Below are 52,553 nucleotides of genomic sequence, written 5' to 3' on the forward strand. Positions count from 1 at the left end.
GCCCAGGCCGCGGAGGATGGCTTCGAGCTCAGCCGCGACTGCCGTCACGATCAGCACGCGCGTAGCCGGGTCTTGTCCCGCGGCAGACCCGGAGCGGGATTGAATGTTATCGTTCACTGAGAGGTCTCCTTTCATAGAAGAGAATAGAATGTATTGGGAATGAAGCTTTTTAATAAGGCTTGCGGTTTATAAGCTGTAGAGGGCCGGAGCGTCATTTGAAAAATATAAGAATTTATAGGTTCTTCGCTATCAATACTCGTTATATTTCTCGCAGAAACGGTTGCTGCCTCCCCTGAAGGACGGAGAAGCCGTTTCTGCTTGTGACGGCTCTTGTTTGTCCCTGACGGATCCGGGTATTTTATGTATAGACGATCCTCCAGGCTCCGGTACACAGCAGCAGCCGGCCTCGTCAGCACCGTAACCCAAAGGATACGCCGTTTTGAAAGGGAGGTCAAACCCCGGCGGGATTAATTTTGCAATGAGTAGTTGACAATAGAGAATGGATGGCGTATATTTATCTTAACTTAAAGATAATTAACTTAAAGACATAAAGGATGAGCGGTTCATTCTCCGGAGTGACCGGACAGTACAGAGAGCGGAGGTGTACAAGATGAGCGACTATAATGAACTTATAAACAAAACAACCGGCAGCCCGGACCTGGATCAGGCGGCCTCACTGAAGCTGTTCGTTGTGTTGTCCAAAGCATATAAGAGTCTGATGGATCACGCAGTCAGGGATATGAAGAGCCATGGCCTGGCATCAGCTGAATTCATGGTGCTGGAGGTGCTGTACCACCGGACACGGATTCCGCTTCAGCAGATCGGAGAGAAGATTCTGGTAACCAGCGGAAGCATCACCTATAACATCGACAAGCTGGAGAAGCGGGGGCTGCTGAAGCGTGTGCCTTGTGATGAGGACCGCCGGGTGACCTATGCCGAGATTACAGAGGCGGGCCGCGAGCTGTTTGACGATATTTTTCCCAAGCATGTCGCCTCGATTCACGGCCTGATGGGCGGACTGGACGAGGACGAGAAGAAGCAGACGATCGAACTGCTCAAGAAGCTGGGCAAAGGCGTGTAGAATTTCTTTGGAATTGTACGGCTGGGCGTGCTGGCATACCCGCGTTGGAGCATGCTCTGATAGTAAGCTCAGCCGGTGCCGGTATTTTAAATCTCCGGTAAGTTAGTTCATACAGCTTGCAGTTAACGATGTGCGGGATTAAGAGGACTGGACAGATCAAAAAGCGCCATAGTGAGCCTTGGCTCAGACAGAGCCCTTTTAGCCTGATTGAGGTTGTATTGGCAGCCGAATCGGCAGCGGGAGTAAGAAGGATATATAGAGGATGGCTTATGCCAAAAAAATTTAGCTCATATCTTAATGTTAAGATAATTAAAAAGAAGAGAATGGAGAGTGTTTAATATGGTTAGTGTAGGATTATTATTGTTGAGATTGGTTATCGGGGTTGCTTTTATCGGTCATGGCGCACAAAAGCTGTTTGGCTGGTTTGGCGGCTATGGTCCAAAAGGAACGGGGGGCTGGATGGAATCCATCGGGATCAAACCGGGAGTTGCAATGGCAGTCGCAGCCGGAATTATGGAGCTGGTTGGCGGGGTGCTGTTCACAGCAGGATTGCTGACACCAGTGGCGGCGGTATTGATTGCGGCAACGATGCTCGGGGCGATTATTAAGGTTCATGCTCCGAACGGCTTCTGGTCGACGGCTAACGGAATTGAGTTCCCGCTGACCGTCCTGGTTGTTGCAGTAGCGGTAGCGTTGACAGGTCCAGGTTCGATTTCGCTGGATGCCCTCTTTTTTAACTGAGCCGGGGAATGTCCCCGTTAGCTAATACTGGTTTCATAACATTTTCGGAAATGCGGAACGTATTTGCATAGAGCTTATCAATTTACCAAAAAACCTTTAAGGAGATGGATATAATGACCCTTCAGACTGCAGGGATTCACCATATTACCGCTTTTGTCAGAGATGCGCAGCAGAATGCTGATTTCTACGCCGGGATTCTTGGACTAAGACTTGTAAAAAAGACGATCAACTTTGATGCGCCAGAGGTCTACCATCTCTATTTCGGGGATGAGCACGGTTCTCCGGGTACCATTATCACCTTCTTCCCTTGGGCAACCGGACGCAAAGGAAGAATCGGCGGCGGCCAGGTTGGCGTAACTACCTACGCTGTGCCGGCTGGCTCGCTGGGCTTTTGGGAGCAGCGGCTGGCTGACTACCGGATTCCAGTAACCAAAGTAACCCGGATTTCGGAAGCGTACCTTTCGTTCGCTGATTATGACGGGCTGCGGATCGAGCTGGTAGAACGTGAATCCGGCGCGCTTAGCACCTGGTCCTTCGGGGGAGTGCCTGCCGAGTATGCGATTAAAGGCTTTGGCGGCGCAGTGCTCTACAGCATGAATCCTGTTAAAACAGCCGATACGCTGACCCGTACACTGGGCCTTGAGCAGATTGCCGAAGGCGACGGGTATATCCGCTACCGTTCTTCTGCTGACATCGGCAATATTATTGACCTCAAAACCACACCGGTACCGCAGGGCGGCGGAGGCACAGGCACTGTGCACCATATCGCCTGGCGCGCCAAAGATGATGCCGAGCAGCTTCAGTGGGGCCGCACTGTACAGAGCCATGGCTATCAGCCTACGCCGGTGCAGGACCGCCAGTATTTCAACGCCATTTACTTCCGCGAGGAAGGCGGTATCCTGTTCGAGATTGCTACCGATCCTCCGGGCTTTGCCCGCGATGAGGAGCCGGATAAGCTGGGCCAGAAGCTGATGCTGCGGCCTGGTTCGAACCGAACCGTGACGTAATTGAAGCCAAGCTGAGTCCTTTTGAAATCCGTGAAGTGGAGGCGAATCAGGTATGATTCATATTTATAAAAAAGGTACAGATGCCAGCCGGCCGACCCTTGTATTGTTCCATGGCACCGGAGGCAATGAGCATGACCTGCTTCCGCTGGCAGAAATGCTGTCTCCCGGCTCCTCGGTGCTGGGCATCCGGGGAAATGTACTGGAAAACGGCATGTCGCGTTACTTCCGACGTCTAGCAGAAGGTGTATTCGATGAGGAGGACCTCGTCTTCCGCACACATGAAGTGAAGCAGTTCCTGGACAGCGCAGCGGAGCAATACGGCTTCGACAGCAGTAATCTCGTTGCTGTAGGTTACTCCAACGGAGCCAATATTGCCGGCAGCCTGCTGCTCCATTACGGGCCGGTTTTCCGCTCGGCGGTGCTGCTGCACCCGATGGTTCCGCTGCGCGGACTGGAATGGCCTTCCCTGGCAGGCGCCGCTGTCTTCATTGGCGCCGGCACCAATGACCCGCTGATCCGGGCCGACGAAACCCGGGAGCTGGAGCAGCTGCTGCAGGGCGCCGGAGCCGAAGTTGCCACCCATTGGGGCAACCAGGGTCACCGCCTGAGCACGGCTGAGGTCGAAGCGGCCAGAAACTGGCTTGAGCAGCAGCGGAAGTAAGGTTTGGCGTAGAGGGTGCTTACGGTGAGTATAAGAGTTGCAATACCGGTAGCACCAGTAGCACCAGTAGCACCAGCAACACTAACAACACCAGTAACACCAGTAACACCAGCACACCAGCACACCAGCACACCAGCACACCAGCACACCAGCAACACTATTAGCACCAGCAACACTATTAGCACCGGTAACACTAGTAGTCCCGGAAAGAGAAAGACCAGTAACATAAGAACCAGTAGTACCTGAAGCAGTAACACAAAAACCATTGACACGAGCAATAAAATAACCAGCAAATCTAGTACATCAGTGTAAATCAACAACACAATACCAGGTGATATTGGTAACACCAATGGCACCAGTAAACTAGTAACACCAGCTTACACTAGCAACACCAGCATATCAGCAACACCATTGGCACAATGCTTGTGACGCAACTGCCCGCAGGGCCGACAAGAGGGGAATGCACTCTTGGGAGCTCCTGCGGGCAGTTTTTTACATTTTTGTCCCTCTAAAATGCACACTCAGCCGCGCTGCCCCTGCTAATAGAGGGATTTTCCCATTAATGGTCAAAGCAGCCCGCTTCTGGAGCGATTAGAGGGATTTTCCCACTAATGGGTCAAAAGCAGCCCGCTTCTGGTGCGATTAGAGGGATTTTTTCCACTAATGAGTCAAACGCAGCCCGCTTCTGGTGCGATTAGAGGGATTTATCCCACTAATGGCTCGAACGCAGCCCGCTTCTGGTGCGATTAGAGGGATTTAACCCACTAACGGAGCAAACCGAGCCCGCCACCGTTACCATTAGAGGGATTTATCCCACTAACGGAGCAAACCGAGCCTGCCACCGTTGCCATCAATAAGATTTATCTCTATAACTTCCGCATCCAGCCCCGGGTAGCATTCTGCTCCAAACTCTGATATGATTTTAATAGTAATAATTACTATTAAATTGCGATCAGACTTTAACTATAAGGAGCATACTATAACGTGAACAGCAGCAAGAAAAATAACAGCCAGGCCCGGCTCCCGAGGGCTAAGGGGCTGGATATGGCAAGTGTATATACGCCGAAGGAATGTGCGCGCAAGGCGAGGCACATTGTGTTGAGCGGGCAGAACCGCACAATTGTCGATGAGTTCATTACGATTCTCGGTATGAAGGAGCGGTTTGCTGCAGCAGATGTGCCTCTGCCCAATAAGCTGGTGATGTTCGGGCCTCCCGGCACGGGCAAGACGCTGACTGCTTTTCACCTGGCCCATCAGCTGGACCTGCCGCTTGTCCTGGTCCGGCTGGATACGGTGATTCACAGCCATTTGGGGGAGACGGCCAGCAATGTGCGGAAGATTTTTGACTATGCTGCCGGGGTGCCCTGTGTGCTGTTTCTTGATGAATTTGATGTGCTGGGGCGGATGCGCGACTCCGGGGATGAGGTGAAGGAGATGGCACGTGTAGTTAATACACTGCTGCAGTGTCTCGACGAGTTCGCGGGTGACAGTGTGTTTATGGCTGCAACCAATCTTGAGGAGGAGCTGGACCCGGCGGTGTGGCGCCGTTTCGATACGAGGATGACCTATTCATCTCCGGGTGAGGAGGACAGAAGGCTGTACATCGGGCTGCTGCTCGGCAGGGAGCAGGATATGCAAGGGATGGTGGAGGAAACCGCAGGCCTGCTGGCCGGCTGCAGCTTTGCCGATATTGAGCAAATTGTGCTAAAAGCCAGACGCAAAGCGATCATAGCAGACACTGCGCTGGCATACGGCCTGATCTGCGAGGCATACACCGAATATAATCTGCGCAGGGCGCAGTAGGCGGCAGGGCTCCTTTCAGGAGTCCTTTTTCTATGCCTGCCGGCTCCGCTTAAAAAGCATTGAATCTTCCCTCCCCGATCAGGTAGTATGAAGATTACTAAAAACAGGCTGTTAAGGCTGCTGGAGAAAGGTTGGCGTCATAGAAAAATGATTAGAGAAAAGATGGATAGCCGCATGCTTGCGGCAGAGGGTCCGTCCCGCAGCCAGCGGCTGCAGCTGGCCGTTATACTGGGGGCGATTGCTACAATCGGCCCGCTGTCGATCGACATGTATTTGCCGGCCCTGCCGGAGCTGGCCCGGCATTTTGAGACCAGCGCTGCGCTGGTACAGCTTAGCCTGACATTCTTTCTGCTGGGACTGGCCTCCGGGCAGCTGGTGGCGGGTCCGCTGAGCGATGTTCACGGCCGCCGCGGCCCGCTGCTGATCGGCATGCTGATTTATACCGTATCCTCCCTGCTGTGTGCCTTCAGCCCGTCGATCGGCCTTTTGATTGTACTGCGTTTCATCCAGGGGCTGGCCGGCTCCGTAGGCGTGGTCATCTCGCGCGCTGCAGTCCGTGATCTGTATAGCGGCTCCGAATTGACCAAATTCTTTGCGCTCCTGATGATTGTTAACGGGCTGGGGCCGATTCTTGCGCCGATTATCGGCGGACAGCTGCTGAGAGTAACGACCTGGCAGGGGGTGTTCTTTGTGCTTTTTGCGGCCGGTCTGCTTTTTTGTGCAACGATTCTGCTGCGCCTTCCGGAGACGCTGCCCAAGGAACGGCGCGTAAAAAGCGGCCTGAAAGGCACGCTGCTCACCTTCCGCGGTCTGCTCCGCAACGGGCGGTTTATGGGATACGCGCTATCCCAGAGCTTTGTAATGGCGGCCATGTTCGCTTATATTTCCGGTTCTTCCTTTGTGCTGCAAAATATGTTCGGGGTTTCGCCGCAGATGTACAGCCTGATCTTTGCCGTTAACGGGCTTGGCATTATTATTACCGGACAAATCGCCGGCAGATTGTCCGGCAGATACGGCGAGCGCAGGCTTCTGGCCAGCGGTCTGCTGCTCTGTGCGCTCGGCGGAGTCCTCCTGCTGGTTACAATTCTGGCCGGCGGCGGCATATGGCCGATTCTCATCTGCCTGCTTGCTGTTGTGTCCAGCGTCGGGATGATCAGCACAACGACCTTTTCACTGGCAATGCAGGATCAGGCGGAGGCGGCAGGCAGCGCTTCGGCGCTGCTCGGACTGCTCCCGCTGCTTTTTGGCGGCTGTGTCGCTCCGCTGGTCGGTATCGGCGGAGATGAAACAGCGCTGCCGATGGCCATTGTGATCGCCTCCGCCGGTCTTTTGTCCGTCCTGTCTTACCTGCTGCTCTGCAGAGGCCGAAAAGGAGGACGGCAATGAGCCGAAAAGACTTTACAGTCCTGCTCCTGCTCGCCTTTGCCTGGGGCGCATCGTTTCTGTTCATGCGGATCGCCTCTCCCGAGCTGGGGCCGGTGTTTACAACCGAGCTCCGGGTGGCGCTGGCAGCGGCCGCCTTGCTGCTGTATGCAAGGATAACCCGCAGGCAGCTGGGGCTTCTGCGGCACTGGAAGCCGTTCCTGCTGCTGGGTGCCTTGAACGCTGCACTGCCGTTCACGCTGATCTGCATGGCAGAGCTTGAGCTTAACGCTTCGCTGGCAGCGATTCTTAATGCTACGACCCCTATGTTCACGGCGCTTGCCGCCTGGGGCATCCGGGGCGAGAAGCCGGGCCTGTCCAAATCCGTCGGTTTGATTATCGGTCTTGCAGGCGTAGCGGTTCTGGTCGGCTGGAGCCCGGTACCGCTGGCCGGAAAGACGCTGCTGTCCGTCCTTTTTTCACTCGGGGCAGCACTGGCCTATGGCCTTGGCGGTCTCTACGCTTCGCGGGTCGGCCGGGATCTGGCACCGCTTACGCTTGCAGCCGGCCAGCAGCTCGGTGCTGCTGTTGTCCTGCTCCCGCTGGCGGTTATTTTCGCTCCCCGGCATCTGCCGTCTGCTGCAGCAGTCTACTCCGTGCTCGGCCTGTCTCTTGTTTGTACGGCTGTGGCGTACCTGTTGTATTTTTACCTGATTCAGAGTGTGGGTGCAGTGAAAACGGTAAGTGTTACCTTTCTGGTGCCGGTCTTTGGCCTGATGTGGGGTGCGCTGTTTCTGAATGAGCCCATTTATGCTAATACACTGGCAGGCCTGGTCATTATTCTGCTGAGTGTAATGCTGGTCAACCGGAAACCGCGGCCTGCCGCAGCTCCGGACCTGGAGAAACAGGCTTAACGGACCGCCTCCTTTTCTTACTTTCAGCAAACATTCAGCCCATTTTAACGTTAGATTATGCCAAAGGGTATATATTGAAAGGGAAAAGGGGGAACAGGCATGAATATTTCATCCGCAACATCCACCGCTTCCGCTTCCTATACTTCATCCAGTGCAACTGACACCAGCGCACTTGAGAAACAAAAAGCGAAGCTGGAGGCCGAGCTCGAAAAGGTCGAAGCCAGCAAGGATGACGAGAAGACTAAAGAAACCAAAACGAAGCAGCTTGAGCAGCAAATTAAACAGATTGAAGCGCAGATCGCCCAAAAGTCCAATAGCAGCAGTTCTTCTGCGGCGGCTCAAAGCGCACAGCCGGAAAAACCCGCAGACGCCAATCTGCTGAAGGCTGCAAGCAGCGCACAGATTGCCACAGCCACAACCGACAGTGAAGGAAGATTCGATATCCGGATCTGATCTGCACTGCAATAAGCCATTTCAAAAAGAGGACATCCTTTGCCGTGAGGGAGGTCCTCTTTTTTATGTCTGGACTGCCATTACATTCATCGAGCGGACCGGATTCACCAGATTATGTTTTGTTCTTTAACAGGAAAGTACATTTTGTCCTCAGCTGTGGATAAGATGTGTATAACCTTAAGGATAAGTGGGGGTAAGATGTGATTAACTTTCCTAAGGGGGCTCAGATTACGCCGGGGCGGCTATGCATCAACTTGTGAAAATGTTAAAATTAGGATGTGAAAAAAGGTACGATCTGCAAAAAATCAGTAACCTGGACAATCAGTAGTGTACCGGAAGGCAAGATGTTGGATCTGATCTAACGCATTAACGTAACAGTTGATATAGCGAAAGGGGCTGAACCTATGAACATGGCGGTAATGGATATTATAGAAAAGCGTAAGTCTGTACGCACTTATGAGACGACCCCAATCGGAGAAAATGCCCATGTATCCATTATGGATTATATAAGGGAGGAGGAGAATCTGCGAGGTCCCTTCGGTGGAACGGCCCGGATTGAATGGGTCTGGGCCAAAGGAGAGGATGGGGAGGGCAAAGCTGTCAAGCTTGGCGCTTATGGCGTTATCCAGAATCCGCAGGCCTATCTGGTAGGTGTCTGTCAAAATGACCAGAAGGCACTGCTGGAGTTTGGCTATATTTTTCATAAGCTGATTCTGTATGCTACAGGCCTTGGCCTTGGCACCTGCTGGATCGGCGGGACCTTTAGCCGCAAATCGTTCGCGCGCGAGCTGGAGTTACGTCCGGGGGAGATTATTCCCTGCATTACGCCGCTTGGTTACCCGCGTGAGAAGCAGCGGCTGCTGGACGCGACTATGCGTTATGTGGTCAAGGCTGACCAGAAGAAGCCCTGGCGGGAGTTATACTATGACTCCGGTTTCGGGCAGCTGCTGGCACCGGAGTCCGCAGGAAGGCTGGCTGCTGCACTGGAGATGGTCCGGCTCGGTCCGTCGGCATCCAATAAGCAGCCGTGGCGGGCTGTGCTGTCGGCAGACCGGCAGCAGGTTCATTTCTATCTGCAGCATACCCCGAATTACAGCGGGAATAAGCTCGGGTTTGAAATGCAGCGGATCGATATTGGCATTGCCGCCTGCAATTTCGAGCTTGCCTGCCGGGAGCTGGGCATTCAGGGAGCCTGGACCGTGCATGATCCGCAGCTGGGTGTGATTGACCAGCATACGGAATATATGCTGAGCTATAAGCTCAGCTGATGAGCGAGAACCACCACAGCAGAGCTGCAGTAAGAACAACACAAGCCAGCGCCAACGTATCCGCGGACTTCCAGTTCAGCGTGTATGCCGGTGTCCTGGCTTTTTTAGGGTCATACCCCCGGGACTCGACAGCTGTGGCCAGCTCATCGCCCATGCTGATGACAAGGATCAGGAGCGGGACAATTAGCATCCCGATCTGGCGGGGGGTCCAGCGTGCAAGTCCCTGCCGGGGTTTGCCGCGTGACTTCAGCGCCAGCTGCAGCTGATCCAGCTTGCCGAGAATCCAGGGGACAAATTGCAGGGTAACGGATACGGCCAGTGACCAGCCCCGGGTACGGAGGCCAAGCTTCTTGAGCGGGGTAAAGCCCCATTCCAGCGCTTCGCGCAGCGGTGCACCGGTTGTTGTCTCCGTGAACAGGAAGCCGAGGGCGATCAGCAGCAGAAAGCGCAGCACATTCAGTCCTCCCCGTGCCATTCCTTCGATGCTGAAGCCGGCAGGTCCAATTGAGAAATCAGGGGAGGTCCAGTCAAGCGCAGACAGCAGCCACAGGAACAGGAACATCAGGAGGAAGGGACGGAAGAACCTGACCGTCCTGCTCCAGGGAACCGCAGCCGAACCGATTAATCCGCCGGTAAGGAGGCTTGCCAGCAGCACTGGCGGAAAGCTGTCCATACCCAGTACAACGAGTGAACCAAGCAGCATCCCCAGCCACTTCACCCGGGGGTCCAGCTTCTGCCACCGTATCCGGTGTGAAGCCTTCCGGCTATACGCCACCGTCCTATCTTCGTCTGCAGCACCGCCAGGCCTATGCGTCTCCGCTGTACTACCGTCCACAGCATCGCTAGGCATAAACGACTCCGCCGTACCCCCGTCCGCAGCACCGCCAGACATATGCAACTTCGCCAAATTTCTTCCCGCAGCATCGCCATTCCTATGCGTCTGCGCCGCACCTCCGCCCGTAACGCCAGCTGCGGAAGGTGCCGGCATCGGCAGTGAAGCGAGCCCGGCCAGCAGCTCTCCGATGCTGCCCGGCTGCTCCGCCAGCAGCCCCTGCCGGCGGAGCCTGTCCCCGATGCGCGAGTACGCAGGCGGCTCCAGCCCGGCCGAGCGGAGCAGCTGGTGATCCGCTGCAAGCGGAGCGGCCGGTCCGCTGTAATGCACAGTTCCCCTGTGCATTACAACCGCCTGATCAGCCAGCGGGAGCAGAGTATCCAGCTCATGTGTGCCGATGATCAGAGTGATGCCCTCTGCCCGCAGCTGCTGCACCAGCTGCAGCAGTGAGTGAGCCGACTGCGGATCAAGCCCCGCGGTCGGCTCGTCGAGAATCAGCAGCTCCGGCTGCACGGCAAGGGCGGCGGCGATGCACAGCCGCCGCTTCTCTCCCCCGCTGAGCAGAAAAGGGGACCGCCCGGCGAATATTTCGTAGGGCAGCCCGGCCCTGGTCAAAGCGCTGCGGATTAACTCCAGGCGCTGTGCCTTAGGCACGCCATGCTGCTCCAGGCCATATTCCATTTCTTTGTGTACACTGCCGGCGAACAGCTGGGTCTCCGGCTGCTGGAACACAATAGATACCTTGGGCGTCCCGCCTGACCCGCCGGCATATACAATCCTGCCTGACGTGGGCGTGTCCAGCCCGGCCAGCAGCCGCAGCAGGGTCGATTTGCCGCTGCCGGTCACGCCGCAGAGAACAGCCAGGGTGCCCCGGCTGATCTCCAGATTAACATCCTGCAGAGCAGCGGTACTATCGTACAGGTAAGATACCTTGTCTGCCCTTATGCTCATAGCACAGCCTCCAGTTCCTGCTCGGATAGCGGGAGCAGCCCGGGGGGCCAGCCGCGCGACTGCAGCAGCCGGCCGATACGGATGACCGGCGGCGGTTCCCAGCCCAGCAGCTCGGGGAGCCCGGAGCTGTAGAACAGTGTGCGCGGATCGCCGTCATAGCGCAGCGTTCCCTGCTCCATTACGGCGACCCTCGGGCTCTCCGCGAGCTCCTCCGGCCGCTGGGTAACCCACAGGATCGTCGTCCCCCGGCGCCACAAATCTCTGGCCAGCGCCATAATGCGGCTCCGCCCGGCAGGGTCCAGCATCGATGTAGCCTCATCGAAGATAATCATCTCCGCCTGCAGCGCCAGGCAGCAGGCGACAGCCAGCCGCTGGCGTTCCCCGCCGGAGAGGGTGGTGATATCATCCGCCCATTTATGGGCCAGTCCTACCTGCTGCAGTACCCGGCGGATCTGTGCATCCATTTCATCCCGGTCCAGACCCCGGTTCTCCAGCCCGAAGGCAATATCCTCGTAAGGCGTGGAGCCGATGTTCTGGGATTCGGGATTCTGGAATACAAGCTGGATGTGCTGTTTCACGGCAGTACGGTTCACTGCAGACCGGAGATCAAGACCGGCTGCATGCAGACTGCCGGAAGCCGGAATATTCAGCCCGTTGAACATCCGAACCAGAGAGGACTTGCCGCAGCCGTTCGCTCCGGTCAGGGCTACCCATTCGCCGCGGCTGATATGTATGGAAATCCCCTGCAATACCGGCAGCCGGCGCTGGCCGTCCCGGTACGAGAAGGTTATGTTTTGTGCTGTAATCATCGGTTTACCTGCTTCCCTTGACGCCATTCATCCACAATTGCTCTTGATTATAGCAAAAATTTAAACATTGATGTATACAGACCGGGATGTTATAGTAGTTTCAAAAAAACGGGGGGCCTTCTTCCAATGAAAAAATGGACGACTCGCGGCCTGATCTTCAGCGCATTATTTGCCGGAGTCATGATTGCACTCAGTTTCCTCAAGATCTATCTGCCTATTTCGGCCGTGCCGATTACACTGCAGACACTGGCGGTGATGCTGGCCGGTGCGGTACTCGGAGCACGCTACGGAACACTGGCTGTGCTGATCGTTATCGGCCTTTGTGCAGCCGGATTTCCGGTTATGGGCGGCAGCGGCGGAGTGGCGGTGCTGGTGGGGCCGACGGCAGGCTATATTTTCTCCTGGCCGGTTGCCGCTTTCCTGATTGGGCTGTGCTCCCAGCGTATGCGGCAGGACAAATATACGTTTCCCAAACTGGCGGCTGCCAACATTGTGTTCGGCGCATTGCTGGTCTATCCCGGAGGTGTATGGTGGCTGGCCCATTCTACAGGAATGGACTCCCTTTCCAAGGCGCTGACGGCAGGAATGTGGCCGTTCATCCCGGGCGACCTCGTCAAAGCAGTTCTCTGTGCAGGCGTCGTGACTGCTGTACGGCAGGTGTATCCGATCGAGCGGATCCTGAACAGCGATAACGCGGGCTGGGCCGAAGGCGATCATCCGACTATCAGCAGCTAAGCGGGCTGATACCAGCAGAGCTTACAGGATTACAATAATCAAACAGCCGCCGTCCCTTTCAGGACGCGGCTGTTTCTATTTCGTTTTTAATGCTTCTCCGTACTGTTAGTACTCTGCTCCTGATCCGTACTCTCCTGATCCGGAAGCGCCCAGACAGATACACTGCCGCCATTTACCGGGAATACAGCCCAACCGTCTTCGCCGATGGTTACGGTCTCCTCACGGTTACGGGTGAAATCCTCCCAGACCTCTCCGGCCCGTTCTTCGCCGAGGAACATCCGCTTCTCTCCATTATCGCCGTTCGAGATGACTACGGCACAGCCGGAGCCGGGGAGCTCCTCAACACCGCGGCGCACCCAGCCGATGGTGTTGGGATGATCGAAATAATCATCCTGATCGCCGTAAGCCTTGTGATAACGGGCATACAGCAGCGGATCAATGGCAGCTTTCTTCGGTTCTACCGGGGTCGGGCCGCCAATTCCATAATAATCGCCATAGAAGACGACAGGGTAACCGTCACGCCGGAGCAGGATTAGAGCGTACGCGCTCTGCTTGAACCAGTCGCCGACCCAGGACTCCAGCGCTTCATGAGGCTGTGAATCATGGTTGTCCACGAAGGTTACGGCATTCAGCGGATGGGTCTGGACCAGCGTATCCTCAAAAATCTTCGTCAGATCAAAGTCCCGCCCGGCAAGTGAAGCGGAATAGAGCTTATAATGCAGGGATACATCGAATAAATCGATCTGATAATCAACCGTATTGAGGAACTCGCGGCAGGCTTCAAGGTTCGGGTTCCAGAACTCACCGACGATATAAAAGTCCTCGCCGCGCTTTCTTTTCATTTCCTGGGCGAACTCCTTAATATACTCATGGTTGATATGCTTGATGGCATCCAGCCGGTAGCCGCTGCACTGCAGGGTATCGACCAGCCATTTCCCCCAGTCCAGCATCTCCCGCTTGACATCCTCATGGCTATAGTCAATGTTAGCGAACATCAGATAATCATAGTTGCCGAATTCGTCGTCAACATTCTGGTTCCAGGCCCTGTTCTGGCCGTTGATCCGGAATACTCCAGTCCGGCCTTCCTTGGCGTCAAAGTCTGTACCGTTAAAATGGGTATGATCCCATTTGAAGGCGGAATACTCCTCGCCGCGCCCCGGAAAGGTGAATTTGGTCCAGCCCTCAATTTCGAAAGGCTCGGAGATATCCTTGGTGCGATCGTTCGGATCCACCTCAATTACCTCGAAGGTCTCTGTCTCATCTGCACCGGCTTTATGGTTCATAACGAGATCGACGTAGACTGCGATACCGTTCTTCAGGCACTCGGCAATCGCCTCGATCAGCTCCTGCTTCGTGCCATATTTGGTCCGGACCGTACCTTTCTGGTCGAATTCGCCCAGATCATAGAGATCGTACACCCCATACCCGGTGTCCTCGCCGGAGACGGCCTTGGTTACAGGCGGAACCCAGACCGAATCGATATAGGCTGCCTTGATATCCGGGGCCATTTCAGCCAGCCGCTTCCAGTGCAGTCCGTCCGCTTCAACATGCCACTCAAAAAACTGCATCATCGTATGGTTTCTCTTCATCTCTGTAACCTCCTATATATGTAGACCGGGTAATCAGTTAAACAGGTCCAGCTGAAGCGGGGCCAGTCCGCCGTCAATGCCCAGGAGGGCCTGCAGCTCTTTGGCATTGGGAGTAGCATCACCGGCGGAGTTGTTGTTGAACACCACGTAGAGCTCACGGCAGCTTTTTTCCAGCTCCAGCAGGCGGTCCCGCCATTCCGTAAGTTCCTCCGTGCTGTAACGGTACAGATAGCGAAGCTTGCGCCAGTCGGGATGGCTGCTCTGGTTCCAGCCCTGGACGTTGCGGCCGTGCAGCCGGATATACGTGATATCGGGATTTGTCGCTACAGGTACAATCGGGATGGAGCCTGAGCCCGCCTGCGGCTCATCGGCAACAGTGTGAATCCAGCCCTCACGTTCCAGAAAGCCGAGCGTTCTGTCGCGCATTTCCGGGCTGTACCAGGACTCATTGCGGAATTCCACCGCTGAAGGAACATCCAGCATCCGTTCTTTGACCTCACGCAGAAAATCTACGTTCTCCTTGGTACAGTCAAACCACGGCGGGAACTGGAAGAGAGCCATGGCCAGCTTGCCGGCCTCGCGTACGGGGGCAATGGAATGATGAAACGCCTCGTACATTTCACCGGTGGAACCGTAGTAATTTTTTTTACCGCGCAGATGCCCGGTCATTCCCTGATAGGCTTTTACAATAAACTGGAAGTTATCCGGGGTCTGTGAGGCCCATTTCACATAATTCCGGACCGGCTGTACCGCATAAAAGGAGCTGTCAATTTCCACGATGGGAAAATGGGCGCTGTAGGCAGGCAGACGTTCGGCGGGCTTGATTTTGCCGTACAGCTCATCGTGGTCACCGAAGCCGGTTAGCCCGATCTTGATCATCGCATTTCCCTCCTTGCGGTTGTCTTGTATACAGGAGCGGGGAGATTAGCTATTCTCTTATTAAACTTAAACCCTGCTGCTGCAAACAAGCGTGTTGATTAATGCCTCTAAATAATGCAACATGAAGGGGAAGAGAGCTTAGGCGACGGGCATCCGGTCAGAACGCTATGGGTGCTGTTATCGCCAAAAGAACGCAGGGATATACTTTGCAGGCCTGTCTTATTGGCCTGATGAACGATATAAAGGAGGATTCAGGAAAATGGAGCACAGATTTGAACAGCTCAGCCCGCATATTCTGATCATGCATGCAGAGCATGAAACCGACCGGCCGGTGCTTGCGGCAATTGCCGGAGCGGACCGGACTTTATTAATGGATGCAGGTGCTTCCCCTGCCCACGCAGACTGCTTCCGTGCTGAACTGGACAGGCGCGGGGTGCGCAGTCCGGACCTGCTGGTACTGACGCATTGGCACTGGGATCACAGCTTCGGGATGAATGCCTGGAATGTACCGGTCATCGCCCATGAGAAAACGGCAGAGGTACTGGGCGGTTTAAGCAGACGGGGCTGGTCGGATGATGAGATGGAGGAGCTGGTGCAGGCAGGGACTATCAGCTTAGAAAGTGTACAGCATATCCGTTTGGAATATGGGGAAGCCCGGCAGATTTCGGTCGGGAAACCTGATATTCTTTTTACCGGCAGCCTTGTAATTGATCTTGGAGAAGTGAGCTGTGAGCTCCGTCATGTCGGGGGCGACCATTCTGCGGATTCCTGTGTGCTGTATGTCCGCGAGGACAAAGTGCTGTTTCTAGGTGATGCGCTTGGCCCTTCGGTATACGGCGGACCGCGCAGCTACAGCAGTACAGCGTTTCTCAGGCTGCTGGATACCGCCTACGGGTTTGGAGCAGACTGGCTTGTGGAGTCTCATGGTATTCCAATGAGCGGACAGGCGTTCCGGGCCGACCTGGAACCGTGGGAACGGCTGGCCCGGCTGGCGGATGCCTTCGGGTCTGACCGCGAACGGGTACTGCTGGAACTGAAGGCTGAGTTAAAGCTGGCTGAACTGCCGGCAGACCTGCTGCAGGGCGTGGATTATTTTATGGCAGGGGCCAAGTGACCTGTGCAGATTTGTTGCAAACAAGATATAGGATGAAGACAGCCCCGTTCGCCGGCGAACGGGGCTGTCTTCATATACGCATATTCAGTTGCGAGGCTTGCTGGTCAGGGTATGAAATGCGTGATTGCTGCTCCGCTGGATATGTGCACCGCGTTGCGTCCGTTGCGCTTGGAGGTGTACAGGGCATGATCGGCTTCGGAAAGCAGCTCCTCAAGGGATACATTGTGCGGGAGAGCCTCCACTACACCGAAGCTGGCGGTTACATTAATCTGGCCGGACACCGTATACATGGGACTGCGCTCCATATCGATGCGGATCTGCTCTGACAGCAGGGCAGCCTGCTTCAGCGGGGTGTCCGGCAGGCACATTACAAATTCCTCTCCCCCATACCGCCCGAATACATCCCTTTCCCGGATATGCCTGGAGCATACGCCTACAACATGCTGGAGTGCCATGTCGCCGTACTGGTGGCCGTAACGGTCATTGATGTTTTTGAAGAAATCAATATCCAGCAGAATAATCGAAAAGGGACTCTTGCTGTCCTGCGCCTGAATCAGCAGCTCCCGGCTTAGCTCCATGAAATGAGTCCGGTTATAAATACCGGTCAGACTGTCAATTGTAGCAAGCTGCCGGAGCTTTTCCTGCAGCAGAGTCCGTTCGGTTACATCGATCAGCATGATCATCCTGCCGGCAACGCTCCCGTCCTTCTTGAGTACAGGGGAAGAGCGGACCTCATAATAACAGGTGCTTCCGCCTATATTCCAGGCTAGCTCCCGCTCCCCGCTCAGCAGCGGGTCGGCACTCATTACGTAATCGACGGCATCCTTGCCCGCAGGCAGAAACAGCTGGGCCAGAGAGCGCCCGACTGCGGAGGAGTCCAGGCCCTCCATCATCCCTGTGGCAGCCCGGTTGTAATCAATCAGCATATCAAAACGGTCCGTGACCAGCACTCCGTCGCGCATGCTCTCGAACAGGTTTTCCCGGGCGATAGGAGCTGCGGTCAGCATTCCTCTGGACAGGATGGCCCAGAAGTACAGGGTCGAGGTCACGCTCATAATGACCGGGACAGGGTCCATGCCATAAGGGGTCTTGTCTATTAAATAGAGGAATGCTCCCATGGCCGGCAGAAACTGCCCGACAAAAATGGTGATCATCTGCCGCCGGTACACCCGCTTCATCCGGTTCCACTGCCAGAGAATCAGGCACATCCCGGCAAGCATAGAGCCGAAGGTCATGCTGCCCTGCACAATATACCAGGGGCCCATCACAATATCAACCACCAGGGAAGGCGCACCTTCCCGGAACACCATTGATTTGTAGAACAGATGGTGATACTCATTGGTCCATACCAGGAGAGTGGAAATAATAGGTACAGCAAAGAGCGGAATCAGCAGCTTTTTGTTAATCAGGCGCTCCAGTCCCACGAAATGCATAATCATAAGCAGGCTGCAGGGGGCGATAAAAGGCATGCCCAGATACTCCACCTTGATCCAGAACCCGATTTCCTGCATGGAGTTGCCCGACAGCTCCAGAGCAAAGCCGAAGATGTAAATGGCCGAGAAAAAGGAGCTGCCTACAAAAGCCCTGATTCCGGCAAAATCAGTCTTCTTATAAAAGGCAAACAGTGCAAGGAGCGCGTTCAGCACCCCGGATACAGATACGATAACAATGTAATTTGAAATTAAAGATCCCATGGCATCGGCCTCCTCACAGGGCAGGCGTCCATTGCCTGTTCAGCTGAAGCAGGCCGGGGCCTGTTGATATAAGTGCTCCACATCGGCGAATTTTCTCCTGTTTGATCAAGGATATACATAAATAGTAACACAGTTTGTTATGGATAACATTCGGCCTCCGGGCTTACCCGTTTAGTCCGCAGTGTCCTGTCGGGGGAGTGAACCCCCCCATCTATGTATATCGGCATCCGCCGCAATCTTTAACAATCCCGGTCCCGCGCCTAGACAAAGTGACGGAATTTCACAGGCGCTATTTTACTTTTTGTCTAGTGAGTGTCCGGACAGCAGAGTGTAAGATGTTAGTTAATCCTACATTGAAGCTTTAATCATTTATCAAAAACGAATTATATGTTATTTTATTTAACATTAATATCCGGATCAGGAATGAAGGGGGAACGGGATATGTCACTTGTAGCGGCAAAGATTCCTGAGATACAGCTGCAAAACGTCGAAATGCGTTATCAGACGGAGAGTGCCGATGTACTGGCGCTGCATCAGGTTAGCCTTAATATTGCCAAGGGCGAATTCGTTTCTTTGCTGGGCCCCTCGGGCTGCGGCAAGACAACACTGCTGAGACTGATGGCAGATCTTCTGACACCAACTGCGGGCAATGTTACGGTAGCAGGAAAAAGTGCGAAGGAAGCGAGGCTGGCCCAGAAGTACGGCATTGTTTTTCAGAGTCCGGTGCTGTATGACTGGCGCAAGGTCAAGCACAACATTACGCTGCCGCTTGAGCTGATGGGAGTCAAGAAGGCGGCCCGCGAGGAAAAGGCATTGGAACTGCTGGAGCTTGTGGGACTGCGGGGCTTTGCCGACAAGTATCCGTGGCAGCTCAGCGGAGGAATGCAGCAGCGTGTGGCCATCGCCCGAGCGCTCTCGATGGAGCCGGAAATTCTGCTGATGGATGAGCCGTTCTCCGCACTGGATGAATTTACGCGTGAGCGGCTGAATGAGGAGCTGCTCTCCGTCTGGAGCAAGGTGCAGAGCACCATTGTGTTTGTAACTCACAGTATTCCTGAATCTATCTTCCTCTCGGACAGAGTGTTCGTGCTATCCCCGCATCCGGGCCGGTTATCAGCTGTTGTCGATATTCCGCTGCCACGCCCGCGTACAGCGGAGATGCGGAACAGCCCGCAGTTTTTTGAGCTGATCGCCCGTATCCGCGACAGTTTTGAAGGGGTGTAGCGATGAAGGCGAACAGCTTGCTCCGCAGCCGTTATCTGCCGCTGCTCGTCTGGATTTGCGGCCTGCTGGCGATTTGGGAAGCCGTCTCCTGGATGCTGCTCCATGTGGTGAAGACCCCGCTGGCCCAATCCAAGCTGCCTTATGTGCACGAGGTGGCGGCAACCTTGTGGAAATACAGCGGCACATTGCTGAAGGAGGGCGGGGCGACCTTCGGCAATGCCGGTATAGGCTTTCTGATCGGTGCCGCAGCCGGAGTGCTGCTCGCTGTGCTGATGAGCCTGTCCAGAACGGTTGAACAGCTCGCCTTCCCGTACGCGGTTGCTTCACAGATGATTCCGATTCTTGGGCTCGCGCCGATTATCTACGGGATTGTACGCGATGAGCAGGTATCGCGGATTATCATCTCCGGGTACATCACTTTCTTTCCGGTTGCGCTGAACATGCTGCGCGGCCTGCGCAGCGTTGATCTTCCCGCAGTGGAGCTCATGCACTCCTATGCAGCCAAGCCGTGGGCGGTCTATTGGAAGCTGAAGCTTCGGCCGCGTTGCCGGGACTGTTCAGCGGCCTCAAAATCGCGGCTCCGCTCGCGGTAACCGGGGCCATTCTGGTTGAACTGATGGGTGCCCAGCATGGCATAGGGGTCATTATGCTGCGGAATCTGTATTATGGGCCTTCCCATACGTACATGTTCTGGTCTACAGTTCTGGTCGGGGCGCTGCTGGGTATCGCCAGCTACTGGCTGATGACGCTTGTCGAGCGTCTGGTTGCACCGTGGCAGCCCGAGTTCCGGCCGAAGGGGGGAGAGCGCTCATGAGCGGCAGTTCAGTGCAGGAGCCTGCGTATATTGCTGCAGCTGGGAGTGAAGGCCGCCCTCATCTCTTATAACAACGATAAACAGCGTATCATCAGACCCGGAGAAGCAGAGGGGAAGACGGCGCCTGCCCAGATGGCTTAATGCGGGTGTGCTTTTGCCGCTTGCAGCCGGTGTAATCTTCCTGCTCCTCTGGGAGCTTCAGATGTTTCATAAACTGTTTGACCTGAAGAAATACCAGCTTCCGCTGCCTTCCGCTATCTGGGAAGCCATGCGGGACAATTACAGCCTGCTGCTGTCCTATACCGGCTATACCCTTACCGAAGCAGTAGCCGGTATGCTGATCGGCTCGGCCGGCGGCTTTCTGATTGCCCTGGCTGCAACCGCCTGGCCGCGTTGGGGCGGCGGCAGCCTGACTCTGGTTGCGGCGCTCAATGCAGTGCCGATTGTGGCGCTGGCCCCGATTATGAACCTTTGGTTCGGTGACGGGATCGGCTCGCGGGCGGCTATCGTTACTGCAACCACAATGGCGGCGATGGCCATTAATGCCTACAAAGGAATGTCGGCAGTCGACCCGTTGGCGCTCGATCTGATGCATTCCTATGCTGCCGGCAAATCTGCGGTATTCCGTTATCTGCGGATTCAGAACAGTCTGCCGTACGTATTTACCGCTCTCAAGATCAATGCTACCGCAAGCATGATCGGAGCCATCGTTGGCGAGTTTTTCTTTTCCTCAAGGGGGCTTGGTTATCTTCTCTCCAACTCCATCAAGGTGGCGAAGATGCCGCTCGGCTGGTCCTGTATTGTGCTTGCAGCCATCGCCGGGGTGTTATTTTACCTGGTTGTAGAACGGCTGGAGAAGGTGTTTATCAGATGGCATCCCTCCCGGCGTTCGTAATCCTCTTTTACCCGTTACATCCGGACCTTCGCGTGGGGGGAGACAGAGAACCTGACCGCGGGCCGTATGGATATAGGCACCATGATGGCAACCATACTGTGCTGTGCAAGAACCACAAACTCAAAATGGTAGGGGGAGTTGCATTTGAAGAACGGGAAAAAGGGTAAATCGCACGGCGGGCTATTGCTGGCGGCAATGATTATGCTCATCTCTCTGCTGGCCGGCTGCGGAGGAAACAATAATACCAATGCACCTGTCGCTGAAGCGAATACGGCTGCAGAGGCTTCTGCTTCACCGGGAGCGGCAACGGCAGAGCCTGCTGCAGAGCCGGTTACGGTCAAGCTGCAGCTGAAATGGGTGCCCCAGGCACAGTTCGCAGGTTATTTCCTGGCACAGGATAAGGGTTATTATGCCGAGGAGGGGCTGAACGTTGAAATTCTGCCCGGCGGGCCTGACATTGTACCGGAGCAGCAGGTGGCCGGCGGATCGGCAGACATCGGGGTGGATTGGGTGGCAAGCCTGCTGACCAGCCAGGAGCAGGAAATGCCATTGTTGCAGATCGCACAGATTTTCCAAAAGAGCGGCCTGGTCCTGGTGTCCAAGAAAGATGCGGGAATCAACAGTCCGGCTGATCTGAAGGGTAAGAAGGTTGGAAACTGGATGGGCGGCAATGAGTTTGAACTGCTGGCGCTGTTCGATAAGTATAAACTCGATTCCAACAAGGATTTGAATTTCACGAAGCAGGGCTTCACCATGGACCAGTTCCTCGGCGGTGAAATCGATGCCGCTTCGGCCATGACCTACAATGAATATCAGGTTGTACTGGAATCGGGAGTAAAGGCTGAAGATCTGAATGTTATTGACATGAATGATGAGGGGGTAGCCATGCTGGAGGATAACCTCTTCGCCAATAAAGAATGGCTTGCAGATAATAAGGAGACTGCAGCCAAGTTCGTCCGGGCTTCACTGAAGGGCTGGAAGGATGCAATCGCCGATCCGGAAGCAGCCGTAGACAGTGTCATGAAGCTGGCTGAGGAAGGCAGTACCACCCGCGAGCATCAGCTGACTATGATGACAGAAGTAGCTAAGCTGATTCAGCCGGAGGGCTTCGATATTGCCAAGCTGGGCTATACCGATGCTGCCGCATTCCAGCAGACAGCGGATATTGCCCTCAAGTTCGGAGTAATCAAGGAAGCGGCCGATGTGAACGAAGCCTATACGAATGAGATTGTCGAGATGGCAGCAGAGTAAGTCTTCCGCCCATAATGAACACACAGATGACCGCCGGTGAGGCGGTCATCTATTATCATCGGCAGCCCAGATCAAGAAAGAGGTGAGGAACCATGTCTCTGGTAGTGAGGCAGGCAGAGAAAATCAGAAACTATGTGAACGGCAGCTGGGTGGATTCACCCTCCGGACAGGAGGAGGAGGTATTCAATCCGGCAACCGGCGAGGTGATCGCCTATGTTCCGATCTCAAGCAGGGAGGAAGTGGATGCTGCAGTCCGTGCGGCGGCAATTGCCTATAATTCATGGAAAAGGGTTGCCGTTCCGCGGAGAGCCCGTTATTTCTTCCAGTATCAGCAGCTGTTGCTGCAGCACCGGGATGAGCTGGCCGGGCTGATTACGCTGGAGAACGGCAAGAGCAGGGAGGAGGCGCTGGGTGAGGTACAGCGCGGCATTGAGTGCGTGGAATTCGCCTCGGGTGCGCCTACGCTGATGATGGGCAGCCAGCTGCCGGATATCGCTTCCGGCATCGAATCCGGCATGTACCGCTACCCTCTGGGGGTAATCGGCGGGATTGCACCGTTCAACTTCCCGATGATGGTGCCCTGCTGGATGTTTCCGCTGGCCGTTGCCTGCGGCAACACCTTTGTGCTGAAGCCGTCCGAGCGTACGCCGCTGCTCGTCAACCGGCTGGCGGAGCTGTTCGGTGAAGCCGGCTTTCCGCCCGGTGTGCTGAATGTGGTGCACGGTGCGCATGAAGTGGTGAACGGACTGCTGGAGCATGAGGAGGTAAAGGCGATTTCCTTTGTCGGCTCACAGCCGGTGGCGGAATATGTGTATAAGCAGGGGACGGCTCACGGCAAGCGGGTCCAGGCGCTGGCCGGCGCCAAAAACCACTCGATTGTGCTTCCGGATGCTGACCTGGACAATGCTGTGAAGAATATTACGGCTGCTGCTTTCGGCTCGGCGGGCGAGCGCTGTATGGCCTGCTCTGTTGTAGTTGCTCATGAAGCTATCGCCGATGAGCTGGTTGACCGCCTGATTCGGGCTGCCGACGGCCTGAAGATCGGGGACGGCCGGGAGGACGGTGTATTTCTCGGGCCGGTCATCCGGGAGGCGAACAAGGAGCGGACGATCCGCTACATCGAAAAGGGGATCGAGGAGCAGGCGGAGCTGGTGCGTGACGCCGCAAGGACAACGCGGCGGCAGGCGCGGGCTATTTCCTGGGGCCAACCATCTTTGACCGTGTGCAGCCGGGGATGACGATCTGGCAGGATGAGATTTTTGCTCCCCTGCTGTCTGTGGTGCGCGTAAAGAATCTCGCTGAAGCGATAGAGATTACGAACTGTTCACCGTTTGCCAACGGTGCCTGTCTGTATACAGACAGCGCCAGCGCGGTCCGCGAGTTCCGGGAAGAGATTGATGCAGGGATGCTGGGTGTGAATCTTGGTGTACCGGCACCGATGGCGTTTTTTCCTTTTTCCGGATACAAGAAATCCTTCTATGGTGACCTGCATGCGAACGGGCGTGACGGTGTTGAATTCTATACCCGCAAGAAGATGATTACTGCACGTTATTAATGTTCCATACAACACATTTCGAAAGAGGGGAACTTGCCATGCAGAGCCTGGGCAAAGAGAGCGAAGCGGCCATAAAGAAGGATCAGCGGTATTTATGGCATAACATTACACCATACAGTGAACAGAACCCCCCGATGATCGCGGCTTCGGCCAGCGGGTCGTGGGTTACCGATATTGACGGCAATAAATATCTGGACGGGATGTCCGGGCTGTGGTGCGTAAATGTCGGGTACGGGCGAAAAGAATTGGCTGACGCTGCCTACAATCAGCTGCTCAGCCTGCCGTATTTCCCGCTTACCCAGAGCCATATGCCGGCCGTTGCGCTTGCCGAAAAGCTGAATGAGTGGCTGGAAGGAGACTATGTGATCTTCTTCTCCAACAGCGGCTCTGAAGCGAATGAGGCAGCCTTCAAGATCGTCCGCCAGTACCACCAGCAGACCGGCCAGCATTACCGCAGTAAATTCATCGCCCGTTACCGCGGCTACCACGGCAGCTCGCTCGGGGCTCTGTCTGCTACAGGCCAGGCGCAGCGCAAGTACAAATATGAGCCGCTGGCTGCAGGGTTCCTGCATGTGGCGCCGCCGGACAGCTACCGCCGCCCTGCAGGCATGACTGTGGAGGCGTTCAATCTGCAGTGCGCACAGGCGATCGAGGATAAGATCGTATGGGAGGGCGCAGAGACGGTTGCTGCTGTAATCATGGAGCCCGTCATTACCGGCGGCGGCGTCATTGTGCCGGAGCAGGTCTATCTGGACCGGGTGCAGGAAATCTGCCGGAATTATGGCGTGCTGCTGATTATGGATGAGGTCATCTGCGGCTTCGGGCGTTCCGGGCGAAAGTTCGGCCATCAGAACTTCGGGATCAAGCCGGACATCGTCACCATGGCCAAAGGGCTGACCAGCGCATATCTGCCGCTGTCGGCAACTGCGGTGCGCAAGGATATTTATGAAGCCTTCAAGGATAACAGCGACGGCTACGGCCACTTCCGTCATGTGAATACCTTCGGCGCAACCCGGCAGCCTGTGCGCTGGCCCTCTGCAATCTGGAGATTCTGGAGCGGGAGCAGCTGGTGGAGCGTGCCGGTATTCTGGGGCAGAGGCTGCACAGCGGGCTATCCGGGCTGCTTGATCACAAGCTGGTCGGCGATATCCGCAGCTTTGGACTGATCATCGGCATCGAGCTGGTAGCTGACAAGGCGACCCGGCAGCCTGCCGGCCTGGATACTGTCAAAGGCATTATTGCCGAATGTAAGGCTAAAGGGCTTATTATCGGCAAGAACGGGGACACTGTGGCAGGCTTCAACAATGTACTGACACTCGCGCCGCCGCTTTCGTCTACGGATAGTGATATACAGTTTATTGTTGATACGCTCACAGCTGTGCTGAACGGGAGCTGGGGAGCGTGAGCTTGTCGGGATACAGCAGCTGATAGGCGCGCAGGGCAACCTGAATCGAGATGCGGTTCTCGGGGAGCATGAAGTCCTCGCCGAGCAGTTCGGTTATTTTGTCCAGCCGGTAGTACAGGGACTGCCTGACAATGAATAGGTTGCGGGCGGCGATTTGCTTGGAGCCGTCATAATCGAGGAACACGCGCAGGGTTAACAGCAGCTCGCTGCCCTTCGACTGGTCATGATCGATCAGCGGTCCCAGATAGCTGCGGATGAAGTTCTCCAGCGTCTTCCCGTCATTCAGGTTGAGGAGCAGCTGGAACACGCCCAGCTCTTCATAGAAGAGTACCGGCTTCTGATAACAAGAATAGAGCGACAGGGATTGTACCGCTTCCTGATAACCGGCATATGCCTGCTTCAGGCCTTTGTGGGACTTGCTGACTCCGGTGACGAGCTGCAGGTCCTTTAATTTTTCATCAGACCGGATGTGCTGAAGTGCATCCAGTGCCTGCTGCAGCCGCAGCTTGCCAGGGAGCCTGGACTGGATATCGAGTGCAATTACGGTAAGCCGGTTATTTTTCAGGGTAATCAGAGGCCGCAGGGAGTATTTCTCGAAGAGGGACCTGATGATAAGCGAAAGGTGGAAGGTGATGGATTCCCAGTCATTCTCCGAGCTGTTCCATTTCACATCGCGCGGATTCTCGATTTCTATCAGACAGACCCGGTAGCTCAGCTCATTCACGACATTAAAGTCGGGGCCGACCAGACCCTTGAGCCGGTTGTCATCCTCGATGCGTCCGCTGATCAGTTCATCGACCCACAGATTCTCCGAAAATAGCTTGCGTTCTTCCATATAACGGGTACGCAGCAGCTCCTGTGCAATCGAGAGCGAAGCGGAATCCAGCAGCAGGCAGTCGAATTCCTGCGGCTTGTGATTGCTGATCATCATAATATACGCCCAGGTCTGGTCGAGTGCCCCCACCGGCTTCAAGGCAATCTTTCTGTGTCCGAACTCACGGATGCAGGGTGCGGCATCGGGCTGTATGCCCTCGAGCTCATCGTCAAGCGATTCGAAGAAGCCGAGCAGCGGGAGCTGCTCTTCCGGCGGAAGCGCCGGGAAAAACAACGGCTTGCCTTGGAGCTGCATATAGACGATTTGGGTGCGGGTGCTTTTGCATAACAGCTGCAGTACCTTCAGGGTTCCCTGGGAGGTCAGGGTAAGACGGTGGAATTCACGGGAGATGCTCTCCAGCTCCTGCAGCATCTTGTGGTGGCGGTTGATGATGAGGGAGTGCAGGTCGAGCGTAATGTCTACGAAGCGTACGGTGCGGGTGAATACAATCAGCGGAAAATCATGGCGGCCCGCAAGCTCGATCATCTCCCGGGGAATCGTGCTGAAGTAAGCCCCGAGCTCGATGCACAGACAGGCGGCGTTTTTATCGATCAGATTTTGCAAAAAAGCCAGGGAAGCCCTGGTGTCCGCGCTGGCTCCCATACCTGTTGTCAGGATCATTTCCTCTCCGTGGATCAGACTCTCGAAGCTGGCGCTCTCCAGTACATGCACCCAGCGGATTGCCCGGTTCAGCCCGTTTTTTCCGCCGACGATTATGGCATCTGCAAACAGCGGTCTTCTCAGTGCGTCCCGGACCGTAAATACAAGTTCCCAATCCATATGCTCTCCCCCTCGCTCTTTATCCTGCTTGCTATCTCCGCGTAAAAAATACACTTTTGAAATTAGACAATGTGTCTAATGTAACAAAAAAACGAAATGGATATAGTTTGAATATAATATGTTAGGAAATATGACTTAATGTGATGCGGAACAAACGAGATTATCGGGTTTGAGGTATATTTTACTACATTAGGCCCGGTGTGTAAGCAAAATATTAAGGAGAATATCGTAATAATGTAATTATATATAACATTAATCTGCCTTGTGGGAGTGGATTGTCATTGTATTCTTTCGAGGCAGATAATGAAATTAAAGGGAGGGATAACTGATGGAGCACTCTTCTCCGTTAACTGCATTCACACCTGATATGTTTATGCGCAATTTCGCCGAGGCGGAGCCCGGACTCAACCGCAAGGGCGCAATGGAGGAATCCAACCGCTGCCTCTATTGTTATGATGCGCCCTGCATCAAGGCCTGCCCTACAGGCATCAATATTCCTTCCTTTATTAAGCGGATTGCTACCGATAATCTGAAGGGCTCAGCCATGACGATCATGGAATCCAATCCGGTCGGCGCCAGCTGTGCAAGGGTCTGTCCGACGGAGGAGCTCTGTGAGGGGGCCTGCGTACTGAACGATGCTTCAGCGCCGATTCAGATCGGACTGCTGCAGCGTTATGCCACCGACTGGGCCGTTAACAGCGGAATCCAGCTGTTCAAAGCAGGTGCGCCAAACGGCAGGAGGGTTGCTGTCATTGGCGGCGGTCCGGCAGGCTTGTCCGCTGCCAGAGAGCTGGCACGTGAAGGTTTTGCTGTAGTAATCTACGAGGCTAAGCCGCTTGCCGGCGGACTGAATACACACGGGATCGTCTCCTTCCGGCTGCCGCAGTCGATTTCACTGTGGGAAGTGGAGCAGGTTGAGAAGCTGGGCGTACAGATCCGCACCGGAGTGAAGGTTGGAGTGGACATAACTGTGGAGGAGCTCAGGGAAAATTACGATGCTATAGTACTCGCAGCAGGGATGGGCTATGTGCCGCCGCTGGGCATTGAAGGTGAGAAGCTTTCCGGTGTATATGATGCCATTGAGCTGGTTGAGACGACCAAGACCGGTATTCCGACGCTGGAGCTGATGGGGCAGCGTGTCGCCGTGATCGGCGCAGGCAATACCGCCATTGATGCGGCTACCTGCTCGGTGCGGCTCGGAGCCGAGAGTGTCAAAATGGTCTACCGCCGCACCCGGAGTGAGATGACCGCTTATGACTTTGAATATGAATTCGCCAAGCAGGAGGGCGTGGAATTCAACTGGCTGACACTGCCCAGGCGGATTGTCGGCGATGAACTGGGCAATGTGACCGGGCTGGAATGCGTCCGGATGAAGCTGACTGGCGAAACAGGCAAGGATGGACGTCTGACGCCGATGCCGGTTGAAGGCTCGGAATTCGTAATGCCGGTTGATGCTGTAGTGATAGCGATCGGACAGAAGCGGAGGATTGACCTGATTGAGTCACTGGGTCTGGAGCACGATTGGGGCGTGGTACGGATTGACCGGAAGACCGGCCGGACCTCTGATCCAATGATCTATGCAGCCGGCGATATCGTCTTTGGCTCAGGCAACGGTGAAGCGATGGTTGTATCAGCAGCCCAGCAGGGCAAGGATGCGGCTTATGCAATAGTCAGGCAGTTATCCGGTCTGCAGGACAGTGTAGTTAGTTCTGCGGTTTAACCGCTGCCTGGCAGACAGGCAGGAATATGCAATGCAGGCCCGGCGGGTATCTCCGGACTACATATGACAGGGAGGGAACATTTATGGCAGATTTGCAAATTGATCTTGCAGGAATCAAATCGCCCAATCCGTTCTGGCTGGCTTCCGCGCCGCCTACCAATACAGGCTATCAGGTGCAGCGGGCCTTCGAGGCAGGCTGGGGCGGTGCCGTCTGGAAGACGCTGGGCGATCCGATCATCAACACCTCGTCGCGTTTTGCGGCCGTTCATTTCAACGGGCAGCGCGTAGCAGGCTTCAACAATATTGAGCTGATCACGGACCGGCCGCTGGAGGTAAACCTGAAGGAAATTTACGAGACGAAAAAGAAATTTCCCGGCCATGCAGTGATTGCCTCCCTGATGGTAGAGCCCAAACGGGAGAAATGGCATGAGATCGTCAAGCGGGTGGAGGATGTCGGTGTTGACGGGCTGGAGCTGAACTTCGGCTGCCCGCACGGGATGGCCGAGCGCGGAATGGGTGCTGCTTCAGGCCAGCAGCCTGATCTCGTACAGGCACAGACGACCTGGGTCAAGGAAGTGGCGACCACACCGGTAATCGTGAAGCTTACGCCTAATATCACTGACATTACCGTTGTTGCCCGCCATGCGGCCAAAGGCGGTGCAGATGCGATCAGCCTGATCAATACGATTAACAGCCTGGCCGGAGTGGATATTCACAGCTGGAACACCATTCCGCATGTTGGCGGACAAGGCGCACACGGCGGTTATTGCGGACCTGCTGTCAAGCCGATTGCCCTGAGCATGGTGGCTGAATGCGCGCGTGACCGCGGGGTCGGCATTCCGATCTCGGGGATCGGCGGCATCTCCACCTGGCAGGACGTGGTTGAGTTCATGCTGATGGGGGCGACCGGCATCCAGGTCTGTACAGCGGTCATGCATCACGGATTCCGGATCGTTGAAGAGATGATAGACGGCCTAAATAACTATCTGGACGACAAGGGGTTAACTTCTGTAACAGAGCTGATCGGCAAATCGGTGCCGAAATACTCCAACTGGGGTGACCTGGATCTCAATTACAAAGTCGTTGCGCGGATCAATGAAGACAACTGCATTAACTGTAACAAGTGCCATATTGCCTGTGAAGACGCCTCTCACCAATGTATTGATATGCTTACGAATGCTGACGGCAAGGCGGTTCTCCAGGTGCGTGAGGAAGACTGTGTAGGCTGCAACCTTTGCTCCATTGTCTGCCCGGCTGACGGCGCAATCGATATGATCGCGCTGGACAGCGGGGCGGCGCCGATGACCTGGAACCAGCGGCAGCAGGTAATCAGCACCCTGAACAGCTCATATTCAGAAGCGGAGGTGGTCTAGGATGGCCAAAATCATCAAGAACGGAACTATCGTCACTGCTGCAGACACATATATTGCGGATGTCCTGATCGAGAACGGGATTGTAGCCGGGATCGGCCTGAATCTGGAAGTTCCAGGTGCTGAAATTGTGGATGCCTCGGGCTGCTATGTGTTCCCGGGAGGGGTAGATCCGCACACCCATCTGGATATGCTTTTTGGCGGAACGGTCACTGCCGATGACTTCGAGAGCGGGACGATTGCCGCTGCCTATGGCGGTACGACAACCGTAATTGACTTCTGTCTGACCACCAAAGGCCAGCCGCTGCAGAGCGCTGTAGATACGTGGCATAACAAATCGCAGGACAAAGCTGTGATTGACTACAGCTTCCACCTGATGGTGTCCGAGCTGAATGACCGGGTGCTCGGCGAGCTGCCGCAGATTATCGAACAGGAGGGCATCACTTCACTGAAGGTATTCATGGCCTATAAGAATACCTTCCAGGCTGATGACGGCGTATTGTACAAAACGCTGCAGGCCGCCAAGCGGGAGGGAGCGCTTGTAATGGTTCATGCCGAGAACGGCGATGTGATTGAATATCTGGTGGAGCAGGCGCTGGCCGCCGGCAATACAGACCCGATCTATCATGCGCTGACCCGGCCGCCGGAGCTCGAAGGTGAAGCTACCGGCCGGGCTGCTTATCTGACTGAGCTGACCGATTCGCAGCTTTACGTGGTGCATGTCACCTGCGCGGAAGCGGCATGGAAGATTGCCGAGGCGCGCAAGAAAGGGCTGCGTGTCTACGGCGAGACCTGCCCGCAGTATCTGGTGCTGGATCAGACCGCGCTGGAGAAGCCGGACTTTGAGGGCGCTAAGTACGTATGGTCACCACCGCTGCGCGAGCAATGGAATCAGGATGTGCTGTGGGATGCGCTGTGGAACGGTTCCCTGCAGACCATCGGCTCCGACCAGTGCTCCTTTGATTTCAAGGGGCAGAAGGAGCTTGGACGAGGCGATTTCTCCAAAATTCCCAACGGCGGACCGACCATCGAGGACCGCTTCAGCCTGCTGTACTCCGAGGGTGTACAGAAAGGCCGCATCTCATTGAACAAGTTCGTTGATATCATCTCTACCTCCAGCGCCAAGCTGTTCGGCCTTTTCCCGCAGAAGGGGACGATTGCCATCGGCAGTGATGCCGATATTGTCATCTTCGATCCTTCCGTTGAAAGAACTCTTTCAGCTGCAACCCATCACATGAAAGTCGATTACAATGCGTTTGAGGGCTTCGAGGTCAAAGGTGAGCCGGTGTCTGTCCTTAGCCGCGGCGAGTTTGTCATCCGTGACAAGCAGTTCGTCGGGCAGGCGGGGGCAGGTCAGTACCTGCACCGCAAACGGTTCGAGGCGGAGACGGCATTTCCCGCCAAGGCGGAAATCAGCGGAGGAGTGGTGTGACATGTCAGCATTTGCAGAGTTTGAGAGGGAGCGGCAGGCTGTTGATAAGCTGCTGATGCAGGGTTATGGAATAGTAAATATCAAGGAGGATCTGGACGGTGCCGAGGTCACGTTTGTCCGCAGTGGTTCGGATGGTGACCCGGTGAAGCTGCTGCTGCTGACGGCGGATGCGCGCAAGCATGTGGCTACAGCCGTTTTTGCCGGGAAAAAGGCCGCAGCGCCAGTTGAAGCGTCTATTTAAACCAATGACCCGAGGAGCTTGCCGGCTGCCGGTTACCGGCGTACCCAGGTACGGATGGAACCGGCAGTTTTGATATGTATTTGTGTATTAAGTTCATGTTCAGGCTAATGTAATTGCTCCTCGTACTCTTGCCGCAGAATTGACATAATCACCATGGAGTCGAAGGAATCTCCGCGTTTTACCGCTTCACGCAGCACTCCCTCCGCTGTAAAGCCTGCTGCCTCGTATACATGTCTGGCTCTGGAATTAAACTCTTTAACATCAAGCCAGAGCCGGTGTGTCTCAGTGTTCCTGAAGATCCATTGCTTGATCAGGCTGACTGCTGCGGTGCCGTATCCGCGGCCTTTCATATGAAGGACAATCCGCAGGAGGCATGTGGACAGATTGGGGTCCTGCAGTCCTGTGATAATAACGTAGCCTGCCGGCTGGCCGGTTTTGTCCTGAATAATCAGATGCAGGATGTCTTCATCAGAGATGGCTGCAGCATGCTTCTCCCTGCTCCATTGCCCGACATAACGGCAGTTGTGTTCGTCCTGCTCGGCAGCCAGTACGAAGTCAAGATCCTGCAGCCCGGTCGTCCGAAGATCAATATTTTGTGAAGTGATAAGCATCCTTACCTCTCTCCTCATCTATCAATAAGCTCGAAATATAAGAACACAGTACATGAGATTGGCGGGAATGCCAATATAAAAAAAGCTTTTCCCGCGTCTGGTGCCACAAACGGAGAAAAGCCTGTTTTATCATGAATAAGTTTGGTTAATTATATTAAATATACCGGGTTTGATATACATAAGTTGTACATAAGATGAAATTGTTATATTAGGCCAAGCGGTGAGTATTGGCGTTAGGCCCCATGGAGTATACGGAGACTTGGGGGTTCGGAATAATAGCTACGGGTTCGGAAGTATGTACGGTGATGTCAGGAGAATAGAGATAAAGGCTGTTACCGGCTTCAGAGGTCCTGATTCGGGTGAATTCATTAGCCAGGCTGATTGTTGATGAGGATGCCAGGGTGTGCTCTTTTACACGGAGCTTGAAAGTAACCAGTGTCTGGTCAACAGCCGGGATTTGAGTGTGCTTCGAATTGGTTTCGACCTGGATGTCGATGCCGCGCATAGTGGTGTTCATTCCGAAATAAATGCCGCCGTCGACGGGATTCATGAAATTATACTGAAAAATATTACCGACCTCGTTGCCCGGTGTAAAAGCGGAATCGCTGTAGGCTGATTGTACGAGATATTCCGAGCTATCAAACACTTCACTGTCATACTGCACTGTGAAATTCATGTAGCTGTAGCCTTGGTCATTAGAAGCAAAATTCCGCAGGTTCACGAGAACAGTTACTTCATCTCCCGGCGCATAGGCAGGCTGATTGGTCGTAACCTCGACAGACATAGCGGAAGGCGTATTGTCTATGGTAACCTCGCGCATCATGGAGAACATAAGGGTAAGGAAATTGGTTCCTTTAAAATATTTTTTGAGGACTGGCCATCCGTTCATTGTAACAACCTCCATATACTCGTGTGATACTGTACGATGTGTAATCACTGCTGCGTAAATCAATGGTACTATTTGCCACTGACAAAACGCTGATAAAAAGTCGAAGTGTGACAGAAAAAATCGAAATGATAGCGCTTTATTGCGGAAAATAGCGAAAAAAATAACCGGGCAGGCTGCTGCCGGGTTATTTGTTGTAGCCGATATATCATCGAAATTCACTTTATCGCATCCTGCCGCGGATGATCTGCCTAATTGAGCAAGGCTAAGTTCCGAGACGCTTGTATGCTTCAAGGAACCACTCCGGAAGCTCTCCGCCCATTTCGCTCCTGTAGGATTCACGGAACTGGGTAAAACGGCGCTGGGCGCGCAAAGGCTTGCCGATCCCGTAATAGATCGAGATGATCTGCAGGGCATAGCTTTCCTCCAGCGGTTCAAGCTCGGCCAGGCGCAGGGCATATTCCTCTGCCTCATAGTGGCGTCCGGCCTGGATCAGCCCGAGCGTAAGCTGCTCCAGCAGCTTCAGATACAGCTGGCGGTATTTGTCCCTGGCGGAATAAATCCAGAGACTGTCCAGAGACTGCAGCAGCTCGCCCGTATAAAGAGAGGAGGCATCCCGCATGCTCTCCAGATTGTTGTCCTGCAGCGCCGCAAGAGCTGCTTCCTGAAACCGTTCCGCATCCCCTTCGATGCCCTTGGCTTCCAGCCGGTAGTTTTCCCGGTCCGAGGTCAGTTCGATCTTGTCGCCCAGATCGGCATTTTTTAAGGTTTTGCGGATCTGGTAGACGGTGGTATGCAGGTACTGCTTGCCCTTCTCATAATTCCACTGCGGAAAAACATCATTCAGAATAACACTGACGCTGCCTTGTCTGTGTATCCACAGATAAGCGAATAACTCCTCTGCCTTGTGCGTGCTCCATTTAACAACACCAAGCGGCCCGGTTAACGTGTGGCTGCCAAGGTACTGAAAGCTTGCGCTCGCGCTTGGCGCCCCTGTCTGACCGGACTGTGCCCGCTTGGACAGGAATTTGGACCAGGTTTTGAGCAGGCGGGGCGGGTCTACCGGCTTCAGCAGATAATCCGCCGCCGAGAGGTCGAAGGCTTCCACGGCATAGCTGCGGTAGGCGGTTACGAACACGATCTCCGTATCCGGTGAGAACGGCAGCAGATTCTCTGCAAAGGCAAGCCCTGACAGCTCGGGCATTTGAATATCCAGAAAGATCAGATCCGGCTTCTGCTCGGCGGCGGCCGTGAAGGCCTCCCGGGGATTATCAAAGACATGGATTGACGCAATGTTCTCACATTGCTGCAGCAGCTCGCGCATCTGTTCCAGCGCCGGCCATTCATCATCTACAACCATTACAGAATAATTCAGGAGACCTCATCCTTCCACGGTATTCTTATATGCACTTCAATTCCGCCGTCCTGGCCGCGGGCAAGCAGCAGCGGGTGGCCGAATTGCTTCAGCAGCCGGCGGTTAATATTTTTTAGCCCGATCCCTGTTCCCTGACGCGAAGGGGAGCGGTAATCCTCCAGCATCCAGGAAGCCAGCTGCTCGTCACTCATGCCCTTGCCGTTATCGGCGACGGTAATCACAATATTCCCGCCCTGCCGGCTGGTGGTAAGGATCAGGGTGCCTCCTCCGATTTTTTCCATTAGACCATGGCGGACAGCGTTCTCGACAATCGGCTGAACAATCAGCGGGGGCAGTGTGAAGTCGGAGACCTCGATATTGTACTGTACACTCAGGCGCTTGCCGAAGCGGGCCTGCTCCAGTGACAGGTAGGCTTCAATCAGCTCAAGCTCCTTCTCAAAGGGGATCGCCGTTTCCTGGTTGCTGAAGTCAAAGCTTCCCCGCAAAAAGTGGCTGAGATCGTACAGCAGCTGCCTCGTCTTCTCATTGTCCCGTGTACTCATCCAGATGATCGTGTTAATGGCGTTGTAAAGGAAGTGGGGCTTGATCTGGGCGCGCAGCATCGCTATTTCTGAACTGAGCCGCTCGGCAACCGACCTTCTCAGATCAACCAGGGTTTTGACGCGTCCCTTCAAATCGCTCCAGGCATAAGGTTTATGGATAAAGTCGTTGGCTCCGGCACGGAAGGCTGACTCATTAAAATGGAGCTGTTGTCCGGCGGTAGCCATGAGAACAGGCAGATCCAGCGGGCTGAAGGTTTTGCGGATAATTCTGCAAAGCGCAAGTCCCGACATTTCCGGCATCATGACATCAATGATGCAGAGGTCGAAATTGCGGTCCTCCGCCAGAAGGGCAAGCGCCTCTTTGCCGCTGCGGATACTGGTGATCGTATAGTTCTCCAGTGACAGCAGGTTGGTCAGCGCCTTGAGGTTGGCATAATCATCATCCACTATCAGGATACGCGGGGCATCCCCGCCGGCTTCGCCTCCCCCGTTATATTGCGGCAGCGGGATGGCGGGGTACTTCCAGTCATCATCAAAAGCTTCCGGAGGCGGCTTTACCGGTGTAAGCAGCAGCTCGCGGCTTTCGGGCTCTGCTGTTGCCGGCGCAGGCTGGCTGACAGGGATGGCAAATGTAAAGGTGCTTCCCCGTCCGGGCGCAGATTTGACCTTAATGCTGCCTCCATGCAGCTCGACAAGCTTGCGGGTGATGGCCAGACCCAGGCCGAGCCCGCCGCTCTCCAGCGAGTCTGCTTCATTGACCTGCTCATAGTCGCGGAATATACTCTCCAGACGCTCCGGGGGAATTCCTCTTCCCGTATCGGTCACGGAGATGGAGATAATATCCTCACGCCGCTCCGCTTCAAAGACCACGCTGCCGCGGTCAGTGAATTTGAGGGCGTTGTCGAGCAGGTTGTACAGGATCTGCATAAGCCGGTGCTCGTCTGCCTCAATCAGATAGACCCCCGGCGGGATGCGGTTCTTGATTCGGATGTCCTCCTTGATATTCAGGAACTGGAACACTTCAATCACGATATTGGCGATTCCCTGAATGTCGACCTGCTTCCAGTGGAGCGTGATCCGCTCCCGCTTGATCTGCTCATAATCGAGGATATCCCTGACCATGAACGCCAGCCGTCTGCCGGTACCGAGAATCAGGCGCATATCCTCGCGCTGTGAGGAGCTGAGCGATCCGCCGCTGCCCTCATAGAGGGATAGTGAAATGTTGATAATGGCATTCAGCGGGGTCCGCAGCTCATTGGAGGTTTTCAGCAGGAATTCATCCTTGTCCCTGTCCTTTCGGGCAAGCTGGTGGGACAGCTGCTTGATCGTCTCATAGGCATGGGCATGCCGCGCAGAGAGAAACAGGCCCTCCGCGAGAATGAAAATGGGGCCGGAAACCGGCGGTATGGAATAAAATCCTGTGCCCAACACCAGGTTGCTGGTCAGCGAGAGTGTAAATATAATGGCGGCGATTGCACCGATCAGTAAATAAAAGGAGCCGATTTCTTTCTTAAGCACAGCGCGGAGCATCACATAAAAGGTATAGATTATTGATATTAAGCTGAAAATCAGCAATATACTGGACGCCCGTGAGTAGAAACGGATTGAGCTTACGAACGACAGGAGACAGAACCCGATAGAGTAGGCGAACGTAATCCGCTGGAATATCCTTGAATACAGGGCAGGGAACAAAGTGTAGGTATAGCCGGCCACAAAGGAAAAACCGATTACGCCCGATATCAGCTGTAATTTGCTGAACCACTCATATGAGATTGAAGGAGACAGGTCAAACAGCAGCTTTTCGCTGTGGGTGAGCATATATAAGACAATCGTAAAGCAGTACATCGCTAACTGGAACGATGAGTAGTCCTCTTTACGCTGCAGTCCCTGACCCAGGAAATAGACGCTGATAAAAGCGAAGCCGGCCACAAGCATGATATCGTAGACGCTGTTCCGCTTGTCCAGTGCTTGAATAGCCTCCGGTGTTCCGATCCGGATGGATTCAGCGATTCCGCCGCTGTCGTAGGTGAAGTTGGATGCATGGATAACAATTTCAGCATGCCCGTTAACGCTCGGTGAGGTGACTGAATAGGGCTGATTGCGGGGCTCCGTGGTGTTCAGCGTCTGTCCGGGAATGCCGCTGCCTCCCAGTGGCTTGCCATCTATAAAGAGCTGGCTGGCATTGCGGATATTGTTCACCTTGAGCGCAAAGGATTCGCTGTCCTCCGGCAGCAGCAGCTGCAGACGGTAGGTGGCAAAGCCATAGCGGCCGTAATCGCTTTGCGTCCATGTCTTCCAGCTTCCTGGCACAGAAATGTAGCTGCTACCATCTGCCTGGCTGGTGTTTGAAGGGTCAAGCAGCTGATTCCAGTAAAACTCCCACTTGCCGTCCAGCGTGTAGGTTGAATCTTTATCAAAAGTGCAGGCGGACAAATCGATCATGCCGGGCTTTACTGCTGCGCATGAGTCGTTTTTGCTGCTTAGCAGGGGATATGCTGCGGTTGCTGCGAGCAGGCAGATACAGAGAATGCCAAGGGTTCTCGTAGCCAGCAGCCTGAAATCAAACAGTTTCATACAGACCTCACTTCGTAGGCTGGAACTTTTTCGTAAATTCCGCATCATTCGTCAATAATTTCATCATAGCCCTGCCAGCTTCTGCTTGTCCAGTCACAAGCGTCCGGAAAAGAGTTGTTGTATAATTGAAGCTCATGGTTCAAGAAATCTTGAGTATGATGAGGAGAGGGCAAGTGATGTACTTATTGGATATATCGTCATGGCTGACGGAGGAGCGGCTCCGGGTGCTGCTGGAGCAATACAGGACGCTCGGACCGCTGCCCGGAATCGGGCTGACCTTTATGAAATCCTTCGTTCCGCCGCTGCCGACCATTGCCATTGTAGGCTTGAACGGGGCGGTATACGGCTTATGGCTTGGCTTCTTATATTCCTGGCTGGGACTGGTAGCAGGCTGTGCGGTGACCTTTCTGATCATCCGAAAAATCGCCTCGCATCCCTACCTGCAAAAGTGGGCCCGCCGGCCCAAGGTAGCCAGGAGCATGACCTGGGTGCGCCAGAGCGGCTTCAGTTATGTTTTTCTGCTCAGCCTGTTTCCGGTCGGCCCGTTTGTCGTTATCAATATGGCCGCAGGGCTTGCCGGTATGCGCCTGCGCTCCTACCTGCTGGCCATTGGTGCAGGCAAAGCGATTATGGTGTTTGCCGTGTCCTATATAGGCAATGATGTGCAGCGGTTTATCCGTAGTCCGTGGGAGATTATCTATGTGCTGCTGTTTATCGGTCTCTCATTATGGTGTGTGAAAACAATTGAAGCCCGGTTTGCCCGGGCGGCGGGGGGAGATCCGCTACACCATGAATAGGCGGCGGATTGCAGATTCTGTCTCTGTCTGGCCTGAGTGGTGGAGCCAGCTGTTCATTGCTCCGCTGTAGCTGTAATCCCGGCCCCACTCCATTCCGCGGGCGGTGATATGCTCTACAGCTTCTATGATCAAGTCGACTTCAGCTTCGCTCATAATGGGGTGCAGGGAGATGCGGACCCAGCCCGGCTTGGAGGACTGGTCACCGGCATGCAGATCCTGGACAATCAGCTCGGACTGCCTGCGGTCAAGCCCAAGAAGGTAATGTCCGTAGGGGCCGGCGCAGGAGCAGCCGCCGCGCGCCTGAATGCCAAAACGGTCATTCAGCAGCCTCACGGCAAGATTGTAATGGATGTTCTCCAGGGTGAACGATACGATGCCATGACGCTTTGTCTGTCCTCCGGCGAGTATGGAGCAGCCGGGAATCCGGCCAAGTCCGGACAGGAGACGCAGGCATAGCTCCTGCTCCCTCAGCTTCATCCATTCCCCGCTGCCGTTCATCCGTTCCTTCAGCTTTATACAGAGTGCGGTGCGGATCGCCTGCATGAACCCCGGTGTCCCTCCGTCTTCACGTACCTCCACGTCAGCGATGTAGCGGCGCCCGCCCCACGGGTTAACCCAGACCACGGTTCCGCCCCCGGGTTCATCGGGCAGCCTGCCGCAGCAGAGCGCGGCATCAAATAGCAGGACTCCGCCTGTACCGGGGCCGCCGAGAAATTTATGCGGGGAGAAAAAAACAGCGTCAAGCTTCTCCAGCGGCGAGGCGGGGTGCATATCAATGGCCGTATACGGTGCGCACGCGGCAAAGTCAATAAAGCAGAGCCCCCCGTGACGGTGCATGGCCGCGGCCAGTTTGGCGTAGGGGGTCTCAATTCCGGTTACGTTGGAGCAGGCGGTAAAGGAGCCGATCTTGAAACGGCGGTTCCGGTAATGGAAGAGCAGCTCTTCCAGGGCAGCCGGGTTGATGTTGCCGTCAGCTCCGGCAGGGACTGTGATAACATCACCGATGCCTTCCTGCCAGGGCAGCAGGTTGGAATGATGCTCCATATGACTGACGAAGATGACCGGGCGTTCCTCCAGTGGGCAATGGAAGCTCTGGCGCTGCCACTCGGGCAGCTTCAGGCCCATCAGCCGCTGCAGCTTGTTGACCGCGCCGGTTGTGCCGTTGCCGCAGAAGAGCAGGACATCCTCCGGTCCTGCATGAACATGCTGTCTGATGATGCTGCGCGCCTCATTGTATGCCATCGTCATCGTCAGCCCGGTGCTGTTGGAATCGGTATGCGGATTGCTGACATACGGGCCGAAGGATTCCTGGATCTGGCGCTCGATCGGCTCATATAAGCGCCCGCTGGCCGTCCAGTCGGCGTAAATCAGCGGCTTCCGCCCAAAGGGGGTTGTGATTTGATGGCGGATGCCGATCGTATGCTCGCGAAATGCGGTGAAATGTGCCGCAAGCGAAGCTGGGGCCTCCTTGGGGAAGGCAGGGTTGATGGTTAGCACGGGCAATCCCTCCAGCCGGTTATTTCTGGCTGACACCGCTGCCGGCTGCTTCCTGGTAGATTCCGGCTGTGTCATTATGGCTCAGTATATGCCCGGTGCAGGAAATAGGTTAAAGCCCATGCAGAATACTCAGATAAAGAGCTGCATATCACTCTCCAGCGCATCCTTCAGGTAAGCCGAGGCATCCATAATTTCAACCTCCGGAAGCAGCTCCTCGGGCTTGAATCCCATAATCTCTACAGACAGCTTGCAGGCGTAGAATTTGATGTTCTTTTTACGGGCGCCTTTGAGGAAGTGAATCAGCTTAGGCGCGTTATTGTCCTCCATCATCTCCTCCAGCATCATCCGGCCCAGACCGCTGAAATTCATATGCGAGAGCGGCAGCTGCTGCGGCCCCTTGGGGGTAAAGACATCCATCAGCTTTTCGTAGACCGTTTTGTCCTCCAGCGTCATTTTTTCCGGATCACGCACCAGAAACAATCCCCAAAAGGCAAAAAACATCGTGACCTCAACCTCAATATCCCGTGCTGCATTGGCTAGAATCAGCCCGGCCATTGCCTTGTCATATTCGCCGCTGAACATCAGCAGATTTAATTTTTTGTCCATCTTTGTGTACCTCCGCCATTGTAGGATGCGGTTAGTATGCTTGCAGCGGCTGCGGTGTATGCCTGCCGTCACAAAGATGTACCTGCAGACCCCATTCCCCCGCCCGCCGGCAGCAACGAAAAAAAGCTCCCGGTTGGGAGCTTGCAATGTGAAGCGATAATTACTCTTCAGAGCTGTCCCGGTCAGCAGGCTCGCTCTCAGCCGGGCGGCGCATGTCATAATGGCGGGCGGACCACCAGATACTGCCGGTAAACAGCACGATCAGTCCGAGAATAATGGCAAACCGCCAGTCGCCGGCCTTGAAGTTCAGCTGCAGGACAGTCAGTACCAGCGCGACCTGTGTCCAGACCAGTGTTCTTTTGCGGAAAGCGGTAATATTTCCTTCCATAGCGGGCATGCCGCGGATGATTCTGTAGGCGAGGATGGCCAGAATCAGCGCAAAAATAATTGTGCCGATTAATTCTGAATTGGAAAACGCATTCATTTTCTCGAAATCCTTTCGGGTTAACTTCCTGCTGCGTTGGCAGTACAGTACAAGCTTATTATAGCGGTCCGCAGAAGTTTTACCAAGTGCAGACCGCGTAAGTTCTTATGAGGCCATTCTGTTCAGGATTTCCTCCGCCGGGAGCGGCGGGGAGAAATAAAAGCCCTGGATATGCGGACAGTCATGATTGACCAGGAACTCCAGCTGTTCCGCTGTTTCCACGCCTTCGGCAATCAGGTCATAGCCCAGCTGCGAGGCCACGTAGACAATCGACTTGATAATAGTCTCATCAATCGAGCTGATGCCGATGCCGGTGATGAAGGTCCGGTCAATCTTGATTTTGTTGACCGGGAAATGCTTTAGATAGTTAAGCGATGAATATTTGGTTCCGAAGTCATCGATCGAGACGATAATGCCGTGGTCACGCATCTGCTGCAGTAGCGGATAATGCTCCTCCAGCAGGGCTGTGCTCTCGGTAATTTCGAACTCCAGCACCTCGGTGTCAAGGCCGTAATGATCAAGCACCGACAGCAGATTTTCAATCAGATTGCGGTTGTAGAACCAGCTGTTGGAAATATTAATGGAAGTCCGCAGCAGCGGCATCCCGAGCTTCCGCCATTCGCACAGCTGCCGGCATACCTCACGGATAACCCAGTCTGTCAGCTGGATCATCAGCCCTGCCTCCTCGACAGCGGCAATAAAGGTACCGGGGCCGATCAGCCCCTTCTCGGGATGATTCCAGCGGATCAGCGCTTCCAGTCCGACCATTTTGCCGGTAACAGCATTAATCTGCGGCTGGTAATGCAGGACGAACTCTTCACGTTCCAGCGCTGAATGCAGGTATTTGGCGATCATGGTCTTCTGCTCCAGCTTCTCGCGCAGCTCCCAGTCAAAAATGAAGTAATTCCGGTTCTCCAGCGACTTGGCCTGGTACATCGACATGTCGGCAAATTTCAGCAGATCATCTGTACTTGAGGAGTGTTCCGGATAGAGAGAAATTCCGATACTTGTAGACAGGCTCAGATGAGCTCCGGCAATCAGTAGTGTCTGCGAGATCAGGGCGCTGATCTGTCCGGCAATTTCCGGTATTTTCTCCTGCGGCAGATCAGAGAAGACCATGACGAACTCGTCGCCTCCGGTACGTGCGAACAGCTGGAAGGGCAGCCTGGCACCCTTAAGGCGGCCGGCCAGCGTCTTAATGACCTGGTCTCCGATCGAATGGCCGAGTGTATCGTTGATTTCCTTGAAGCGGTTCAAGTCAAAGAAGAACAGGGTGTACGTCTGTGTCGGCTCCGAGCATTGCAGCAGGCGCTCGAACTCATCCATGAAATACCGCCGGTTCGGAATATCGGTCAGGCTGTCATAATGCGCCAGCTTCTCATACAGCTTCTGGGAGACGCTGAGGTCACGGGTGCGGAGGTTAACTACACGCTCCAGCTCGTGGTTGAAACGGTTTTGATGCCAGTAAAAATAAAGGATAAAAGCGACGATCAGCAGACAGGCGATATCAATCCACAGAACGCTGCGGAAAACTTCCCATTTTGTTTGGGCCGGAAGGAGGGTTCCCATCAGCCAGTGCTGGTTATAGATATCGATCGGGGCTGCCACCAGTTGCCCTGCAGCCTCTGTCCTGTTGCCGAACAGCAGGTTGTGGTCTACGTCCGTCACATAAACGGAAGAGTCCAGAGACTGCATCTGCTCGGCAATATCCTCTACCGTCACCGTTGCCGAGACTATGCCGGCAAAGGTGTTGCCGTTATAAACGGCCTGACGGATAACCATGCCGTACTGGCCCTGAGCCAGTACCCGGGGACCGTCAATGGTGATGCCGCGGGAGCGGATCGTTTCCTGAATCATGCCGGATGAGGAAAGGGCAGGATCAAGCAGAAGGTCTTTATTCAGGATGGAGGTGTTGCCTGAAAGCGGATAGAGATAGCGGATAATCCCGTCCGGAGCAATCACAATATTCAGAACGTTCGTGCTTGCGTTGTTATAGGCGGTGAGCAAATACTGGTTAATAAGAGCAGGCTCTGCGTCAAAGCCCACCGTTTGTATGAAGGAGCTGATCCCTTTGACAATCGATACTTTCTCTTCAAGGTTTGAGGTCAGTGTGACAGCCTGAGAGGATAAATCGGCTTTTTCAGCCCGGTATTCCCGTTCTACCGATATGGAATAGTAATAGAAGAGAGAAAGCTGCAACACGACTAAGAAGCCGAGGATGATCGTTAAAGGCTTTTTGTTAATGAAAGCCATGGAGTGCCTCCGATATCAGAAAATTCAACATTCTATAAGCAATTTGGGCAAAAGTGGTTCCTGCACCACCGTCAAATGTCGAGATATGTCGTAGGTGTCTCTATAGCATGTCATTTTTTGTGTTTTTGTGCAAGGAAAAACCTTATAGCCTGGGGAGAAAAAACAAAAAAACGGATAAATACGTTCCGCCTAAGGGCAGCTTGTATTTATCCGTTGCTCTTGCAGGTACTGCTATATGAATTTCGGCCAAAGGCAGCGTCAGCTTATTTCTTGAAAATACGCAGTGGTGCGCCGACCGGAAGGAAGGTGCGTCCGAAATGGGCGTTAAGCACGGAAGCTCCGCAGCCGTAGAAGGATACCGCTGCAATCGCCATTTCCGATACCGCAGCCAGCTTGTGGAAGAATTCCGCAGCTACACCGAAAGCATCCATGGAAAGGCCGAGGAACAGGAAGTCGATCAGGATAAAGATGATCAGCAGGACCCGGTTGGCTTCGACTGCACCAATGGTCATGAACAGGGTGAAGATCAGATAACCCAGGAAAACAAAGCCGAGCTGCTTGGGATCCACGCCTTCAGCCAGTGTTGTACCGAATACGCCGAGTTTAATCAGCCAGCTTGCGCCCATGCCGAACCAGAAGAAGGCATATGCGCCGAATGCAGTCATGCCGAAAGTGTTATTGTGCTTGGCATCCTGAATGGAGGCGAACAGCTGGGCGAAGGCTCCGAGGAAGATTGCCCAAGGAATAGCGTAGCTGAGTCCTGTTGTGATTTCGAGTTTTTGTGAAGAAGCGACCAGGGTAACGATAGCAAGTCCGAACAAGCCGATGGCGCTGGGGTCGGCGGTTACGATTTTGACGGATTGCGTGGATTGGGATTGCGCTGACATAGCAATTAAAGCCTCCAATTTTCAAAAGTGTTCGCATAGGATAACAGCACCCGCTCGGGGTGCTGTTATCAGCTTGCCTATCATATCATATCGCCTTGAACTTGCCTATAAAAGAAGTATTCATTTTTTGGCGAATATCAGATTATTTTGCGATAAAAATGAATAAATATCCACGGCTTGCATCGGCCGGCTGATATAGTAGCCCTGAAGCTCATCGCTGCCCAGCCTGCGGAGCAGATCGAACTGCTCCGCCTGCTCAATGCCTTCAGAGACAACCTTCAGCCCGAGATTATGGCTCAGCTCGATAATGGACTTCACGAGCACATCGCCCTGGGGCTCCAGGGTCATCTCGGAAATGAAGGAGCGGTCGATCTTGATTACATCTACCGGGAAGCGGCGCAGATAGCTCAGCGAGGAGAACCCTGTGCCGAAATCGTCCAGCGAGATCCGCAGCCCGTGGCCTCTCAGCTCCTGGAGCGAGGACAGGATATTGTCCCCCGAGACCAGCACACTCTCGGTGATCTCCAGCTCCAGGCTGCTGCTGGGCAGCCTGTATTCCGCCAGCAGCGCCAGCAGCAGCCCGGTCAGGCCTGGCTGCATCAGCTGTACCGCCGAGATGTTAACGGCAGCCGTCAGCTCCAGGCCGTCTGTACGGAAGCGGCTCAGGTCAGAGCAGACCTGCCGCAGCACCCAGCTGCCGATGCTGACAATGGAGCCGCTGGTTTCGGCCAGCGGGATGAATTCAGCGGGGGACACAGGTCCGTGAGAGGGGCTTGTCCAGCGCAGCAGGGCCTCCAGCTTGGCCACCTTCAGGCTGTCTGAGGCCAGGATCGGCTGGTAATGCACTTCAAATTCATCATTGACTGCTGCTGACAGCAGCTGCTGGGATAATACCTTCCTCCGCCGGATACTCTCCTCCAGCTCCTCCGAGTACTGCAGGATACTGTTGCGTCCGGACTCCTTGACATGGAACATGGCAAGATCAGCCTGTTTGACCAGATAATCAGCGTCCTCACCGTTCTGCGGGTAGATGCTGACACCGATACTGGCCGTATTGTAGAGCAGGTGCCCCTGGATGCGGTGCGGCAGGGAGAGCGCCTCCTGGATGCGGGACAGCTGTGCATTCATGCTGTCTGAATCAGGAGCGTCGCAAGCAGAATGGTGAATTCGTCTCCGCCGAGACGGGAGACAACATCATGCTTGCCGATGACCCTGGTAATCCGGAGGGCAATCTCCCTCAGCATCGCATCCCCGAAATCATGGCCCAGCGTGTCATTAACCGTCTTGAAATGATCGAGGTCAATGAAGACCAGAACGATCTGCGCCGGTGTTTTGATCTGAGGCAATAGCTTCATTAAGTTTGGTAAAGAACAGCGAGCGGTTGGGGAGCTGGGTCAGCGGATCCAGCATCGACTGGAGCTGCAGCTCTTCCTGAGCCTGCTGCAGTGAATCAATCATCCGGTTGAATTCCTGCTCGACTTCGCTGAACTCATCGCTTCCGGAGCTGTTGATCCGGATGGATAGATCCTTGCTGCTGCCGATGGCGCGGATATTTCTGACAAGTGCGGTCATTCTTCCGAGTATGGAGCGCTTGACGAAGATCAGGCTGATTATACACATCAGGAGGGTCCAGGCCAGGAAGAATTTGCGGAAGCTGATGATGGCTTTCAGTCCGCTGTCGTATATCTCCCGCGGATGCTGCAGTATCATTTCTATCGCAGGGTTTCCGAACAAATCGTTAACTACAGCATGGATTGACCTCATCCCGCCGGGGTCTGAAGTCATCCACACCGTCTGTCCCCTGCCCGCTGCCGGTGCTGCGGAATCAATGACCTTCATTTGCAGCGAGGATTGGGTTTCTTCCCGCATACGGACAATCTCTTCCTGCCGAAGCAGCCTGCCGGCGACGGCAGTGCCGATTACCGGCAGGTCTCCGCTGTTGTTGACAATTGGGGCGAGGGTGATCAGCATCGGGCTGTTATCGAGCAGCACGATGCCGGAACGGTTGGCCTCTTCTCCAGCGGGGACGGACAGCTTGCTGCGTATAAGATTGAACAGCGTAAGGTACTCCGGAGTCAGTGCGGATACTGTACCGGTATCAGGATTATAGACGCCGCCGTAACGGAGCTGACCGGAATTGTCCAGCAGGGCGGTCATATCAAAATGATTGATTTCATAGGTGACCGGGCTGAAATTGCTGTCCAGATAGGCCTGCCTGTCCACAGCCGGCATTTGTTCAGGCTCTTCCGGCTGCATAAACCGGTAGGTATCATCCCAGGTCGAATATTTCCGTAACCCGGTCTTCAACATTTGCAGCTCGCTCTGATAGGTTGCAACCACGTTATCCAGCTTGCTCTGCAGAGCTGCTTCATCCAGCTTTTCAAAGCGGTTCAGCAGAATGAAGTGCAGGAGCAGATAAGTGACACCTAATCCGAACAGGGCTACAACACAGATGAAGATTATTATTTTTCGGCTCAGCTTCATGTTGCTCCCCTTCTAGTATTAATAGACTTTATTAGGAAATAAGTACCACCTTAACCAGTGTAACACGAATAGGTAATATTTTGCAGCGTTAATCTGTCCCAAGTGTCGAAATTTGATGTATAATAATCTAGCAATAATAATAATCACATAAATTAATAGAAGGAGATATCGTCTGGGATGGACAAATGGACATTATTTAAGAAGATTACACGGTTTGGAACGATTCCCGTGATGCTCATACCGGTTGTTTTGGGGACGGTCGGGGCATACGTATGGGAAGGCAGTTTCCATCCGTTTTTGTTTGTTATAACGCTTGTCGGTGCAGTATCCGCCCATCTGTTCTCGAATATGGTGAATGATTTATGGGACTTCCGCAATGGTACGGATACCGAAGCGAAGAATACACCGGGAATGGTTTCGACAAACTCCGGTTTTTTGTCTGGCGGGCTGATGAAGGAATCCCTCTTTGCCCTGATGACCTGGTCACTACTGGCGCTGGCCGTGGCCTGCGGCCTGATCCTCAGCATTTCCAGCGGCTGGGAGACGCTCTGGTTCGTAGCGGCCGGGGCGCTGATTGCCTATTTCTATGTGGCACCGCCGCTGCGTTTCGGATACAGGGGCAAGGGCTACAGCGAGTTTGCGATCTTTGTCGCTTTTGGAGTTATGCCCGTATTGGGCTCTTATTTCGTGCAGACAGGTGAATTCAGCCTGAAGCCGGTGCTGCTGTCTATTCCGGTTGGTCTTTTGACCACCCTGCTCCTGTTTAATCACCATTTCCTGCACTGGAGAGCAGATGAGCAGGCCGGCAAACGGACGCTGGTTGTCGTTTGGGGGGAACGCAGAGCTCTTGTGTTTTCCCGCATCCTGCTGTTTCTTTCCTACGGCTCTTTAATTGTATGTGTAGTGTCCGGCGTATTGCCGGTTTACGCGCTGCTGGCGCTGCTTACTGTATTTGCCCCTTTGCAGGTATACCGCGGGCTGGAGCCGCAGAATGCTTCTCTGGCTTATCTGCCGCTAATGGGGGCTTCACAGCAGGCCTCAGTGCGCTGCGGCTTGATTATGGCGCTGGCCCTGCTGATTCAGGGGCTTATCTAACCTAATTCCTATTCCAGAAGGAGAGAATAATGATGGACAAAAAAGAACAGGCGGAACAGCTTCAGCCTGCGGTGAGCAGCCAGACTGTACTCGGAGATTTTCATACCATTCTGTCGGAGGGAAAAGTGTGGAAGACGGGCGGCTTTGCGCTGCCTGACGGCTCATTCTGGGCCTACCGTGAGCCTGAAGCAGTAGTTATTGTGCGTAACGGCTACCTGTATGTCCGGGCGCAGCTCAGCCGCCAGCATAACCAGGTGCAGATTCTCGACAACGCCAAGCACATGTATTATTCGGCGCAGCGGTGGATATTCCTGAGGAAGGGGAAATCAGCTTTGAGCTGCAGATCCGCGCCCGTACACAGGGTACGGCACCCGGAGATTTGTACGACGGGTATGTCTCGCTGAATCTGCTTGATTTCACGACCGGTGCGGCGCTTGATTTCTTTGCCGGCAATGATAAATACGCCAGCGTCTACGGCATTCTGCCTTTCCCGGGCGTCCAGGTTCCGGATACAGGCGGCACGAAGTATTTCTGCATCTTCACAGAGGCGGAGGATTTCAAGCCGCGCGAATTCAACACCTACAAAATTACGTACCACCGCGGTAACGACGAGGCTGTCTTCTATGTTAACGGCAGGGAAGTACGCCGCGAGCAGAACGTTCCGGTTAAATTCAACAGCTTTACCGTGGCCCTCGGCATTATGACGGAAAAGGATCTGACCCCGGAAGGCAGCGTGTCGGCCCATGGGCAAACGGTAATCGCCGAGTGGTCCCCTGTGACCGTTACAACGACTGCACGCTAAGGTGTATTTTCTGAAGGATAAGGATGGGTTGCGGTGAATGTAAGGAGCTTTCTGCGATTTGTGGAGCTGCCGACCAAGGTGGCCAGTATGCTACCGTTCCTGCTGGGGACGCTGTATGCGCTGTACCGGTTTGAGGATTTTTATATTCTGCGGTTTATCCTGATGCTCGTATCCCTGCTCAGCTTCGATATGGCGACAACGGCCATCAACAACTATTATGATTTCAAAAAAGCGGCCAAAAAGCACGGCTACGGCTATGAGACCCATAATGCCATTGTCCGCTATAAGCTAAAGGAAAGCACAGTGATCGCAACGATAGCCGTTCTGCTCCTTCTGGCTGCAGGCGGGGGCATCGCCCTTGTCTATCAGACGGGACTGCTGATCTTTTTGCTGGGCGGGCTGTCGTTCCTGATAGGCATCCTGTATTCCTTCGGGCCGATTCCGATTTCGCGGATGCCGCTCGGCGAGCTGTTCTCGGGATTGTTTATGGGCTTTGTGATTATCTTTATATCGGCCTACATTCACTCGGACCAGAGCGTGGTTACGCTGCTGCTGCAAGACGGCTGGGTCAATCTGCATGTCAACCTGATCGAGGTTGTGTACATTTTCTGGTTCTCGGTACCCGCCATTCTCGGGATTGCCGGGATTATGCTGGCCAACAATATCTGTGACATTGAAGACGATCTGGAGAACCGCCGGTATACCCTGCCGGTCTATATCGGCCGTACCCATGCGCTGCTGCTGTTTAAGCTGCTCTATTATGTTTCTTTTCTCGATATGATTGTTCTGCTGATCCTCGGGGTCAATCCGCTGCTTGTGGCGCTGCTGCTGGTTACGCTGGTTCCCCTGCGCCGCAATATTGCCCTGTTCCAGGAGAAGCAGGAGAAGGCATCAACCTTTATCCTATCAGTCAAAAATTTTGTGCTGATGAGTACGGCGCGCATCATTGTGCTGGCTGCTGCCGTCCTGCTGGGGCTGCTGAATATCTGACAGCTGCGTAATTAGTGATGCTTCCTAATCTGTGATATGGTGTCAGTAGATATATTCACGTTCTTATTCTTATACAAGGAAGGTGTGCATCTATGACGCAGAAGCTCAGATGGGGAATACTCGGCTGTGCCCAGATCGCAACCGGCTCCGTAATGCCGGCCATTCAGGAATCAGAGACTGGTGTGATCGAGGCGGTAGCGAGCCGGGGTCTGGAAAAAAGCAGTAAGGTCGCGGCGGAGTTTGGCGTCAGCAAGGCCTACGGCAGCTATGAAGAGCTGCTGGCGGATCCGGGGATTGACGCTGTATACATTCCGCTGCCCAATCATCTGCACCGGGAATGGGTGATCCGTGCAGCCGAAGCAGGCAAACATGTGCTGTGCGAAAAGCCGATTGCGCTCAGCAGCGCGGAGGCGGAGGAAATGGTGGAAGCCTGCCGCAAGGCGGGTGTGCATCTGGCCGAAGCGTACATGTACCGGCATCATCCGCGTATTGCGCAGCTCCGGGAGATCATCGCCCGGGGTGATATCGGTGAGCTGCGGGCGATCCGCGGGGCTTTTACCTATAACGATGCAACGGACACAACAAATATCCGCTTTAAATCAGCCTGGGGCGGCGGCTCGCTGTATGACGTCGGCTGCTACCCGCTCAGTGCGGCACGGCTGCTGTTTAATGCGGAGCCGGAGGCGGTGACGGTACAGGCAATCTTCTCTCCGGAGCATGACAATGTGGACATGATGGCTTCAGGCCTGGTGGAGTTCCCGGGCGGTGTAAGTTTGACCTTTGACTGCGGAATGTGGGCGTATAACCGCCAGCTGCTGGAGGTGCTCGGCACGGAAGGGATGATCGAGATTCCGATGCCGTTCAACGCCAGATTTGAAGACGCCGATTTTCTTGTGTACAAAGGCGGAGAGGTAAGCCGGTTTGCAGCGACCGGCGCCAATCCGTATGTCGCGCAGGCAGATCATTTCGCGGCTGCCGTAAACGGAGCGGAGCCGCTTGCAGCAGAGAATGATCCCGTGCTCAGCATGCGGCTGATTGAAGCCTGCCTTGACTCCGCCCGGCGGCGGGAGCGGGTTAGCCTGACATAACGTGAATAAACGGCAAAAACCTCCGTATCCGCTGAAGCAGCGGGTACGGAGGTTTTTTGTTGCGGGATTATCAGCTGCTTATACGGGGCTAAGCAGAACGTCATCCTCGTCGTTGTCGCTGTTGAACGCCTCGCGGTCAAATTCGCCTTCGGAATTCGCCACCAGCAGTGCGGTAACAGAGGTTCCGGTGGCATTGACCGCTGTACGGCCCATGTCGATCAGTGCTTCTACACCGGCAACAATCGCCAGCCCTTCAAGCGGCAGCCCGAGTGCTGTAAGAACGACAGTGGTCGAGATGACAGCGGGACCGGGAACGCCGGCAACCCCGATCGAGGAGATGATGCTGACCAGCACCAGAGTGATATAATCCGTCAGAGTGAGCTGGATGCCGAAGACCTGGGCGGTAAACACTGTTACAATAGCAGGCCATACGCCGCCGCAGCCGTTGAAGTTCACGGATGCCCCGAGCGGTGCAACGAAGCTGGCAATCCGCGGCGAAACGTGCAGGCGCTTGGTGATAACCTCAAGGTTAACCGGAAGCGTAGCGTAGCTGCTGCGGGTAGTGAAGGCGACGGTGATTGTCGGGTATACCTTGCGGAAGAAGCGCAGCGGGTTAACCTTAACGACCAGCAGCACCAGCCCGCCGAACACAAGCACGAAATGCAGGATGAGTGCGACATAAGAGGCAATAATGACGCTGCCCAGCTCCTGCAGAGTCTCCCAGCCGTACCTGGCCGTAATGCCTGCAATCAGGGCGAACACACCGTAAGGGGTCAGCCGGATGACGAATTTTACAACCTGATGAAGCACTGCGGTCAATGATTCGATCAGATCACGTACGGGCTTGACCGCTTCCGGCTTCTTGGAGCCCACCTTGATGATGGCCACCGCTACAAAAATCGCAAAGATCAGCAGCGGCACAACCTTGCCTGTGGCAGCTTCATTAACCGGATTGGAAGGTACCAGATCCAGGATAACCTGTGAGAAGGTCGGAATCTCCCGGGCGGTGAAGCCTTCCGGCACAGACTGCTGAATGCCCTTTCCGGGGTTGAACAGCAGGGCTATGAGCAGCCCGATAATAGAAGCGATACCGGTTGTTCCAAGGAACCAGGCGAAGGTCTTGATCCCGATTTTGCGCAGGGCTTCCAGGTTCGTTAAGGAGGCGATGCTGTTGAGCACCAGAACAAAGACCAGAGGAACAACGAGCATGCGGATCAGACTGACATAAATACTGCCGAATGTGGTGATAGCGTTGGTCTCGAATTCAAAGTATTGAAAGAAAATACCGGTGACGAGTCCGATTACCAGGCCGATGATGACCCGTGTACCAAATCCGATACGCTTGCGTGCCAGGATAAAGAGGACTGCAAAAACAAAAATGGAGACGACAAGACCGTACCAGTTCGTCTGAAGTGCAGACAGCAGATTGTTATCAATATCTTTCATTGTAAACCTTGACCCCCTAAACCGACTTTTTTGATGTGATTAAATGTATATAGGAATGATATGATTGTCAATGTAATAATATGTAATATATTTTTAATTCCGATAATACCAGTATGAAAAATAAAATTTTAATTGACAAGGGATGGGAGCATGAATAATATGGAACTTAATTGCAAGTGATTATGGAATCGACTGGACCGCCGGAGATTCAGCATGAGACGCAGCTAAGCGTCTGTATGTTGGATCTTTTTTTGTTGCTCAGAAAAAGGAGGGGCTGCTGAAGCTGTACATTTTATCTGCTGTTTATGGAAGGAGGGCGTATGCGCCTTCTGTTCCGGAACTTAACTACTATGAAGAAAAGGATGGGATCACTTATGAAAAAACTTACGATTGCTATTGTTGCGGGAGCTGTAGTGTTCTCTGCCCTTACTTTTGTGGCTGTGTCGGCAAAGGATGAGACCTCCGCTGCCGCCACTCCCGAGGCTGCTGCCCCGGCAGCCGTTACAGCTGCTGCTCCGGCGGCAAGTGCACCGGAGCCTGAGGCAACGGCTGCGCCAGCTGCCGGGCAACAGGCTGCCGCCGAGCCAGCTCCGGCGGAGAGCGCCCAGCCTGTGGCGGTTGCGGCTGCTGAAGGCTGCCGAGCCGCAGGCCACAGCGGCACCTGCGGCACCTGCTGCAGCTG

At 54.5% G+C, this 52,553-nt stretch carries 43 protein-coding genes and 4 pseudogenes; 28 read left to right on the forward strand and 19 right to left on the reverse strand.

Annotated elements, in window-relative coordinates:
• Positions 1 to 610: 610 nt before the first annotated feature.
• The 9 genes and pseudogenes from AWJ19_RS26560 to AWJ19_RS26605 all read left to right on the forward strand — a co-directional run bounded on the left by AWJ19_RS26560 (position 611) and on the right by AWJ19_RS26605 (position 9,290).
• Positions 611 to 1,081: a MarR family transcriptional regulator gene (locus tag AWJ19_RS26560; RefSeq protein WP_068728244.1), complete on the forward strand. Its 471-nt coding sequence runs from the start codon at positions 611 to 613 to the stop codon at positions 1,079 to 1,081.
• Positions 1,082 to 1,420: 339 nt separating this feature from the next.
• On the forward strand, positions 1,421 to 1,822 hold the full coding sequence (locus AWJ19_RS26570; RefSeq protein WP_068728246.1) for a DoxX family protein: 402 nt from the start codon (positions 1,421 to 1,423) through the stop codon (positions 1,820 to 1,822).
• Between the two features lie 113 nt (positions 1,823 to 1,935).
• Positions 1,936 to 2,885, forward strand: a pseudogene (locus AWJ19_RS26575) (ring-cleaving dioxygenase).
• A complete protein-coding gene (locus AWJ19_RS26580; protein ID WP_068728247.1) occupies positions 2,882 to 3,490 on the forward strand; it encodes an alpha/beta hydrolase in 609 nt (202 codons plus the stop codon). Before AWJ19_RS26575 ends, AWJ19_RS26580 begins: the two are co-directional and overlap by 4 nt.
• A gap of 984 nt (positions 3,491 to 4,474) precedes the next feature.
• Positions 4,475 to 5,293 (forward strand): ATP-binding protein, encoded by an 819-nt coding sequence (locus AWJ19_RS26585; protein WP_068728248.1) that lies wholly within the window; start codon positions 4,475 to 4,477, stop codon positions 5,291 to 5,293.
• Positions 5,294 to 5,440: 147 nt separating this feature from the next.
• Positions 5,441 to 6,679, forward strand: a complete 1,239-nt coding sequence (locus AWJ19_RS26590) for a multidrug effflux MFS transporter (RefSeq protein ID WP_241781905.1) — start codon at positions 5,441 to 5,443, stop codon at positions 6,677 to 6,679.
• A complete protein-coding gene (locus tag AWJ19_RS26595) occupies positions 6,676 to 7,569 on the forward strand; it encodes a DMT family transporter (protein ID WP_068728249.1) in 894 nt (297 codons plus the stop codon). The genes AWJ19_RS26590 and AWJ19_RS26595 overlap by 4 nt, the downstream gene beginning before the upstream one ends.
• A gap of 99 nt (positions 7,570 to 7,668) precedes the next feature.
• Positions 7,669 to 8,022, forward strand: coding sequence for a FlxA-like family protein (locus AWJ19_RS26600; RefSeq protein WP_068728250.1), 354 nt, complete (start codon positions 7,669 to 7,671; stop codon positions 8,020 to 8,022).
• 404 nt (positions 8,023 to 8,426) lie between these two features.
• Positions 8,427 to 9,290 (forward strand): nitroreductase family protein, encoded by an 864-nt coding sequence (locus AWJ19_RS26605; protein WP_068728251.1) that lies wholly within the window; start codon positions 8,427 to 8,429, stop codon positions 9,288 to 9,290.
• On the opposite strand, the gene AWJ19_RS26610 is transcribed toward AWJ19_RS26605, so the two are convergent.
• Positions 9,283 to 11,073, reverse strand: coding sequence for an ATP-binding cassette domain-containing protein (locus AWJ19_RS26610; RefSeq protein WP_068728252.1), 1,791 nt, complete (start codon positions 11,071 to 11,073; stop codon positions 9,283 to 9,285). The two genes, AWJ19_RS26605 and AWJ19_RS26610, sit on opposite strands and share 8 nt — an antisense overlap.
• Positions 11,070 to 11,882 carry an ATP-binding cassette domain-containing protein gene (locus AWJ19_RS26615; protein WP_068728253.1) on the reverse strand — a complete coding sequence of 271 codons (813 nt, stop codon included), beginning with the start codon at positions 11,880 to 11,882 and terminating at the stop codon, positions 11,070 to 11,072. The genes AWJ19_RS26610 and AWJ19_RS26615 overlap by 4 nt, the downstream gene beginning before the upstream one ends.
• 126 nt (positions 11,883 to 12,008) lie before the next feature.
• On the opposite strand from AWJ19_RS26615, the gene AWJ19_RS26620 reads away from it, so the two are divergent.
• Complete coding sequence (locus AWJ19_RS26620) at positions 12,009 to 12,617, forward strand: biotin transporter BioY (protein WP_068728254.1); 609 nt, start codon at positions 12,009 to 12,011, stop codon at positions 12,615 to 12,617.
• Between the two features lie 86 nt (positions 12,618 to 12,703).
• Here AWJ19_RS26620 and AWJ19_RS26625 read toward each other — a convergent pair whose 3' ends face one another.
• Together AWJ19_RS26625 and AWJ19_RS26630 are read right to left on the reverse strand one after the other, a co-directional pair.
• A complete protein-coding gene (locus tag AWJ19_RS26625) occupies positions 12,704 to 14,206 on the reverse strand; it encodes an alpha-amylase (RefSeq protein ID WP_068728255.1) in 1,503 nt (500 codons plus the stop codon).
• Positions 14,207 to 14,239: 33 nt separating this feature from the next.
• Positions 14,240 to 15,085 (reverse strand): DUF72 domain-containing protein, encoded by an 846-nt coding sequence (locus AWJ19_RS26630; protein ID WP_068728256.1) that lies wholly within the window; start codon positions 15,083 to 15,085, stop codon positions 14,240 to 14,242.
• A 259-nt stretch (positions 15,086 to 15,344) separates the two neighbouring features.
• On the opposite strand from AWJ19_RS26630, the gene AWJ19_RS26635 reads away from it, so the two are divergent.
• Positions 15,345 to 16,199, forward strand: coding sequence for an MBL fold metallo-hydrolase (locus AWJ19_RS26635; RefSeq protein WP_082708137.1), 855 nt, complete (start codon positions 15,345 to 15,347; stop codon positions 16,197 to 16,199).
• 104 nt (positions 16,200 to 16,303) lie between these two features.
• Here the strand turns inward: AWJ19_RS26635 and AWJ19_RS26640 are convergent, their stop codons facing one another.
• Entirely contained in the window at positions 16,304 to 17,893 is a 1,590-nt protein-coding gene (locus tag AWJ19_RS26640) for a histidine kinase N-terminal 7TM domain-containing protein (RefSeq protein ID WP_068728257.1), read from the reverse strand.
• Positions 17,894 to 18,334: 441 nt separating this feature from the next.
• Here AWJ19_RS26640 and AWJ19_RS26645 point away from each other — a divergent pair, with 441 nt between their 5' ends.
• The 7 genes and pseudogenes from AWJ19_RS26645 to AWJ19_RS26670 all read left to right on the forward strand — a co-directional run bounded on the left by AWJ19_RS26645 (position 18,335) and on the right by AWJ19_RS26670 (position 25,037).
• The gene (locus tag AWJ19_RS26645) at positions 18,335 to 19,117 is read left to right on the forward strand and encodes an ABC transporter ATP-binding protein (protein WP_068728258.1); all 783 of its coding nucleotides are present in this window, start codon (positions 18,335 to 18,337) and stop codon (positions 19,115 to 19,117) included.
• A 2-nt stretch (positions 19,118 to 19,119) separates the two neighbouring features.
• Positions 19,120 to 19,710 carry an ABC transporter permease subunit gene (locus AWJ19_RS26650; RefSeq protein ID WP_347231165.1) on the forward strand — a complete coding sequence of 197 codons (591 nt, stop codon included), beginning with the start codon at positions 19,120 to 19,122 and terminating at the stop codon, positions 19,708 to 19,710.
• Positions 19,662 to 19,931: an ABC transporter permease subunit gene (locus AWJ19_RS37760; RefSeq protein WP_347231166.1), complete on the forward strand. Its 270-nt coding sequence runs from the start codon at positions 19,662 to 19,664 to the stop codon at positions 19,929 to 19,931. The genes AWJ19_RS26650 and AWJ19_RS37760 overlap by 49 nt, the downstream gene beginning before the upstream one ends.
• 202 nt (positions 19,932 to 20,133) lie before the next feature.
• Entirely contained in the window at positions 20,134 to 20,826 is a 693-nt protein-coding gene (locus tag AWJ19_RS26655) for an ABC transporter permease (protein ID WP_082708142.1), read from the forward strand.
• A gap of 144 nt (positions 20,827 to 20,970) precedes the next feature.
• A complete protein-coding gene (locus tag AWJ19_RS26660; protein ID WP_241781906.1) occupies positions 20,971 to 22,077 on the forward strand; it encodes an ABC transporter substrate-binding protein in 1,107 nt (368 codons plus the stop codon).
• A gap of 92 nt (positions 22,078 to 22,169) precedes the next feature.
• Positions 22,170 to 23,632: pseudogene (locus AWJ19_RS26665) on the forward strand (CoA-acylating methylmalonate-semialdehyde dehydrogenase).
• Between the two features lie 38 nt (positions 23,633 to 23,670).
• A pseudogene (locus AWJ19_RS26670) lies at positions 23,671 to 25,037 on the forward strand (aspartate aminotransferase family protein).
• Here the strand turns inward: AWJ19_RS26670 and AWJ19_RS26675 are convergent.
• Positions 25,003 to 26,691 (reverse strand): PucR family transcriptional regulator ligand-binding domain-containing protein, encoded by a 1,689-nt coding sequence (locus AWJ19_RS26675; protein ID WP_068728260.1) that lies wholly within the window; start codon positions 26,689 to 26,691, stop codon positions 25,003 to 25,005. The pseudogene AWJ19_RS26670 and the gene AWJ19_RS26675 overlap by 35 nt on opposite strands.
• Before the next feature lie 328 nt (positions 26,692 to 27,019).
• On the opposite strand from AWJ19_RS26675, the gene AWJ19_RS26680 reads away from it, so the two are divergent.
• The 4 genes from AWJ19_RS26680 (at position 27,020) to AWJ19_RS26695 (ending at position 31,454) form a co-directional block, all read left to right on the forward strand.
• Positions 27,020 to 28,411 (forward strand): NAD(P)-dependent oxidoreductase, encoded by a 1,392-nt coding sequence (locus AWJ19_RS26680; protein ID WP_068728261.1) that lies wholly within the window; start codon positions 27,020 to 27,022, stop codon positions 28,409 to 28,411.
• Between the two features lie 83 nt (positions 28,412 to 28,494).
• Positions 28,495 to 29,784 carry an NAD-dependent dihydropyrimidine dehydrogenase subunit PreA gene (gene preA, locus AWJ19_RS26685; protein ID WP_068728262.1) on the forward strand — a complete coding sequence of 430 codons (1,290 nt, stop codon included), beginning with the start codon at positions 28,495 to 28,497 and terminating at the stop codon, positions 29,782 to 29,784.
• A gap of 1 nt (position 29,785) precedes the next feature.
• Complete coding sequence (hydA, locus tag AWJ19_RS26690; RefSeq protein ID WP_068728263.1) at positions 29,786 to 31,213, forward strand: dihydropyrimidinase; 1,428 nt, start codon at positions 29,786 to 29,788, stop codon at positions 31,211 to 31,213.
• A 1-nt stretch (position 31,214) separates the two neighbouring features.
• Positions 31,215 to 31,454: a hypothetical protein gene (locus AWJ19_RS26695; RefSeq protein WP_068728264.1), complete on the forward strand. Its 240-nt coding sequence runs from the start codon at positions 31,215 to 31,217 to the stop codon at positions 31,452 to 31,454.
• 104 nt (positions 31,455 to 31,558) lie between these two features.
• Here AWJ19_RS26695 and AWJ19_RS26700 read toward each other — a convergent pair whose 3' ends face one another.
• From AWJ19_RS26700 to AWJ19_RS26715, 4 genes are all read right to left on the reverse strand, one after another.
• Positions 31,559 to 32,065, reverse strand: coding sequence for a GNAT family protein (locus AWJ19_RS26700; protein ID WP_068728265.1), 507 nt, complete (start codon positions 32,063 to 32,065; stop codon positions 31,559 to 31,561).
• 208 nt (positions 32,066 to 32,273) lie between these two features.
• Complete coding sequence (locus tag AWJ19_RS35425) at positions 32,274 to 32,954, reverse strand: cohesin domain-containing protein (protein ID WP_068728266.1); 681 nt, start codon at positions 32,952 to 32,954, stop codon at positions 32,274 to 32,276.
• 262 nt (positions 32,955 to 33,216) lie between these two features.
• The gene (locus tag AWJ19_RS26710; RefSeq protein WP_068728267.1) at positions 33,217 to 34,311 is read right to left on the reverse strand and encodes a response regulator; all 1,095 of its coding nucleotides are present in this window, start codon (positions 34,309 to 34,311) and stop codon (positions 33,217 to 33,219) included.
• An 11-nt stretch (positions 34,312 to 34,322) separates the two neighbouring features.
• Positions 34,323 to 37,442 (reverse strand): ATP-binding protein, encoded by a 3,120-nt coding sequence (locus tag AWJ19_RS26715; RefSeq protein ID WP_068728268.1) that lies wholly within the window; start codon positions 37,440 to 37,442, stop codon positions 34,323 to 34,325.
• Positions 37,443 to 37,618: 176 nt separating this feature from the next.
• On the opposite strand from AWJ19_RS26715, the gene AWJ19_RS26720 reads away from it, so the two are divergent.
• The gene (locus AWJ19_RS26720; RefSeq protein ID WP_068728269.1) at positions 37,619 to 38,239 is read left to right on the forward strand and encodes a TVP38/TMEM64 family protein; all 621 of its coding nucleotides are present in this window, start codon (positions 37,619 to 37,621) and stop codon (positions 38,237 to 38,239) included.
• Here AWJ19_RS26720 and AWJ19_RS26725 read toward each other — a convergent pair.
• From AWJ19_RS26725 to AWJ19_RS26760, 8 genes are all read right to left on the reverse strand, one after another.
• Positions 38,225 to 39,736 carry an aminotransferase class V-fold PLP-dependent enzyme gene (locus AWJ19_RS26725; protein WP_241781907.1) on the reverse strand — a complete coding sequence of 504 codons (1,512 nt, stop codon included), beginning with the start codon at positions 39,734 to 39,736 and terminating at the stop codon, positions 38,225 to 38,227. The genes AWJ19_RS26720 and AWJ19_RS26725 overlap by 15 nt on opposite strands.
• A gap of 129 nt (positions 39,737 to 39,865) precedes the next feature.
• On the reverse strand, positions 39,866 to 40,342 hold the full coding sequence (locus AWJ19_RS26730; RefSeq protein WP_068728270.1) for a DsrE/DsrF/DrsH-like family protein: 477 nt from the start codon (positions 40,340 to 40,342) through the stop codon (positions 39,866 to 39,868).
• 160 nt (positions 40,343 to 40,502) lie between these two features.
• On the reverse strand, positions 40,503 to 40,826 hold the full coding sequence (locus AWJ19_RS26735) for a hypothetical protein (protein ID WP_082708140.1): 324 nt from the start codon (positions 40,824 to 40,826) through the stop codon (positions 40,503 to 40,505).
• Between the two features lie 105 nt (positions 40,827 to 40,931).
• Positions 40,932 to 43,079, reverse strand: coding sequence for an EAL domain-containing protein (locus tag AWJ19_RS26740; protein WP_068728271.1), 2,148 nt, complete (start codon positions 43,077 to 43,079; stop codon positions 40,932 to 40,934).
• A 263-nt stretch (positions 43,080 to 43,342) separates the two neighbouring features.
• Entirely contained in the window at positions 43,343 to 43,966 is a 624-nt protein-coding gene (locus AWJ19_RS26745) for a GPR1/FUN34/YaaH family transporter (RefSeq protein ID WP_068728272.1), read from the reverse strand.
• Positions 43,967 to 44,086: 120 nt separating this feature from the next.
• Positions 44,087 to 45,094, reverse strand: coding sequence for a GGDEF domain-containing phosphodiesterase (locus AWJ19_RS26750; RefSeq protein ID WP_068728273.1), 1,008 nt, complete (start codon positions 45,092 to 45,094; stop codon positions 44,087 to 44,089).
• Complete coding sequence (locus tag AWJ19_RS37430; RefSeq protein ID WP_068728274.1) at positions 45,091 to 45,312, reverse strand: GGDEF domain-containing protein; 222 nt, start codon at positions 45,310 to 45,312, stop codon at positions 45,091 to 45,093. The genes AWJ19_RS26750 and AWJ19_RS37430 overlap by 4 nt, the downstream gene beginning before the upstream one ends.
• A complete protein-coding gene (locus AWJ19_RS26760) occupies positions 45,266 to 46,450 on the reverse strand; it encodes a CHASE4 domain-containing protein (RefSeq protein WP_068728275.1) in 1,185 nt (394 codons plus the stop codon). The genes AWJ19_RS37430 and AWJ19_RS26760 overlap by 47 nt, the downstream gene beginning before the upstream one ends.
• 177 nt (positions 46,451 to 46,627) lie before the next feature.
• Between AWJ19_RS26760 and AWJ19_RS26765 the strand changes: the two genes are divergently transcribed.
• The 4 genes and pseudogenes from AWJ19_RS26765 to AWJ19_RS26780 all read left to right on the forward strand — a co-directional run bounded on the left by AWJ19_RS26765 (position 46,628) and on the right by AWJ19_RS26780 (position 50,425).
• Positions 46,628 to 47,545 carry a prenyltransferase gene (locus AWJ19_RS26765; RefSeq protein WP_068728276.1) on the forward strand — a complete coding sequence of 306 codons (918 nt, stop codon included), beginning with the start codon at positions 46,628 to 46,630 and terminating at the stop codon, positions 47,543 to 47,545.
• Between the two features lie 32 nt (positions 47,546 to 47,577).
• Positions 47,578 to 48,347: pseudogene (locus AWJ19_RS26770) on the forward strand (DUF6081 family protein).
• 33 nt (positions 48,348 to 48,380) lie between these two features.
• Positions 48,381 to 49,337, forward strand: a complete 957-nt coding sequence (locus AWJ19_RS26775; RefSeq protein WP_068728277.1) for a 1,4-dihydroxy-2-naphthoate polyprenyltransferase — start codon at positions 48,381 to 48,383, stop codon at positions 49,335 to 49,337.
• A gap of 92 nt (positions 49,338 to 49,429) precedes the next feature.
• A complete protein-coding gene (locus tag AWJ19_RS26780) occupies positions 49,430 to 50,425 on the forward strand; it encodes a Gfo/Idh/MocA family oxidoreductase (RefSeq protein ID WP_068728278.1) in 996 nt (331 codons plus the stop codon).
• A 78-nt stretch (positions 50,426 to 50,503) separates the two neighbouring features.
• Here the strand turns inward: AWJ19_RS26780 and AWJ19_RS26785 are convergent, their stop codons facing one another.
• The gene (locus AWJ19_RS26785; protein ID WP_198536650.1) at positions 50,504 to 51,871 is read right to left on the reverse strand and encodes a dicarboxylate/amino acid:cation symporter; all 1,368 of its coding nucleotides are present in this window, start codon (positions 51,869 to 51,871) and stop codon (positions 50,504 to 50,506) included.
• Positions 51,872 to 52,245: 374 nt separating this feature from the next.
• Between AWJ19_RS26785 and AWJ19_RS26790 the strand changes: the two genes are divergently transcribed.
• Positions 52,246 to 52,553 (forward strand): hypothetical protein (locus tag AWJ19_RS26790; protein WP_198536651.1); only part of this gene is annotated, 308 nt, incomplete at its 3' end.

This window comes from Paenibacillus sp. DMB5, assembly GCF_001517085.1.
Taxonomy (GTDB): Bacteria; Bacillota; Bacilli; order Paenibacillales; family Paenibacillaceae; genus Paenibacillus_AQ.

Excerpts from the sequence above, each read along its gene's own strand:
- AWJ19_RS26780 (WP_068728278.1), top strand. The coding sequence starts at position 49,430 with ATGACGCAGAAGCTCAGATGGGGAATACTCGGCTGTGCCCAGATCGCA.
- AWJ19_RS26720 (WP_068728269.1), top strand. The coding sequence starts at position 37,619 with ATGTACTTATTGGATATATCGTCATGGCTGACGGAGGAGCGGCTCCGG.
- AWJ19_RS26610 (WP_068728252.1), bottom strand. The coding sequence starts at position 11,073 with ATGAGCATAAGGGCAGACAAGGTATCTTACCTGTACGATAGTACCGCT.
- AWJ19_RS26740 (WP_068728271.1), bottom strand. The coding sequence starts at position 43,079 with ATGGCTTTCATTAACAAAAAGCCTTTAACGATCATCCTCGGCTTCTTA.
- AWJ19_RS26700 (WP_068728265.1), bottom strand. The coding sequence starts at position 32,065 with ATGCTTATCACTTCACAAAATATTGATCTTCGGACGACCGGGCTGCAG.
- AWJ19_RS26605 (WP_068728251.1), top strand. The coding sequence starts at position 8,427 with ATGAACATGGCGGTAATGGATATTATAGAAAAGCGTAAGTCTGTACGC.
- AWJ19_RS26640 (WP_068728257.1), bottom strand. The coding sequence starts at position 17,893 with ATGGGATCTTTAATTTCAAATTACATTGTTATCGTATCTGTATCCGGG.
- AWJ19_RS26580 (WP_068728247.1), top strand. The coding sequence starts at position 2,882 with ATGATTCATATTTATAAAAAAGGTACAGATGCCAGCCGGCCGACCCTT.
- hydA (WP_068728263.1), top strand. The coding sequence starts at position 29,786 with ATGGCCAAAATCATCAAGAACGGAACTATCGTCACTGCTGCAGACACA.
- AWJ19_RS26745 (WP_068728272.1), bottom strand. The coding sequence starts at position 43,966 with ATGTCAGCGCAATCCCAATCCACGCAATCCGTCAAAATCGTAACCGCC.
- AWJ19_RS26590 (WP_241781905.1), top strand. The coding sequence starts at position 5,441 with ATGATTAGAGAAAAGATGGATAGCCGCATGCTTGCGGCAGAGGGTCCG.
- AWJ19_RS26710 (WP_068728267.1), bottom strand. The coding sequence starts at position 34,311 with ATGGTTGTAGATGATGAATGGCCGGCGCTGGAACAGATGCGCGAGCTG.
- AWJ19_RS26635 (WP_082708137.1), top strand. The coding sequence starts at position 15,345 with ATGGAGCACAGATTTGAACAGCTCAGCCCGCATATTCTGATCATGCAT.
- AWJ19_RS26560 (WP_068728244.1), top strand. The coding sequence starts at position 611 with ATGAGCGACTATAATGAACTTATAAACAAAACAACCGGCAGCCCGGAC.
- AWJ19_RS26570 (WP_068728246.1), top strand. The coding sequence starts at position 1,421 with ATGGTTAGTGTAGGATTATTATTGTTGAGATTGGTTATCGGGGTTGCT.
- AWJ19_RS26650 (WP_347231165.1), top strand. The coding sequence starts at position 19,120 with ATGAAGGCGAACAGCTTGCTCCGCAGCCGTTATCTGCCGCTGCTCGTC.
- AWJ19_RS26695 (WP_068728264.1), top strand. The coding sequence starts at position 31,215 with ATGTCAGCATTTGCAGAGTTTGAGAGGGAGCGGCAGGCTGTTGATAAG.
- AWJ19_RS26750 (WP_068728273.1), bottom strand. The coding sequence starts at position 45,094 with ATGAATGCACAGCTGTCCCGCATCCAGGAGGCGCTCTCCCTGCCGCAC.
- AWJ19_RS26630 (WP_068728256.1), bottom strand. The coding sequence starts at position 15,085 with ATGATCAAGATCGGGCTAACCGGCTTCGGTGACCACGATGAGCTGTAC.
- AWJ19_RS26645 (WP_068728258.1), top strand. The coding sequence starts at position 18,335 with ATGTCACTTGTAGCGGCAAAGATTCCTGAGATACAGCTGCAAAACGTC.
- AWJ19_RS26760 (WP_068728275.1), bottom strand. The coding sequence starts at position 46,450 with ATGAAGCTGAGCCGAAAAATAATAATCTTCATCTGTGTTGTAGCCCTG.
- AWJ19_RS26620 (WP_068728254.1), top strand. The coding sequence starts at position 12,009 with ATGAAAAAATGGACGACTCGCGGCCTGATCTTCAGCGCATTATTTGCC.
- AWJ19_RS26730 (WP_068728270.1), bottom strand. The coding sequence starts at position 40,342 with ATGGACAAAAAATTAAATCTGCTGATGTTCAGCGGCGAATATGACAAG.
- AWJ19_RS26675 (WP_068728260.1), bottom strand. The coding sequence starts at position 26,691 with ATGGATTGGGAACTTGTATTTACGGTCCGGGACGCACTGAGAAGACCG.
- AWJ19_RS26595 (WP_068728249.1), top strand. The coding sequence starts at position 6,676 with ATGAGCCGAAAAGACTTTACAGTCCTGCTCCTGCTCGCCTTTGCCTGG.
- AWJ19_RS26715 (WP_068728268.1), bottom strand. The coding sequence starts at position 37,442 with ATGAAACTGTTTGATTTCAGGCTGCTGGCTACGAGAACCCTTGGCATT.
- AWJ19_RS26615 (WP_068728253.1), bottom strand. The coding sequence starts at position 11,882 with ATGATTACAGCACAAAACATAACCTTCTCGTACCGGGACGGCCAGCGC.
- AWJ19_RS26765 (WP_068728276.1), top strand. The coding sequence starts at position 46,628 with ATGGACAAATGGACATTATTTAAGAAGATTACACGGTTTGGAACGATT.
- AWJ19_RS26680 (WP_068728261.1), top strand. The coding sequence starts at position 27,020 with ATGGAGCACTCTTCTCCGTTAACTGCATTCACACCTGATATGTTTATG.
- preA (WP_068728262.1), top strand. The coding sequence starts at position 28,495 with ATGGCAGATTTGCAAATTGATCTTGCAGGAATCAAATCGCCCAATCCG.
- AWJ19_RS26735 (WP_082708140.1), bottom strand. The coding sequence starts at position 40,826 with ATGAATGCGTTTTCCAATTCAGAATTAATCGGCACAATTATTTTTGCG.
- AWJ19_RS26600 (WP_068728250.1), top strand. The coding sequence starts at position 7,669 with ATGAATATTTCATCCGCAACATCCACCGCTTCCGCTTCCTATACTTCA.
- AWJ19_RS26655 (WP_082708142.1), top strand. The coding sequence starts at position 20,134 with ATGTTTCATAAACTGTTTGACCTGAAGAAATACCAGCTTCCGCTGCCT.
- AWJ19_RS26625 (WP_068728255.1), bottom strand. The coding sequence starts at position 14,206 with ATGAAGAGAAACCATACGATGATGCAGTTTTTTGAGTGGCATGTTGAA.
- AWJ19_RS35425 (WP_068728266.1), bottom strand. The coding sequence starts at position 32,954 with ATGAACGGATGGCCAGTCCTCAAAAAATATTTTAAAGGAACCAATTTC.
- AWJ19_RS26785 (WP_198536650.1), bottom strand. The coding sequence starts at position 51,871 with ATGAAAGATATTGATAACAATCTGCTGTCTGCACTTCAGACGAACTGG.